Source organism: Paenibacillus sp. HJGM_3 (assembly GCF_045062745.1).
Taxonomy (GTDB): domain Bacteria; phylum Bacillota; class Bacilli; order Paenibacillales; family NBRC-103111; genus Paenibacillus_AA.
This window is the reverse complement of record NZ_JBJGED010000025.1, coordinates 1-57671: the sequence shown is the minus strand read 5'-3', so window position 1 is coordinate 57671 and position 57671 is coordinate 1. Positions and strand designations below refer to the sequence as shown.

51 protein-coding genes, 3 pseudogenes and 1 other annotated feature (1 of these 55 running past the window's edge) are annotated in these 57671 nt (G+C 58.7%); of the genes and pseudogenes, 37 read left to right on the top strand and 17 right to left on the bottom strand.

Features of this window, described 5'->3' with window-relative positions; translation table 11 throughout:
- Nucleotides 1-211, bottom strand: the 5' portion of a protein-coding gene (gene proS / locus ACI5FR_RS24385) for a proline--tRNA ligase (RefSeq protein ID WP_405459233.1). The gene continues 1064 nt to the left of window position 1, outside the view; the window shows 211 of its 1275 coding nt (coding positions 1-211); its start codon is at nt 209-211; its stop codon lies off the left edge, out of view.
- Nucleotides 212-643: 432 nt separating this feature from the next.
- Here proS and ACI5FR_RS24380 point away from each other — a divergent pair, with 432 nt between their 5' ends.
- The gene (locus tag ACI5FR_RS24380; RefSeq protein ID WP_405459232.1) at nt 644-1714 is read left to right on the top strand and encodes a C40 family peptidase; all 1071 of its coding nucleotides are present in this window, start codon (nt 644-646) and stop codon (nt 1712-1714) included.
- On the top strand, nt 1660-2817 hold the full coding sequence (locus ACI5FR_RS24375) for an LCP family protein (RefSeq protein WP_405459231.1): 1158 nt from the start codon (nt 1660-1662) through the stop codon (nt 2815-2817). The genes ACI5FR_RS24380 and ACI5FR_RS24375 overlap by 55 nt, the downstream gene beginning before the upstream one ends.
- Here ACI5FR_RS24375 and moaD read toward each other — a convergent pair.
- Nucleotides 2798-3523 carry a molybdopterin converting factor subunit 1 gene (gene moaD, locus ACI5FR_RS24370; protein ID WP_405459229.1) on the bottom strand — a complete coding sequence of 242 codons (726 nt, stop codon included), beginning with the start codon at nt 3521-3523 and terminating at the stop codon, nt 2798-2800. The two genes, ACI5FR_RS24375 and moaD, sit on opposite strands and share 20 nt — an antisense overlap.
- A gap of 197 nt (nt 3524-3720) precedes the next feature.
- Between moaD and ACI5FR_RS24365 the strand changes: the two genes are divergently transcribed.
- From ACI5FR_RS24365 to ACI5FR_RS24310, 12 genes are all read left to right on the top strand, one after another.
- Nucleotides 3721-5157: a bifunctional metallophosphatase/5'-nucleotidase gene (locus ACI5FR_RS24365; protein ID WP_405459227.1), complete on the top strand. Its 1437-nt coding sequence runs from the start codon at nt 3721-3723 to the stop codon at nt 5155-5157.
- Nucleotides 5158-5298: 141 nt separating this feature from the next.
- Nucleotides 5299-6108: an undecaprenyl-diphosphate phosphatase gene (locus ACI5FR_RS24360; RefSeq protein WP_405459225.1), complete on the top strand. Its 810-nt coding sequence runs from the start codon at nt 5299-5301 to the stop codon at nt 6106-6108.
- A 135-nt stretch (nt 6109-6243) separates the two neighbouring features.
- Nucleotides 6244-7335: an HD-GYP domain-containing protein gene (locus ACI5FR_RS24355; RefSeq protein WP_405459223.1), complete on the top strand. Its 1092-nt coding sequence runs from the start codon at nt 6244-6246 to the stop codon at nt 7333-7335.
- A gap of 79 nt (nt 7336-7414) precedes the next feature.
- Nucleotides 7415-8548, top strand: a complete 1134-nt coding sequence (gene yfkAB, locus ACI5FR_RS24350; protein ID WP_405459220.1) for a radical SAM/CxCxxxxC motif protein YfkAB — start codon at nt 7415-7417, stop codon at nt 8546-8548.
- Nucleotides 8549-8567: 19 nt separating this feature from the next.
- On the top strand, nt 8568-9917 hold the full coding sequence (locus ACI5FR_RS24345; RefSeq protein WP_405459219.1) for a hemolysin family protein: 1350 nt from the start codon (nt 8568-8570) through the stop codon (nt 9915-9917).
- Between the two features lie 38 nt (nt 9918-9955).
- Nucleotides 9956-10981, top strand: a complete 1026-nt coding sequence (gene ytvI, locus ACI5FR_RS24340) for a sporulation integral membrane protein YtvI (RefSeq protein WP_405459217.1) — start codon at nt 9956-9958, stop codon at nt 10979-10981.
- Nucleotides 10982-11531: 550 nt separating this feature from the next.
- Nucleotides 11532-11729 (top strand): hypothetical protein, encoded by a 198-nt coding sequence (locus tag ACI5FR_RS24335; protein WP_405459214.1) that lies wholly within the window; start codon nt 11532-11534, stop codon nt 11727-11729.
- A gap of 211 nt (nt 11730-11940) precedes the next feature.
- The gene (locus ACI5FR_RS24330) at nt 11941-12183 is read left to right on the top strand and encodes a spore coat associated protein CotJA (RefSeq protein WP_405459212.1); all 243 of its coding nucleotides are present in this window, start codon (nt 11941-11943) and stop codon (nt 12181-12183) included.
- 4 nt (nt 12184-12187) lie between these two features.
- Nucleotides 12188-12442: a spore coat protein CotJB gene (locus tag ACI5FR_RS24325; protein ID WP_405459337.1), complete on the top strand. Its 255-nt coding sequence runs from the start codon at nt 12188-12190 to the stop codon at nt 12440-12442.
- 24 nt (nt 12443-12466) lie between these two features.
- Nucleotides 12467-13036, top strand: coding sequence for a manganese catalase family protein (locus tag ACI5FR_RS24320; RefSeq protein WP_405459211.1), 570 nt, complete (start codon nt 12467-12469; stop codon nt 13034-13036).
- 165 nt (nt 13037-13201) lie between these two features.
- Nucleotides 13202-14008, top strand: coding sequence for an alpha/beta hydrolase (locus ACI5FR_RS24315; protein WP_405459209.1), 807 nt, complete (start codon nt 13202-13204; stop codon nt 14006-14008).
- Nucleotides 14009-14545: 537 nt separating this feature from the next.
- Complete coding sequence (locus ACI5FR_RS24310; protein WP_405459208.1) at nt 14546-16219, top strand: DUF4091 domain-containing protein; 1674 nt, start codon at nt 14546-14548, stop codon at nt 16217-16219.
- A gap of 138 nt (nt 16220-16357) precedes the next feature.
- On the opposite strand, the gene murQ is transcribed toward ACI5FR_RS24310, so the two are convergent.
- Nucleotides 16358-17278, bottom strand: a complete 921-nt coding sequence (gene murQ / locus ACI5FR_RS24305; RefSeq protein WP_405459335.1) for an N-acetylmuramic acid 6-phosphate etherase — start codon at nt 17276-17278, stop codon at nt 16358-16360.
- Between the two features lie 81 nt (nt 17279-17359).
- Nucleotides 17360-18259, bottom strand: a pseudogene (locus ACI5FR_RS24300) (BadF/BadG/BcrA/BcrD ATPase family protein); the annotation flags it as partial.
- 342 nt (nt 18260-18601) lie between these two features.
- On the opposite strand from ACI5FR_RS24300, the gene ACI5FR_RS24295 reads away from it, so the two are divergent.
- From ACI5FR_RS24295 to ACI5FR_RS24230, 14 genes are all read left to right on the top strand, one after another.
- A complete protein-coding gene (locus ACI5FR_RS24295; protein WP_405459207.1) occupies nt 18602-19978 on the top strand; it encodes an ABC transporter substrate-binding protein in 1377 nt (458 codons plus the stop codon).
- 437 nt (nt 19979-20415) lie between these two features.
- Nucleotides 20416-21333 (top strand): carbohydrate ABC transporter permease, encoded by a 918-nt coding sequence (locus ACI5FR_RS24290; protein ID WP_405459205.1) that lies wholly within the window; start codon nt 20416-20418, stop codon nt 21331-21333.
- Nucleotides 21334-21435: 102 nt separating this feature from the next.
- Complete coding sequence (locus tag ACI5FR_RS24285) at nt 21436-22179, top strand: carbohydrate ABC transporter permease (protein WP_405459333.1); 744 nt, start codon at nt 21436-21438, stop codon at nt 22177-22179.
- A gap of 262 nt (nt 22180-22441) precedes the next feature.
- The gene (locus ACI5FR_RS24280) at nt 22442-23548 is read left to right on the top strand and encodes an ABC transporter ATP-binding protein (protein ID WP_405459202.1); all 1107 of its coding nucleotides are present in this window, start codon (nt 22442-22444) and stop codon (nt 23546-23548) included.
- Between the two features lie 56 nt (nt 23549-23604).
- The gene (locus ACI5FR_RS24275; protein WP_405459201.1) at nt 23605-24339 is read left to right on the top strand and encodes a DUF2189 domain-containing protein; all 735 of its coding nucleotides are present in this window, start codon (nt 23605-23607) and stop codon (nt 24337-24339) included.
- A 149-nt stretch (nt 24340-24488) separates the two neighbouring features.
- Nucleotides 24489-25694, top strand: a complete 1206-nt coding sequence (locus tag ACI5FR_RS24270) for an exo-beta-N-acetylmuramidase NamZ family protein (RefSeq protein WP_405459198.1) — start codon at nt 24489-24491, stop codon at nt 25692-25694.
- A gap of 1 nt (nt 25695) precedes the next feature.
- Nucleotides 25696-27345: a beta-N-acetylhexosaminidase gene (nagZ, locus tag ACI5FR_RS24265; RefSeq protein WP_405459196.1), complete on the top strand. Its 1650-nt coding sequence runs from the start codon at nt 25696-25698 to the stop codon at nt 27343-27345.
- A gap of 1 nt (nt 27346) precedes the next feature.
- A complete protein-coding gene (locus ACI5FR_RS24260) occupies nt 27347-28537 on the top strand; it encodes an anhydro-N-acetylmuramic acid kinase (protein WP_405459194.1) in 1191 nt (396 codons plus the stop codon).
- Nucleotides 28538-28559: 22 nt separating this feature from the next.
- The gene (locus ACI5FR_RS24255) at nt 28560-29522 is read left to right on the top strand and encodes a GNAT family N-acetyltransferase (protein WP_405459192.1); all 963 of its coding nucleotides are present in this window, start codon (nt 28560-28562) and stop codon (nt 29520-29522) included.
- A gap of 30 nt (nt 29523-29552) precedes the next feature.
- The gene (locus ACI5FR_RS24250) at nt 29553-30266 is read left to right on the top strand and encodes a PIG-L deacetylase family protein (protein WP_405459189.1); all 714 of its coding nucleotides are present in this window, start codon (nt 29553-29555) and stop codon (nt 30264-30266) included.
- A 256-nt stretch (nt 30267-30522) separates the two neighbouring features.
- Nucleotides 30523-31293, top strand: coding sequence for an HAD-IIA family hydrolase (locus ACI5FR_RS24245; RefSeq protein WP_405459187.1), 771 nt, complete (start codon nt 30523-30525; stop codon nt 31291-31293).
- Nucleotides 31294-31339: 46 nt separating this feature from the next.
- Entirely contained in the window at nt 31340-31894 is a 555-nt protein-coding gene (locus ACI5FR_RS24240) for a glycerol-3-phosphate responsive antiterminator (protein ID WP_405459185.1), read from the top strand.
- A 154-nt stretch (nt 31895-32048) separates the two neighbouring features.
- Entirely contained in the window at nt 32049-33242 is a 1194-nt protein-coding gene (locus tag ACI5FR_RS24235; protein WP_405459184.1) for a GntR family transcriptional regulator, read from the top strand.
- A 478-nt stretch (nt 33243-33720) separates the two neighbouring features.
- The gene (locus ACI5FR_RS24230; RefSeq protein ID WP_405459181.1) at nt 33721-35064 is read left to right on the top strand and encodes an ABC transporter substrate-binding protein; all 1344 of its coding nucleotides are present in this window, start codon (nt 33721-33723) and stop codon (nt 35062-35064) included.
- Between the two features lie 78 nt (nt 35065-35142).
- Here ACI5FR_RS24230 and ACI5FR_RS24225 read toward each other — a convergent pair whose 3' ends face one another.
- The 4 genes and pseudogenes from ACI5FR_RS24225 to ACI5FR_RS24210 all read right to left on the bottom strand — a co-directional run.
- Nucleotides 35143-35310, bottom strand: coding sequence for a hypothetical protein (locus tag ACI5FR_RS24225; RefSeq protein ID WP_405459178.1), 168 nt, complete (start codon nt 35308-35310; stop codon nt 35143-35145).
- Nucleotides 35311-35436 (bottom strand): annotated as a pseudogene (locus ACI5FR_RS24220) (NUDIX hydrolase); the annotation flags it as partial.
- A gap of 247 nt (nt 35437-35683) precedes the next feature.
- Nucleotides 35684-36385 (bottom strand): class I SAM-dependent methyltransferase, encoded by a 702-nt coding sequence (locus ACI5FR_RS24215; protein ID WP_405459176.1) that lies wholly within the window; start codon nt 36383-36385, stop codon nt 35684-35686.
- 77 nt (nt 36386-36462) lie between these two features.
- Nucleotides 36463-36582, bottom strand: a pseudogene (locus tag ACI5FR_RS24210) (ChbG/HpnK family deacetylase); the annotation flags it as partial.
- A 219-nt stretch (nt 36583-36801) separates the two neighbouring features.
- Between ACI5FR_RS24210 and ACI5FR_RS24205 the strand changes: the two are divergent.
- Nucleotides 36802-38034, top strand: a complete 1233-nt coding sequence (locus ACI5FR_RS24205) for a Gfo/Idh/MocA family protein (RefSeq protein WP_405459174.1) — start codon at nt 36802-36804, stop codon at nt 38032-38034.
- A 24-nt stretch (nt 38035-38058) separates the two neighbouring features.
- Here ACI5FR_RS24205 and ACI5FR_RS24200 read toward each other — a convergent pair whose 3' ends face one another.
- Complete coding sequence (locus ACI5FR_RS24200) at nt 38059-38493, bottom strand: winged helix-turn-helix transcriptional regulator (protein WP_405459172.1); 435 nt, start codon at nt 38491-38493, stop codon at nt 38059-38061.
- Nucleotides 38494-38631: 138 nt separating this feature from the next.
- Here ACI5FR_RS24200 and ACI5FR_RS24195 point away from each other — a divergent pair, with 138 nt between their 5' ends.
- Nucleotides 38632-39885: an MFS transporter gene (locus ACI5FR_RS24195; protein ID WP_405459171.1), complete on the top strand. Its 1254-nt coding sequence runs from the start codon at nt 38632-38634 to the stop codon at nt 39883-39885.
- A 14-nt stretch (nt 39886-39899) separates the two neighbouring features.
- Nucleotides 39900-40742 carry an aldo/keto reductase gene (locus ACI5FR_RS24190; protein WP_405459169.1) on the top strand — a complete coding sequence of 281 codons (843 nt, stop codon included), beginning with the start codon at nt 39900-39902 and terminating at the stop codon, nt 40740-40742.
- A gap of 68 nt (nt 40743-40810) precedes the next feature.
- Here ACI5FR_RS24190 and ileS read toward each other — a convergent pair whose 3' ends face one another.
- Nucleotides 40811-43909, bottom strand: a complete 3099-nt coding sequence (gene ileS / locus ACI5FR_RS24185) for an isoleucine--tRNA ligase (protein ID WP_405459167.1) — start codon at nt 43907-43909, stop codon at nt 40811-40813.
- Nucleotides 43910-43961: 52 nt separating this feature from the next.
- Nucleotides 43962-44246 (bottom strand) — a binding site (T-box leader).
- A gap of 299 nt (nt 44247-44545) precedes the next feature.
- Between ileS and ACI5FR_RS24180 the strand changes: the two genes are divergently transcribed.
- Nucleotides 44546-46399, top strand: coding sequence for a hypothetical protein (locus tag ACI5FR_RS24180; RefSeq protein WP_405459164.1), 1854 nt, complete (start codon nt 44546-44548; stop codon nt 46397-46399).
- A gap of 54 nt (nt 46400-46453) precedes the next feature.
- The gene (locus ACI5FR_RS24175) at nt 46454-47212 is read left to right on the top strand and encodes a DUF975 family protein (protein ID WP_405459162.1); all 759 of its coding nucleotides are present in this window, start codon (nt 46454-46456) and stop codon (nt 47210-47212) included.
- Nucleotides 47213-47271: 59 nt separating this feature from the next.
- Here the strand turns inward: ACI5FR_RS24175 and ACI5FR_RS24170 are convergent, their stop codons facing one another.
- From ACI5FR_RS24170 to ACI5FR_RS24140, 7 genes are all read right to left on the bottom strand, one after another.
- Nucleotides 47272-47733, bottom strand: a complete 462-nt coding sequence (locus tag ACI5FR_RS24170) for an SRPBCC family protein (protein WP_405459160.1) — start codon at nt 47731-47733, stop codon at nt 47272-47274.
- A 62-nt stretch (nt 47734-47795) separates the two neighbouring features.
- Nucleotides 47796-49238, bottom strand: a complete 1443-nt coding sequence (locus tag ACI5FR_RS24165; RefSeq protein WP_405459158.1) for an amidase family protein — start codon at nt 49236-49238, stop codon at nt 47796-47798.
- Nucleotides 49239-49319: 81 nt separating this feature from the next.
- The gene (locus tag ACI5FR_RS24160) at nt 49320-49871 is read right to left on the bottom strand and encodes an MOSC domain-containing protein (protein WP_405459156.1); all 552 of its coding nucleotides are present in this window, start codon (nt 49869-49871) and stop codon (nt 49320-49322) included.
- A 26-nt stretch (nt 49872-49897) separates the two neighbouring features.
- Nucleotides 49898-50440 carry a hypothetical protein gene (locus ACI5FR_RS24155; protein ID WP_405459153.1) on the bottom strand — a complete coding sequence of 181 codons (543 nt, stop codon included), beginning with the start codon at nt 50438-50440 and terminating at the stop codon, nt 49898-49900.
- Between the two features lie 99 nt (nt 50441-50539).
- Entirely contained in the window at nt 50540-51712 is a 1173-nt protein-coding gene (gene nagA / locus ACI5FR_RS24150; protein WP_405459152.1) for an N-acetylglucosamine-6-phosphate deacetylase, read from the bottom strand.
- The gene (nagB, locus tag ACI5FR_RS24145; RefSeq protein WP_405459151.1) at nt 51709-52437 is read right to left on the bottom strand and encodes a glucosamine-6-phosphate deaminase; all 729 of its coding nucleotides are present in this window, start codon (nt 52435-52437) and stop codon (nt 51709-51711) included. Before nagB ends, nagA begins: the two co-directional genes overlap by 4 nt.
- Before the next feature lie 5 nt (nt 52438-52442).
- Nucleotides 52443-53300, bottom strand: coding sequence for a MurR/RpiR family transcriptional regulator (locus ACI5FR_RS24140; RefSeq protein ID WP_405459150.1), 858 nt, complete (start codon nt 53298-53300; stop codon nt 52443-52445).
- A gap of 262 nt (nt 53301-53562) precedes the next feature.
- On the opposite strand from ACI5FR_RS24140, the gene ACI5FR_RS24135 reads away from it, so the two are divergent.
- The 4 genes from ACI5FR_RS24135 to ACI5FR_RS24120 all read left to right on the top strand — a co-directional run.
- A complete protein-coding gene (locus ACI5FR_RS24135) occupies nt 53563-54231 on the top strand; it encodes an HAD family hydrolase (RefSeq protein WP_405459149.1) in 669 nt (222 codons plus the stop codon).
- Between the two features lie 4 nt (nt 54232-54235).
- Nucleotides 54236-54760 (top strand): ADP-heptose synthase, encoded by a 525-nt coding sequence (locus ACI5FR_RS24130; protein ID WP_405459147.1) that lies wholly within the window; start codon nt 54236-54238, stop codon nt 54758-54760.
- 934 nt (nt 54761-55694) lie between these two features.
- Complete coding sequence (locus ACI5FR_RS24125; protein WP_405459146.1) at nt 55695-56402, top strand: ABC transporter ATP-binding protein; 708 nt, start codon at nt 55695-55697, stop codon at nt 56400-56402.
- Nucleotides 56399-57671, top strand: a 1273-nt coding sequence (locus ACI5FR_RS24120; RefSeq protein ID WP_405459145.1) for an ABC transporter permease, incomplete at its 3' end; no start/stop codon positions are given. The genes ACI5FR_RS24125 and ACI5FR_RS24120, both read left to right, overlap by 4 nt.

The following is a 57671-nucleotide window of genomic DNA, read 5'->3' as shown; positions in this document are numbered from 1 at the left end:
TGAGCAGCTCCTGGGCGCCGATCCGATCGAGCTCCTCCCGAATGATCGTCTCCAGCTTGCGCAGCACACGCCGCCCCATCGGCAAGTACGTATAGACGCCTGCGGCGAGCTGGCGTATGAAGCCCGCGCGCAGCAGCAGGCGATGGCTGGCCGCTTCCGCCTCGGCCGGCACTTCCCGTTGGATCGGCATGAACCATGTTTTTTGTCTCATTTCAACAACCTCCTTTGTGTGGGAAAAACAAAAAGACGCAATCGTCAAGGGACGATTTGCGTCGTGGTACCACCCTAATTCAATCCCGCATCTCGACACTCCGGACACGGCGATTCTCTTTTCCGATAACGGGGAATTCCGGCTCAGCTTACGGGCTCGTGCTTGAAGTTCGGCTGAACGGCTCCAAGGCGGGATGCGCCCCGAATCGGCCGGAAAATCTCGCACCCATCGATTTTCTCTCTGTGGCGGCCGGTTCGGACATGTCCTTGGTAATCGCGGTTTGACTTAAATTGTTTTTTACTTTACATCGAATCGCTACCCCCAGTCAAGGTAAAAAAAGTGAGTGCACCCACCCGAATAATTCGTTTCCCGAAACCTCAACCTATGATCAGACATCATCCGTACACAGGGAAGGGTAGGAACAGTATGGGAATGAAGCACGCTCGGAAGCGCATAAGCCTTGTGCTGGCGGTATCGGTCGCGCTCGCGGCGACAACGGCCTGCGCCCAAATGAAGAAGCAGAACGAATCGAAGCTCGAGGCGAAGCAGGTCAAAAAAGGGCAGCTGCACATCTTGAAGGCGATCCCGCAAGGGGACGAGGCGCGGATCTCCATTGTGAAGCTGAACGACAAGAGCTATGTGGCGGCTCAGGCGGTCGCCGACATCTTGGAGTACCGGACGTTCTGGGACAACGATTCCTTGACGATGAAGCTCGGGGTCAACGATCCGGAGTTCGAGCTGAAGGCGGAGAAGAAAAAGGCGTTGAAGGAAGCGAGTCCCATTAATTTGTCCGCCCCTCCGATTTATGAGAAGGACGCGCTATACATCCCGGTTGAGGCGGTGGGAGAGCTGTTCGGCAACGATATGACTTACCGGTCGACCGATACGGAACTGACGGTCACGCCTACTGAGATGCGTGCGGACAAAAAAGAGATCTCGGCGCCGGCCGAAAAAGACAAGAAGGACGAACTGAGCTTCGAGGACGATCCGGCTTACAAGCCCGGCCAAGCTTCCGCCAAGCGGCAGCCGATCCAGCTTCACCATACCCGCGCCATCACGTCCGCTCAAGAGGAGGAAGCCGAGCCGGTTGCCCTGAACGTGGATGAGCTGGAGGCGCAGGCCCGGCGGTATATCGGCATTAACTACAAATTCGGCACCGGCGCGTTCGCGCAGTCCGGGACATTCGACTGCTCGTCCTTCACCCAGTATTTGTTCGACAAGCAAAAGATCGAGCTGCCCCGGTCGGCCCGAGCTCAATCTCGCTTAGGGGAGACCGTGGACCGCAAACTGCTTCGGCCGGGCGATTTGCTGTTCTTCTTCGTACCGGGCCGGTTTCGCTCCAACGGGGTAGTCAGTCACGTAGGGGTGTATGTAGGGGACGGAAAAATGATACATGCCGCTCCCGCGCCGGAGGAAGGCGTACAGGAGACGGAGATTAATCAGCCGTATTGGAAAAAAACGTTCATCCGAGCGGCCCGCATAACGGGGAGCGGTGCGCTCTGAAGGCGTTCGTACGGTTGTTCGGCTGGGCGATGCTGACGGTTCTCTTGCTGGGCATCGTCTACGCGATGCATCTGCTGAACCGGACGGATGAGTTCCTGACCAAGATCAGCCATCCCGCTGCGCCGAACGGACCGAAACCCTGGACCGCACTCGACCAAGACTGGGGGCTGGATGCCGTTCAGGACGAGGAGATGGACTTGTCGGTGCACCGGATGCTGGCCGCACGCGCCCGCGAACCTCTACGCCGTCCGGAAGGGTTGTCGTTCCTCCTGCTCGGCATCGACAATCGCCGGGAGACGCGCAGCATGAACTCCGACGTCATTATGGCGGTCGCGGTGAACCCGAACGGGAAGTCCGCCACCGTTGTTTCCTTGCCCCGCGATATGCAGTTGAAGCCGGCCGGCTTGCCCGAGCGCAAAGCGAATTTTTACTTCCCCTATTACTACAACCGGAATCAAGCGACCGCGTTCGCCGAGACCAAGGAGCTGTTCGCCGACTTCCTGGACGTCCCGCTCCGGTATGCGGCGGCGGTGCATTTCCGAGGCTTCGAGCAAATCGTGGACGAGCTGGGCGGCATCACCGTAGACGTCGATATGAATATGCGCTATGTGGACCGTTCCGACGGCACGAACATCAATCTGCGCAAAGGCGTGCAGGTGCTTCAAGGCAAGCAGGCGCTCGATTTCGTCCGTTACCGCAAGTCGAATCGCAACACGCAGGAATCGACCGATTATATGCGCAACAAGCGGCAGCAGCAAGTGCTGCAGCAGTTAATGGCGCGGCTGACGAGCTTTCGTGGAGCGATGCATCTCGGCGGGGTGCTGGACAAGGCCGGGAATCATATCAAGACCGACATTCCCGAGACGGAAATTCGAGGTGTGATGGAAGCGATGCTGAAGCTCGATCGGGAACAGATCAAGTTCATTGCCTTGCGTGGGGAATGGCGCAGTCCTTACATTCTCGTGAAGGACGAGGACCTGCAGCAGGCGAAGGCGGCACTGAGGGCGGAGCTGAGCGGAGCAACCGCCGCGCCGGCGGCACCGGCCTCTCCGCCGGCACCGGCTACATCGCCTGGAGCGGTGTCTACTGCCCCTCCTGCATAGGGTTCCAAGGGCCCAGCTGGTGGCCTTTCCATTCGGAGCCGTCTTCCCAAATTTCCTTCTTCCAGATCGGGACGATCATCTTCAGCCGCTCGATTGCGTACCGGCTCGCTTCGTAGCATTCCGCCCGGTGCGGGGCCGCTACCGCAATGACGACGCTGATCTCCCCGAGCGGCACCGCCCCGAGACGATGGGAGATCGCACAGACGGCGCCCGGCCACCGGGCGTCTATTTCTTGTCCGATCTGCTGCATCGTCTTGAGCGCCATGGGGGCGTAGGCTTCATACTCGAGCAGCACGGTGCGCTGGCCGTTCGTGTATTCGCGCGTAGTCCCTACGAAGGAGAGCACGGCCCCATAGCGCGGATCTTGGACGCGGCTCACTACCTCCTCCACCGACACCCGGTCGGTCGTAAGGGTATAGAGCCGGTCCGGGCGAACCGCCTCGTCCTCCGGCGCGGGCTGGCCGCCGGACACGGGCGGGATGAGCGCGACCTCGTCCGATTCGGCCAGTAGGGCGTCATCGGCCGCGTAGGTTTGATTGCAGGCGGCGAAGGAGCGCCGGATCAAGGAAGCCGCGCCGGGATGCAGGCGAGCCAGCTCTTCCTTGAGCGCTTGCACCGTAGGCGCCCCGCTGCCGAGCTCGACCGTCAGGCGGCTCGAGCCGATCGTTTCGGCCAGGCCGGCGAATACTAAGACCGTAATTTTCATCGCGGCATTCTCCTATGAACACGTGGTAACAACTTATTTTCCATCGTATCGGGAGCGGGTGGCATTGTCAATCGAGGCGCCCGCATACAATGGAGGATGATCCGGTTTCGGACGAGCGGCAGGATTTCGACCCCGGCGAGCCGAATCACCAAGTGGAAGGAAATGTGACAGGACTACGAGACGAGGGAGGAGTTCGGATGACTGCACACTGGCAGCCGCTTACAATCATACACACGAACGACCTTCACAGCCGGTTCGAGCAAATGCCGCGCATGGCTTCCGCGATTCGTCAGCTGAAGCAGCATCGGACTAAGGATGAAGTACTGACTTTGGATATAGGGGACCATATGGACCGGATGCGCGTCGAGACCGAAGGAAGCATGGGCGCGGCCAACGTGGCGGTGCTGAATGCGACCGGCTACGATGCCGTCGTGCTTGGGAACAACGAAGGCTTGACATTTCCGAAAGAGACGATCGAGCGGACGTACCGGGACCATGCGCGCTTCGCCATTCTCGGATCGAACTTGACGGAAGCGGAGACCGGCCGGCAGCCGGACTGGATGGTGCCTTCCGTCCTGATGCGCCGCGGGCAAATACAGGTTGGGCTGATTGGAGTTACCGCCTTCTATTCGGCTTTCTATACGCTTCTAGGTTGGACGGTGTTGGAGCCGATCGAGGCCGTGCGCCGGGAAGCGAGCCGTCTGCGCCGCGAGGGTGCCGACGTCGTGGTCGTGATGTCTCATCTCGGCTTGACGCAAGACCGGCTCATGGCGCATGGTGTGCCGGAGGTGGACATCATTCTGGGTGGACACACGCATCATCTGCTGGAAACGCCCGAGCGTATCGGGAACGTCTGGATTGCCGCGACGGGCAGCCATGGCAAGTACGTGGGCGAGCTGACGCTGCGCTATGATCTCGAGACACGCAAGCTGGAGCTTGAGCAAGGCCGTTGCCTGCCGGTGGACGAATATCCCGCCGATCCGGTTCTGGAGCGCTTGATCGAGCGCTACCGCGCGGCAGGGGAGCGAGAACTGCAGCGGCCGATCGCGAAGCTGGAGGAACCGCTTGCCTTGCATTGGTACGAGGAATCCGAGCTTGGCAACCTGCTTGCAGCAGGCATCCGACGCTGGACCGGAGGGGAGATCGGCCTTGTCAATGCAGGGCAGCTGCTGGCCGAGGTCCGCGAAGGGACCGTGACGGCGGGGCAGCTGCATCAGCTGTGCCCTTCCCCGATCAACCCGTGCGTGACGCTGCTAGCCGGCCGCCATCTGGTGCAAGCGCTGGAGGAATCGCTGCTGCCCGAATTTTATGAACGGCCGATCAAAGGATTCGGGTTCCGGGGTCAGGTGCTTGGCGTGTTATGCGTGGACGGGCTGGAAGTGCATTACGATCCGAGCGGGAAGGCGATGGGGAAAATCCGGTCCGTGCTCGTGAACGGTGCGCCGCTTATGCCGGAGAAGCGCTACCGGGTCGGGATGATCGACATGTTCACGTTCGGAAGCGGGTATACGTCCTTGGCCCAGGGAGAGGAAACCCGGTATTATTTGCCGGAGTTCCTCCGGGATCTGTTAGCCGATCAGCTCCAGCGGGCGGATCAGCTCTTGGCGTGCAGAACCATCCGATGGCAAGCCTGATCCGATATTAATTCTTTCTTAACAATCGGGCCGGCTATTGTTTGTTACCCGGACAAACGGTAGAATAATATCGTTGTGCCTGGAAGACTAGGCTTCATAGAATCAACTTCATTTTTTGGGTTAGCAGGGGAGGAACGCGTTTTGTTCGATTGGTGGATTGCGCTCATTATCGGAATTGTTGAGGGATTAACGGAATTTTTGCCGGTTTCTTCGACCGGTCATATGATTCTAGCCGGACATTTGCTAGGATTCGAGGGGGACAAGGCGGAATCGTTCGAGGTCGTCATCCAGCTCGGCGCCATCCTGGCGGTTGCCGTGATCTATTGGCGGAGAGTGCTTCGCCTGTTCGGATTCAAGGACGCCGCTTCTCGGGCGAAGCCGAAACGGATCAACCTGATTCACATCGCGATCTCGATCGTGCCGGCATTGGGACTCGCTTTCGTGCTCCGCGATCATATCAAGCTGCTGTTCTCGCCGGAGACGGTGGTCATCGGGCTCGTGCTGGGCGGGATCTTCATGATCATCGCCGAGAAGCAGCAGCCCAAGATTACGGCGACCGATATGGATGAGCTGACTTACAAGCAAGTGCTGTATATCGGACTCGCACAGATTTTGTCGCTATGGCCGGGCTTCTCGCGTTCGGGGTCCACGATCGCAGGCGGGATGCTTGCCGGGGCTAGCCGGGCGGCGGCGGCGGATTTCACCTTCCTGATCGCCATTCCCGTAATGTGCGCGGCTTCCGGGTACGAGCTGTTGAAGAACTACGATCAGTTTACATCGTCGGATATCGGCTTCTTCGCGATCGGCTTCATCGTCTCGTTCATCGTCGCGCTGTTGGCGGTCGTCACGTTCATCAAGCTGGTCGGGAAGCTCAAGCTTACGTATTTTGCGTATTACCGGTTCGTACTGGCTGCTATCGTGCTGCTGTATATGACTTTAGTCGGCTTTTAAGTGATCCTTTAGACTCAATTGTGCCAAAGGGTGTCGAAATGACGCCCTTTTTGTATTGCCAACAGGTGCGGCTTCGTATACATTATAGGCAAAAGCGGACAGCGGTCTGCCAAATACAGGAAATGTGGGGCATACATGAGGCTGATTCCAGTAGATCAATGTCAGCCCGGGATGAGGCTGGGCCGAAATCTCTATAACGACGAAGGGCTCGTGCTGCTGGCCGAACAGGCGGAGCTGACCGGGCCGATCATTCGGAAGCTGGAGCAGCACGGCATCGCCAGGCTGTATATCCGCGATGCCCGAACGGACGACATCACGCTCCCGGAGCTCATCACGGAGGAGACCCGGCAGAGGGCGCTCGCGGAGATTCGCACGCATTTCCGGCGGCTGATGCTGGAGACCGCTCCGCGGAGGGCGATCAACTCGCCGTTTATCGGCAAGGCGTTCAAGGACGTCGCGGCCCTCCTGCTCGAGGATTTGCGGCGTCACGATTCCGCGATGATCCTGCTCGCCGAGATGAGCCTCACCGACCAGAGCCTGTTCCAGCATTCGCTGAATGTAGGGCTCCATACGCTCCTGCTCGGCCTGGCCCAAGGCTATGACCAGGAAGAGCTGCTGACGATCGGACTCGGGGCGCTCCTGCACGACATCGGCAAGACGCAGCTCCCGCCGTCGCTGCTGTACAAGCCCGATCCGATCGCCGAGGAGGAGCGGCTCTTACGCAGTCATACGGATCTGGGGTTCCGCTTGCTCAAGGATGAGCCGAACATTCCGCTCCTCGCGGCCCATTGCGCCCTGCAGCATCACGAGCGGAGAGACGGGACCGGCTACCCGAGAGGCTTGCGCGGCGATGACATCCATGTGTATGCGGAATGGATCGGCATCGTCGACGCTTACGAAGCCATGACTTCCGTGACGGGCACGGGGACGCGGCCGCTTCTGCCGCATCAAGCGATCGAGCAGCTGTTCGTCGATTCCGGCTCCCTGTACGACGCGTCCAAGATCGAGCTGTTCCGCGACCGGATCGCGCTCTATCCGATCGGCTTGCAGGTGAAGCTGAGCTCGGGCGAAGCCGGAGTCGTCGTCGACCTGAACAGCCGCTCGTCGCTGCGTCCCGTCGTGCGCATCCTGTATGGCGCCGAGGGGGAAGAGCTGACTAGGCCCTATGAAATCGACCTGTCCAAGCGACTCAATCTAATGATTACCGCCGTCCATCCGTTTGATTGATGGGCGGTTTTTGTTTACAATGAAAGGATCAACGTGAGACGATCATGGTTAGAAATCTGGAATTTAGGTGAAATTGATCTTGAGTACATCCTATTCGAATATACATGGCCTCACCCCGCTGTCGCCGGAATACGATCCGTGGGACCCGATCCGCTCGATTCGCCGGTACGGCCGCCACGTCTTGACGAGCGTGGAGCTGACGATGACGAATTTGTGCAACATGCGGTGCGAGCATTGCGCCGTAGGCGATGCGCTGACGATGACGGAGGGGGCGCGGATCCCCCTGGCGGACATGCTCCGACGGCTCGACGAGGTCGAGCACCTCGAGACGATCAGCATCACCGGCGGAGAGCCGGCCTATCTGGAGAAGACGGTCAAGGAATATATCGTGCCGCTCCTGCAGTATGCGAGGTCGCGCGGGGTGCGCTCCCAGCTGAACTCCAACGCCACGCTGGACCTGTCCCGGTATGAGCTTATGGCGCCTTATTTGGACGTCCTGCATATTTCTTTCAATTACTTGAATGCGGAGGACTTCCATCGCGTAGGCTTTACCAATACGGCTCATCCGGTCGGCCGGGATACGGCGGCCAAGCTGTACGAGCGCATGGTGGAGAACACCGTCGCGCTCAGCCGGGGCGGGTTGTTCGTCAGTGCCGAGTCGATGATTAATTACCGCACTCACGAGGTGCTGCCGGAGATTCATCGGCTCATCGTGGAGATGGGCTGCGTCCGGCACGAGGTGCATCCGATGTACCCGAGCGCCTTCGCGTCGTCGCTGCCCGTGCTGTCGCTCGATCAGACCCGGGACGCGATCGACCGGCTGCTGGACGAGCGCGATCCGGACGTGTGGATGCTGTTCGGGACGCTGCCGTTTTTCGCTTGCGGCGACAGGGAGGCGGACAAGCGTTTGCTGCGCAAGCTGCATGCCGCGCCTAACGTCACGGTGCGCAACGACCCGGACGGCCGCAACCGGCTGAATGTGAACATGTTCACCGGGGACGTCTACGTGACCGACTTCTCCGATCTGTCCGCCCTGGGCAACGCGAAGAGCGAGCCGCTCGATCCGATCTTCGACCGGTGGCTGGAGCATCCGCTGAACCTGCAGGTGAACTGCCATTGTCCGACGGCCGCCTGCTGCGGACCGAATCTGCTTGTTGCCGACACGTACTATCGCGGGGTCGATTTCAAGGGGCGCCAATCGTTAGTAGGTTGAGCGCGGAAGGAGACACGCTATGGACACCCATCCGTTTCATTGGAATTTAATTTTTTGGAACATGCTGCTTGTGATCGTCTTGGTGCTGCTGAACGGTTTCTTCGTCGCCGCGGAATTCGCCCTCGTGAAGGTGCGGCAGACCCGGCTGACCCAGCTGGTCAATGAAGGCAACAAGCGAGCGCGGTATGCGCTTAAGGTATCGAAGAAGCTGGACGCCTATTTGTCGGCCACGCAGCTCGGGATTACCCTCGCCTCTCTCGGGCTCGGCTGGGTGGGGGAGGAAGCGGTGTCGAGCTTGATCGTCGAGCCGCTGCTCGGCCGATTCGGAGTGGCCGATCCGGTGCTCACGCATACGATTTCCTTCGCGGTGGCGTTCTCCGTCATTACGTTCCTGCATATCGTCCTGGGGGAGCTCGCCCCCAAGTCTCTCGCGATCCAACGCTCGGAGCCCGTATCTCTATGGCTGTCCGCTCCGCTTATGCTGTTCTATAAAATATTCCTGCCGGTCATCGCATTGCTGAACGGGACGGCGAACCGGCTGCTGCGGCTGATCGGCGTCGAGCCGGCAACCGAGCTCGAGGTGCATACGGAGGACGAGATCCGCATCCTGATGAATCAGAGCGCGAAGAGCGGCCATATCGACAAGGACGAGATGACGCTGTTCGACAACATCTTCGAGTTCTCCGAGCGGCTGGCTCGTGAAGTGATGCTGCCTAGGACCGACATGGACTGCCTGTTCGTGGACGATTCATGGGAAGACAATATGAAGCTGGTGATGGCGACGAAGCACACCCGCTATCCGGTCGCGGTGGAAGATAAGGATCGCATTATCGGGTTTGCCCACATCGCCGACCTGCTCACGTGCGAGCCGAACACGGAGCATAAGCTGGAATCGTACATTCGGCCGATCCTCACCGTGCCGGAATCGATGGAAGTGAACCAAGTGCTCCGCCTCATGCAGAAGCGTCAATCGCAGCTCGCGATCGTCGTGGACGAATACGGCGGCACCGCCGGCCTGCTCACAATCGATGACATTCTGGAGGAGATCGTAGGCGAGCTTCACGACGAGTTCGACGAGATGATCCGGCCGAGCGTCGAGGTGAAGGGGCATATTACGTCGGTCGAGGGCCGTATGCTGCTCGAGGAAGTGAGCGACATGCTGCACGTGACGCTGGAGGACGACGAGGTCGACTCGATCGGAGGCTGGCTGTTCAAGCAGCTGGAGGGAACGCCGGCCAAAGGCCGCAAGGTGTCGGTCGGCGGTTACACGTTCGAGGTGGCGGAGGTCGACCGGCTGCGGATCGTCCGCGTACATATTTATCGCAAAGAAGATCAGGCTGCACCCGAAGCGGCAGCTCCGAAATCCTAGGGAGAGGGGATGACTATTTGTCGGGGAAGACCATAATCATGCTTGCACTGGGGCTGGGAGCGTTGTACCTGCTGTTCACGGTCGGCTCCCCGTTCTTGCTCGCCATCGTGGCGGCGCTTTTCCTGGAGCCGCTCATCGTGCCGATGTCGAAGCTGTTCCACATCGGGCGTGTAACGGCATCGGCCATCGTGTGTACGTTGTTCACGCTGGTGCTGTTCGGCCTGGCCTACCTGCTGGGGGCGCAGATGGTCGAGCAGCTCGTCGACTTCTGGGAGCAGGCGCCGCGCTACTTCAGCGAAGCGAACCGCTACATTCAGGACGCCACGGAGCGAACCCAGCTGTTCTACAACTCGCTGCCGAGCGATTTTGCGGAACGGATCCAGACCGGGATCGAGTCCGGCGTCAAGGCGGCTACCGAGTCGCTCAACGGAATCATGCGTGGCATTTCCGGGTATTTTATCAATTTTGCCAAATTCATCCCGAACTTTTTCATTTTCTTCATCGTGTTCCTGGTCGCCCTGTACTTGTTCAGCTTCAGCCTGCCTCAGCTCAAAGCCGCCTTCCTGTCCATGTTCGAGGAGAAGTCCCAGAGCAAGGTGGACGAAGTGCTGCAGAGTCTGCGCAGCTCGGTGTTCGGCTTCCTGCGCGCCCAGATCATTCTAAGCGCGATGACGTACGTCATTGCCATGTCGGGGCTGCTCATCCTGAACGTCGATTATCCGCTCGCGATCTCCCTCTTGATCGTCGTGGTCGACATCCTGCCGATTCTGGGCGTCGGGTCGGCGCTCGTCCCCTGGGCGCTGTACAGTTTCATCGCGGGCGATACGTTCCTGGCGATCGGGCTCATCGTCCTGTTCGCAGTCATTACGGTGATCCGGCGCATCGTGGAGCCGAAGGTATTGGGCGATGCGGTCGGGATCAGCGCCTTGGCCGCGCTCATCAGCTTGTACGTCGGATTCAAGCTGTTCGGCGTCATGGGGTTGTTCCTTGGGCCGATCATCGTCATCATTTATCAGGCGATGCGCAAGGTCGGGCTCATGCAATTCAAGATCAAATTGGAATAGCGGCATACTTAGGAGGGAGCCTGGCCAAGCGGCCGGGCTCTTGTGTTTAACATACAAGCATGTGGTGGGCGGCGACTTCGGCCTGATGCCATCTAGTTGCTGCAAATCTTCGAATTCCGGTTAGGCGGATCGTATAATCTCGAGCTTAAGAAGCCCCATCGTGGATCGGAATGACGTGTTAGTTCGATTTTGCCAAAATAGAGTCGGTATTGAGAGAAGTCCATGCTATCCAGTTCGATTTTGCCAAACTAAATGGCGGTATTGCAGGGTCCGTGTTCTAAATGTGCACTCCAATTCGGCGAAATCGAACTAGAGCTCTTCCAAATGATGTCTAGCCTTCTGTAAGTTGATGAAATGAAACTAGAGCGCAGGTCGGAACCCTTGTGCCAGACCTCCTCACGCGTCAACGGAACGCCTCCGCCAAGCGAGTGAGCAGCTCCCGCGATTTTGTAAAAAAACCGCCCCCTGTTGTCCCGGATTCAGTCATATTTCTCTTTGAAAGCGCTATATTATAGTGAAAGGAAACAAAGTCCACAAAGGAGGTGATAGGATGAGCGAAGAGGAGGTCGTGCAAGCAGCAGCTGAGGAAGCTGCTGAAGAAGCAGAAGAGGCGACGGAGGCTGATGCCGAAGCTGCGGCTGAGGAAGAAGCTGTAGAAGCCGAGAAGGACGAGGAGGTTGCCGAGCCCGCTGTTGAAGACGAAGAAGCAGTCGCAGCGGCAACGGAGGAATCAACTGAAGAAGCATAATTCCAGTACAATCAGATTGGAATCTTATTATAGAAACAATACCCCCTTAGCCTAGCGAAGGGGGTTTACTGCGCTTGCCGGAGGTTTTTCCTTTTTTCGCGCCCCGTAAGTGACATATCCGCTCCTCGCGCCCTGTAAACTGATAAAGAGTGCCTGTAGGCAGGCGGCCGCCTCGTGCGCCGTCATCTTTTCTGAAAGGAGCCGAATCGTCATGCACCAAACCCGAGAGTGGTTCCCCTATGTCGGTCCCTTCGATCCCTGTCCCCCTATACGAGTAAAAACATTTAGCACCGGACCGCAGCTGTTCATACCTTTTCAACCGCCGAATTTGCCGCAATTTACTCGAGAGGAAGCGCTGAAGCTGGGCACGCTGTGGCCCGCGCTGTACAGCCCCTATACCCCGCAGAATAAAGCCGCCATGGGAAAGGAGACTGAGTCCATTGCACGAAAATGAACCGATGCTGGACGCCGCCTATTACGAGCTGCTGCACCGGCTGCAGGCGGCGGATTTCGTCTTGGTTGAGCTGACCCTGTACCTGGATACACACCCGGACGACAGGCAAGCGGTCGAGCAATTCAATCAATACGCCCAATACCGGGCGCAGCTGGCGGCGGAGTATGAGAGGACGTACGGGCCGCTCCTGCAGTTCGGCCATAGCTACAGTCGCTATCCCTGGGATTGGAAAAACTCGCCTTGGCCATGGCAAGTCTAATCGGAGCGGAAGGGAGGGAAGTCGATGTGGATTTATGAAAAAAAGCTGCAGTATCCCGTCAGGGTAAACAAATGCGATATTCGCATGGCCAAATTCCTGGCCGAGCAATACGGCGGTGCGGATGGCGAGCTGGCGGCGGCCCTGCGGTACTTGAATCAGCGGTATTCGATTCCCGACAAGGTGATCGCGATCTTGACGGATATCGGAACGGAGGAGTTCGCCCATCTCGAGATGATCGCAACGATGATCTACAAGCTTACGAAGGACGCAAGCGTCGAAGAGTTGAAGGCGGCCGGAATGGGCGACCATTATGCGTCGCATGACCGGGCGCTCTTCTACAATAATGCGAGCGGCGTGCCGTGGACCGCTGCGTACATCCAGGCGAAGGGCGACCCGATCGCCGATCTGTATGAGGACATCGCCGCCGAAGAGAAGGCGCGGGCGACGTACCAGTGGCTGATCGACATGACGGACGACGTCGATCTGCAGGATGGGCTGAAGTTCCTCCGCGAGCGGGAGATCGTGCACTCGCTCCGGTTCCGTGAAGCGGTGGAGATGCTGAAGGAGGACCGGGAGACGAAGAAGGTGTACTAGAAGTTTGTTGTGCTTGAGAAGAGCCTCCGTCTGCGCTAGGGATCTTGGCGTGGACGGAGGCTCTTTCTGTTGTGCTCTGAGGCTGCCAACACGCGGTTGCGACGGCAGGGCATTTGCGGTATCGTGAGAGAGGCATGGAACAATTTGGACGAAGGAAGGGCACTTATGAACATTCAAACCTTTTATTTGGACAACCCGATCGTCATGAAACGAGCCATTGATGTCTTCGAGCCGGAGGGGGATCCGCGGAAGACGGCGTTGTTCTACGTGCATGGGGGAGGCTGGCATTCGGGGGCCCGCGACCAGTTTCACTATCATCTGGAGCATTTCTCCAAGATGGGGTATTGGACGGCCAGCGCGGGGTACCGGTTAGTGCCGCATGTCCAATGGAGGGATCAGCTGCAGGATGTGATGGAAGGGTATGATTGCTTCCTCCGGCTGCTGGAGAAAAGGGTGGCGCGCATCGAGCGGATCGTCGTGCTGGGCAGCTCGGCGGGTGCGCATCTGGCGTCGCTGCTCGCGATGATGAGCCCGGAGCAACTGGGAGACCGCCTCGTCCGGTTGACCGGTGCTTGGAGGGCGCCCGACGCCGTCGTCTCCATTAACGGGCCGGGCTCGATGGAGCGCTGGCCGGACATGAACGAGACGATCCGCGACAGCATCGAGAAGCTGGTCGGCCGCCGCTATGACGATGAGACGGCTGCCGAGGAATTCGCCAGCACATCCCCGGACCTGTACGTACGGGATGGAGCGCCGGACTTCCTGTTCCAGATCGTGGAGCGGGAAAAGTACTTCCCGCACGAGCTTGTGTACCGGATGAGCGAGAAGATCGTTGCGCACGGCTCGAAGTCGCACGTGATCTTGTATGAGGGGGCCGAGCACGGTTTCTTCTACAGCTTGACGTCTCCCCTCCAACAGAAGGCGCTGGCGGATCTGGAGCGGTATTTACAGAGCGTGGACGCGGGGGAGTAAGGTGGAAATGTCGCGGGGAGCGTCTCAGCGGGGAATAAGCCGAAAAAATCGGCTTACAGCTCGCCAGGAGTGACCTAGCGAGGGAATAAGCCGAAAAATCGGCTTACAGCTCACCAGGAGTGCCCTAGTGACGGAATAAGCCTGAAAAATCGGCTTATGTAGCTAAGGGGTTAGCGGATCTCCAGAGTAGATAATCTACTTTGGAGTGGCACTCGGGAGGGTTGGCGGACCTGTAGAGTAGAAAATCTACTTTGGACCGGCACTCGGGAGGGTTCGCGGCCCTGTAGAGCAGATAATCTACTTTGGAGCGGCATCGGGAGGGTTGGCGGACCTGTAGAGTAGATGATCTACTTTGCACCAGCACTCGGCTAGCCGCCGTCTACTCCAATCCCCGGTCCCCACACCCTGCCGCGACAACAATTGTATGTTTGATTACGTTTTGTTTCGAATTTGTGTGGATCGGGTTGTTTGGTTGTGCTAAGATGAAGCTATCCAGCCATGATGGGCGATTCTGAATTCATGAGGAGGCTTCATTCCTTGTCTACGCTTACCCCTAACTTCGAAACCGTAACCCTCAGCTCGCTGTCCAAAGTATTCGCCGACGAAGAGCTGCGGGACAAGACGCTGCTGAAAGCGACGGCCCTCACGAACGAAACGTATTCGTTCCAGATCGCATACCGGTCCAATCAGCTGACCAAGCTCATCCGCACGCGCGTCGTCTCCGCGATCACCTCGCATGTGACGCTGCGGACCGTCGGGCTGGTCACGGCGGAGATGCCGATCTACGCCGACCACGACGAGCATCTGCTGCGCGACACGCCGGGCTTGTATCCGGATCCGCTGTATCCAGTCACCGAACTGGACGGCCTGACGGCCATTCCGGGCCAGTGGCGGTCGCTCTGGGTGACGGTGAAGCTGGACGGCAGCGTGAAACCCGGCAACTACCCGATCACGATCCAATTCACGACGAACGACGGCGCGCCGCTCGGCGAAGAGACGTTCAGCCTGCGTGTGATCGCCGCCGAATTGCCGGAGCAGCAGCTGATCCACACGGAATGGTTCCATTCCGACTGCCTCGCCACATACTATCAGGTCGACGTGTTCAGCGAACGCCATTGGGAGCTGCTGCGCTCGTTCATCGAGACCGCGGTCGCGCACGGCATCAACATGATCCTGACTCCGCTGTTCACCCCGCCGCTGGATACGCAAGTGGGGGGCGAGCGTCCGACCGTGCAGCTGATCGATGTCACGGTAGTCGGGACGGATCAATATACGTTCGGCTTCGAGCGGCTGAAGCGCTGGGTGGCGATGTGCAATGAGCTGGGAGTCAAATACTTCGAGTTCTCGCATCTGTTCACGCAGTGGGGTGCGAAGCATGCCCCGAAGATCGTGGCGCAAGTGGACGGCCGGGAAACGAAAATTTTCGGCTGGGAAACCGACGCGACCGGCTCGACGTACAAAACGTTCCTGGCGCAATTCCTGCCGCAGCTCGTCGCTTTCATCCGCGAGAACGGCTTGGAGGCGCGAAGCTACTTCCACGTGTCCGATGAGCCGTCGGAGCAGCACATCCCGACTTACGAGAGCGCGAGCAGCTGGCTGCGCCAGTTCCTGAGCGACTTCCCGATGATGGACGCTTTGTCGTCCTATGAATTCTACAAGCGGGATTTGGTCAAAAAGCCGATCCCGGCCAGCAATCATATCGAGCCGTTCCTGGAGAACGAGGTCCCGGACCTGTGGACGTACTATTGCTGCTCACAGTACAAGGACGTGGCGAACCGGTTCCTGTGCATGCCTTCCGCTCGCAACCGCATCCTCGGCGTGCAACTGTACAAATTCCGCATCGCAGGCTTCCTGCACTGGGGCTACAATTTCTACTACTCGCAATACTCGCGCTACCCGATCGATCCTTACCGGGTGACCGATGCCGGTCATGCGTTCCCGGCCGGCGACCCGTTCGTCGTCTACCCGGGACCGGAAGGCCCGATCGAGTCGCTGCGGCTCGAGGTGTTCTATGAAGCGCTGCAGGATCTCCGCGCCCTCCAGAAGCTCGAGAGCCTGGTGGGCCGCGAGCAGGTGATGGACCTGCTGGAGGCCGGCCTGGAGCAGCCGATCACGTTCGACGAGTATCCGCGCGAAGCCGGGTGGCTGCTCATGAAGCGCGAGGAAATCAATAAGCGGATCGAGCAAAGCGTAGCAGCCGCAACCGTTTAAGGTCACAAACTGTGCACCTTCAGCTTAGCGGCGGCAATTTTTGCCGCTATCCGCTCAGCCAACGATAAAAAGCCTTCCCGACTCTCCCGGACCAACAACAGGGGGGAGAAGGGAAGGCTTTTCTACTGCACATGAGGCTTACGCTTGTTTCGTCTTCGAGGCTTGCTGAACCGCGTCGCGGACGTAGCCGCCCGTCTGCGTCAGCAGCCGATCGGCCGTCGGCCGGTCGATGCCCGCGAGCAGCATGACGATGGCGGTCTTCACATGTCCGTCCGCCTGCTCGTACGCTTGCTCGATCGCGGCTTCGCTCGCGTCCGTCGCAAGCCCGATGATCCGCTTCGCGCGGTGCACGAGCTTGCCGTTCGACGGATTCAGGTCGACCATCAGGTTGTCGTACACCTTGCCCATCCGGATCATCGAAGCGGTCGTCAGCATGTTCAGGATGAGCTTCTGCGCGGTACCGGCCTTCATCCGGGTCGAACCGAGCACGACCTCGGGCCCGACGACGGCCTCGATCAGCAGGTGAGCGTGCTCGCCCATCGGGGTGCCGGTGTTGTTGCACACCCCGACGACCGATGCACCGAGCTCGCGGGCCCGTTTCATCGCGCCGAGGACGTAAGGCGTCCGCCCGCTGGCCGCGATGCCGACGACCGTGTCCTTCGGCCCGACACCCGCGAGGTCGATGTCGCCGGCCCCCGTCTCCGGGCTATCCTCGGCGCCTTCGACCGGATCCTTGATCGCGCGGTCGCCGCCGGCGATAATGCCCTGGACCATGGAAGGGTCGGTCCCGTACGTCGGCGGGCATTCGCTCGCGTCGAGGATGCCGAGCCGTCCGCTCGTGCCGGCTCCGATGTAGAGCAGCCGGCCGCCGCTTTGGAACGACTTCACGATAAGATCAACCGCTTTCCCGATGACCGGAGTCAAGGGACGAATCGTGTCCGCGATTTGACGGTCTTCTTCATTGATCAGGCGGACGATCTCCTCCGAGGACATGCGGTCGATGTTGCGCGTTCTAGGGTTGACTTGTTCAGTGGTCAGTTCATTCAGCAAATTGTTCATAGGGTAGTCAGACTCCTTTGAAGAGCGGGTTATTGTCGAATGTACGCCCGGCGATTCGATCCGGCGGAGCGCCAGCAGGGCGGCGCCGTAAGCCGGCGGATGCTGAGCGGCATGCAGCTTCAGTTCCGGATAAGAATCGGCAAGGGTCTTCTCGAACACTTGCCTATAGGTCGGGCTGTATTGGAAAATCGAGCCCGTAGTGACCAAGTCGCAGGCGGCGAACCAAGCGTCCTTGCCAATGACGGCCAGCGCGGCTGCCGCCATCTCTTGCGCCGCCTGGGTGATGATGCCGGTCGCCGGGAGGTCGCCGTCCTCGCAAGCGCGAATGCAGATCTCCGCGAACTTCGCGATCTCGCTCTTCGGCAGCGGTTCCCGATAGGCATAAGTGCGCAGGTCCATGAGAGTGCGGAGCCCGGCCAGCTCGAGGAGCGGCTCGGTCATCCGGGTAGGGTGGCCGATGCCGTCGTAGCTGCGGGTGACCGCTTTCAGCGTGCGCAAGCCGATATCGTACCCGCTGCCCTCGTCACCCAGGATATGCCCCCAGCCGCCTGCGCGATACGAGTGTCCGTCCGGAGTGAGGCCGAACACGATTGACCCGGTGCCGGCGATGGCGATGATGCCCTCCTCCCGCTCCAGTGTAGCCATCAAGGCGATCTGCGCGTCGTTCTGAAGCGTGCAGTCGAAGGAGAGCCCGTGCTCCTCGTGGTACCGTCGCAGATGCTCGAGTACGGCGTTCCGTTCCTCGGGAGTGTTGACCCCCGACAAGCCGAGGGCTGCGGTGCTCCATGCGCGGCCGTTGAGAGGTGGGGCGGTGCGCAAAGCGTCCAACAGGGCGCTCAAATTGCGCATCGCTCCGGCCAGCGTCACCGCGTTGGGATTCGTAGATTCGCCGGTTAAGCGAACCAGAACATGACGGTGCTCATCGATCGCAATCGCTTCCGTTTTCGTGCCGCCTCCGTCGATGCCTACAGCAACACGCATGTTCTTCACCTGCCTCTCCTAGTTGGGTGTTACGATTCAGGATGTTAAGGTTAGTTTACTACATACGAGTATACGGGAATCGAGAGGGCTTGTAAAATAAAATTTAGCGAGAACAAATAAATGTTGAAATATTATTTCGTGCGCAGTATAATAACAGATGTGAAAGCGGTCCCACTACTTTTTCCATTTTACAAACCGGGGATGGCTTTATCGGGTCAGGAGGCAAGGGTGCAAACCGCATGATCGCAGTAGTATTTCCAATGTTGCGAATAACTTGCCGGTTTTCCAAGCAAACTGAACTCATATGCTTGACACCATTCAACTCAAGGGGGAATTAGAAGGATGAAGATGAACAAATGGCTCGCCCTGTTCATGGTCCTCGTGCTCGTGGCGGTCACCGCTGCGTGCGGCAAGAAAGAAGAAACGCCACAAGCCGGCGGCGACACGACGAAGGTCGACACGACGCCCGATACGGTGAAAGTATGGACTTACCCGGTTCATGGTACTTATGAGAATGACATGAAAGATTTGGTTGCTGATTTCAACAAGCAATACCCGCATATCAAAGTGGAATATGAAGTGATGTCTTGGGCGGAAGGCCCTAAGAAATTCGACGTTGCGCTGAACGCGGGCGACCCGCCCGATCTGTACTTCGGCGCATTGAACGGTTCGTACGTCAGCACGGGCTTGGTTCTGCCGCTGGACTCCTATATGACTCCTCAAATCAAAGAAGACTTCCTGCCGGGCACATTGGAAACGATGCAAATGAACGGCAAGCAATACGGGATTCCGATCTACCAATCGCTGTGGGGCTGGGGCGGCAACAAGCGCATCCTGACCGAAGCGGGCGTGGACTACAAGAAGATTCAAGAAAAAGGCTGGACTTGGACCGAGTTCCTGGACATCGCCAAGAAGCTGACTAAGAAGCTGCCTAACGGTACGCAGCAATACGCGATTACGACGGACAACTCGACGGACTTCATCGACATGCTGTCCAAAGCAAACGGTCTCGTAGACGCAGTAGACGAGAAAGGCAACTTCATCTGGAACGACAACAAGATGCTCGACACGCTGAAGTTCATCGATACGCTGCGCAAAGAAGGCTACATGCCGAAGGAAGTCGGGGCTCTGACTCCGGCCAAGCGGACCGATATGTTCTATGCCGGTCAATCGGCGATTATCAGTAAAGCGATCCCTTACTACGACATCATGATCGCTAACCGCAACAAAGACATCGATGCAGGCAAGGTGCAAGGCGAGAAGATCGAGTACATCCAATTGCCGGTTCCTCACGGCGACGGGATCTCCGGTTACGGCAAAACTGCAGGCGGCGGCGAAGGCTACATCATGTTCCGTCAGAAAAACGATAAAGGCGCTCAACACGCTAAAAACGCCTTCCTCGTTATGGAAGCTCTGACAGGTGCCAAAGCCGGTAACTCCGCGAACGAGCTCGCGCTTCCGTTCGTACGCAAATCGCAAGCCAAAGCATTCGAAGGCAAGAGCCTGGCTAAGCCGGAAAACGTAGTAGCCGCAACGAATATGCGCAACAACGCTTCCGTAAACGTATCGCTTACGATCGACGCCGACAAAGCGGCTAAACTGAAGCAATACCGCGAGCAAGTGCTGAAGCCGACGTTCCAAGCGTTGCTGGCCGGAGAGAAAACACCGGAAGCCGCAGCGGACGATCTGAAGTCCAAAGGCACGCAAATGCTCAAGTAATTCCCTAAACGTGAAGTTAAGCTCTGAAGGTTATTCCTATCCCTTGGGAAGAGGAATTGATCTGGGGCTTAACGAACTAATAGTTAAGTAATCCGGAGAGTGCCCAGTATGAAGAGCATATTGGGCCTCTTTCTTAAGAGTAAAGAAAGTATAATTTCCGACTCGGAAATTGAACTTTCTGCTCGCAAGAAAAGCTTCCTCTAAAGAAGGATTCGACGACATCTCCGAGAAGGCTCCATCAGGAGCTTTTCTTACTGAGAGTTCAAATTTTGTTTTATCTCGATTGCTGATTCGTTTACGGACTGAACGGTGCCGTCCCTTCCGAGGGCGGCCTCCCGTTTGGTTGTAAGATCTCCGGGGTCCCGCCCGACATGGAGTGTACCCTTCGGAGCCCTGCGTAACGTAGCGGGGTTATTGCGAGAATGGAGGAACCTTTGGTGGATAACACTCTAGCTAAGACCAAACCGGCCGCTTCTTCCTTTACCCGCTTTTGGAAGGATTATGGATGGGCCTACTTGTTTATTTTGATTCCGTTGCTCTTGTTCGTCGTCTTTACGCTTTACCCGGTCATTTCGGCTTTTATTATGAGCTTTCAGCGGTATAACGTGTTGAAATCGAAATGGATCGGTCTGGACAACTATTCCTACATGCTGCAGGATTCGGTGTTCTGGAAATCCATTAAAAATACAGTGCTCTTCACGATCGGAACCGTTCCGGTCAACATCATCATTACGTTCGTGCTGGCGTTCTTTATTTTCCAAATGAAAAACAGCTTCCAAACGTTCTTCAAGGCAGCCTTGTACTTGCCGGCGGTTGCGTCCGGCGTGACGATCTCGGTCGTCTGGCTGGCTATCTTCGACCCGACACCGGCGGGCTTGCTCAACAAAGTGCTCGGATTCTTCGGGGTCGAGCCTTCCGTTTGGTTGGGCCAATCGAGTACCGCGCTGTTCTCCCTGATGCTGATGAGCTACTTGGGCGCGCACGGCGCCGGGATTATTTTATACTTAGCCGCTATGGGCGGCATCCCCAAGTCACTGTACGAAGCGGCGGACATCGATCACGCGAGCGGATGGGCCAAGTTCAGCAAAATTACGTGGCCGCTGCTCAAGCCGACGACCCTGTATTTGACCGTGACCGGGGTAATCACTTCGTTCCAAGTGTTCATCAGTGTGTACTTGATGACGCAAGGGGGTCCGAACTTCGCGACGACGACGATCGCTTACTTGATCTATCAGACGGCGTTCCAGTTCTCGGACTTCGGACTCGCCTCGGCGCAATCGTTCGTGCTCGCGGCTATGATCATCGTCGTCTCGGTCATTCAGTTCAAGTTCTTCTCGTCGGACATCGAATACTAGGGGGTGCGCACGTTGCAATCGAAATCCAAAACGGTTCTTATCACTATCTCTGCGGCGGTGCTGCTCCTGTGGGTCGTCATCTCGATCGTTCCGCTGTACTGGATGATTATCGGCTCGTTCCAGGATTCCAAGGCGTCCGCCTCGTTCCAGCCCCAGTGGTGGCCGACCGTCTGGTCGCTCGCTCCGTATGAGCGGTTCTTCGGCAAGACGATGGCCGTTCGCTGGCTGTTCAACTCGCTGTTCGTCTCGTCCGTGCTGACGGTGACGAACGTCTTCTTCGCTTCGCTCGCCGGCTATGCGTTCGCCAAGCTGAGGTTCCCGGGACGGACGACGATCTTCTGGATTTTGCTCAGTACTATGATGATTCCCGCTCAGGTCACGCTCATTCCGCTGTACGTCCTGATGATCAATGTGTTTGACTTGGGCAATACGTATACCGCCATTATTTTGCCGGGCATCGCGAGTGTCGGGAACATTTTCTTGATGAAGCAGTATATGTCCTCGCTGCCGACGTCGCTCATTCATGCGGCCCGGATCGATGCTTGCAGCGAGTTCGGGATTTTCTGGAAAATCATTATGCCTTTGGCCAAGCCCGGTCTCGCCGTACTCGCGATCTTCACGTTCGTGGCGAACTGGAACGAGTTCTTCTGGCCGCTCCTCGTGACGAGCAGTAACAGCATGCGGACGATCCAGGTCGGTCTCGCGAGCTTCCGGTTCGCGGAGGCGACGGACTTCGGGGCCATCATGGCCGGGGCTACGATCGGTGCTTTGCCTATGTTCATATTGTTCTTCTCGCTGCAGAAGTACTTCCTTCAGGGGATTACGGTTGGTGCTGTTAAGGGGTAATTTAAGGTCATAAGCAGGCTGCGGTTAGAGGAAGGGGTTCCGACCTCTGTTGAAATCACGTTGCGGGATTGTATTTTTTAGATGGAGCAACGTGATTTCAAAGGAGGACGCGTTCGCTTCTCCACTCCCTTCCTCTAACCTTCGCCCTAACCCTTTAAAAAAACAAAACCCTTGAGAGCAGGCAACAACCGAAATCCCGGAGGGAAGTCCTCCCGCAGCGAGCGGGGGGGTTGTTATAAAAGGAAAGAGGAGGGTCCCATAAGTGGCTAGAGTCGAGTTTAAGAACGTTGTCAAAGAGTACGTGGATCCAAAACGAGGGAAGTTCACGGCGGTCACCGGCTCCGACTTCGTTATCAACGATAAAGAATTCGTCGTCTTCGTCGGCCCGTCCGGCTGCGGCAAATCGACGTCGCTCCGCATGATGGCCGGCCTCGAGCGCCAAACGAGCGGCGACATCATCATCGGCGACCGCGTCGTCAACGACATGCATCCGAAGGATCGCGACATCGCGATGGTGTTCCAGGACTATGCCCTGTATCCGCATATGACGATCAAGGAGAATTTGTCGTTCGGGCTCAAAAATCTGAAGCGGCCGAAAGCCGAGATCGAGAGCAAGGTCAAGGACGCCGCGGCGATCCTGGGTCTCGAAGAGATGATGGACCGCAAGCCAAGCGAGCTGTCCGGCGGTCAGCGCCAGCGCGTGGCCGTAGGCCGGGCCATCGTGCGCGACCCGAAGGTGTTCCTGTTCGACGAGCCGCTGTCCAACCTGGACGCGAAGCTGCGTGTGCAGCTGCGCGTCGAGCTGGCGGAGCTGCACAAGCGGCTGGGCGCCACGATCGTCTATGTGACGCATGACCAGGTGGAAGCGATGACGCTCGGCGAACGGATCGTCGTGATGAACAAGGGCGCGATTCAACAGATCGCCTCGCCGACGGAACTGTACAACAAGCCGAACAACATGTTCGTCGCGGGCTTCATCGGCTCGCCGGCCATGAACTTCATCGACACCCGCATCGAAGGAGGCAAGGCCGTCATCGAGGGCGCGTCCTTCGCGCTCACCGACGCCATGGCGGCGGCATTGAAGAACTACGAAGGCAAGGAAGTCGTCATGGGCATCCGGCCGGAGCACATTTATGGCGATGATTTCGCCCCTAATGTGTCGAAGGACCATACGCTGCAAGCGCAAATCCAAGTTATCGAGAACTTGGGCGCGGAGAATCTGCTGTACTTCCGGATCGGCAGCCGGATGATCACCGCACGCGTCAATCCGGAGACGGAAGCGCGGGTCGGCCAGATGAAAACGTTCGTCGTCGACCGCAGCAAGCTCACTTTCTTCGATCCTAAGACTGAAGTTCGCATTCCGTATTAAGTCGGTACGGGAGAGCGGCGCAGGACGGAGCAGCCATTACCCAAGGGGGAGTCGAGATGAAAAAGCTAAGTCAAATCGTAGCGCAATCCGGGGTGCAGGTGTACCGGGAAATCGTACCGGTGGCGTTGTTCAGCATCGTGACGTCGCTTGTGCTGCTGCCCTTCGTCTTCTTCCTGCCCATAGCGGTAGCGGTGGTATGCGCCGTTCTGTTCTATGTCCCGCTCCTCACCGGCGTGTTGTATGCTTCGCACAGAATGCTGAAGGGCGAGAAGGCGAAGCTCAGCGCCATGTGGAAGGGTGCAGTTAAGTTCTACGGCGCCTCGGTCGTGTTCGGCGCGATGCTTGCCGTTTTCGTGCTTATCCTGATCGCTTCCTGGTGGTATTACGGCGGGAAGAGCGGCGCCGGAGCGTATGCGCTCGCCGTCTTCCAGACTTATTTTATCGCGATGGTGCTCGTCTCGCAGGTGTACACGCTGCCGCTCGTCGTCCAGGAGGGGATGGGCGTGTTCGCCGCGATCGGGCGGAGCTTTAAGCTGTTCATCGCGAATCCGATGTATACGATCGGGGCGTTCATTCAGATCGTCTGCCTGACGGTGGTGCTCGGCATCACGATCGTAGGGTTCGCGGGCTTGTATGTAGGTATGATCGGAATTTACCTGAATATGCTGACGGCGAATTTGATTCGGGATCATGATGCGGACCGCGGCTCAGGCGATACCCGGACGGAGGAACGGACGAACGGTCTCGCGGCAGACCGCGGCTCGGACCCGACGCTGGCCGCTTGGCGCTGACCGGAGGCATGTTTCGGCGGCAACTACGGATAACGGTTTTTCAAGCGCATCTAACAGGCTTCGGGAGGACGGCCGTCCCTTGGAGCCCGGACCATCGCTCCGAAACGCCGTTATTTTTTTTCACACTTAAGTCGAGGAGGAATCAGGAGATGACCAAGGGGAAACAGGGGCAAGTCCGGTCCGGGGCGGACCAGCTGCCGGAATGGGCAGCGAGTCATTTGAATGGGAAACGTATTGGTCTGCTGACGAATCCGACGGGGATCAATCGCGAGTTCGTGTCGACGATCGACGTATGCGCGAGCATCCCTTCGGTTACGCTGGCGGCGCTGTATGCGTGCGAGCACGGCATCCGCGGGGAGCGTCAGGCGGGGGTGCTGTTCGAGGACGAGACCGATCCGCGGCTCGGCATTCCGGTCATTAGCTTGTACGGCAAAATTAAGAAACCGACGCCCGAGATGTTGGAGCCGGTCGATGTGGTGCTGTTCGACATCCAAGACCTGGGCGTTCGCTTTTATACTTATATGACCACTATGCTCTACATGATGGAAGCGTGCGCGGCGGCGGGCAAACCGTTCGTCGTGCTCGATCGGCCGAATCCTCTGGGCGGGGAAGTGGTGGAAGGTGGTCTGCTCGTAGCGGGCTTCGAGTCCATGGTGGGGAGCTGGACCGTTCCGTTCCGTACCGGGCTCACGATCGGGGAATTCGCGAGATATGTGAACGACCGGCAGGAACGCCGCTGCGACCTGCACGTCGTACCGCTGTCCGGATGGAGCCGCGACATGGAATATCCGGATACCGGATTGCCTTGGCTCATGCCGTCGCCGAATATGCCGACGATGGATACGGTGCGCGTCTATTCGGGCAATTGTTTGTTCGAGGGCACGAATTTGTCCGAGGGCCGGGGCACGACGAAGCCGTTCGAACAAATTGGCGCACCTTGGATCGACGGGGACGAGCTGAGCCGGGAAGTGAACGCGCTCGGGTTGCCGGGCGTGCACTTCCATCCCGTGACGTTCACGCCGATGTTCTCCAAGCATCAAGGCGCGCTGTGCAACGGGGTGCATACGTTCGTCACCGATCCTGAAGCCTACAAACCGCTGGAGAGCGCGCTGCACCTCCTGCATACGGTGATCCGTATGTATGGAGACAAGTTCGAGTGGATTCCTCCGTTCAAGGAGGGGCGCAAAAACTTCATCGACTACCTGACCGGCAGCGACAGAGTGCGGACTACACTCCACGAGGAAGCCGGTCTGAGGCAGCTCGTGCACGATTGGGCCGCCGAAGCGGAAGCCTGGAAACAGGAGCGCGCCCCGTATTTGCTATATCCCATGACTGGAAGCGAGGCAAGCCGGTAATATGGAACAGATAGATTTGACGAACTGGACGCTGCGGCAGAAGATCGGCCAGCTGCTGCAATGCGGCTTCGACGGCTATATGCCGAATGAAGACATCTTGCGGCTTATCCGCGAGCATGCGATCGGCGGCGTCATCCTGTTCGCGCGCAATGTGCGTGACAACGAGCAGGTCGCACGGATGAACGCGCAGCTCCAGCAGGCCGCCCAGGACGCGGGCACGGAGCCTCTCTGGATCTCGATCGACCAGGAGGGCGGCATGGTGGCGCGGCTGACCGAAGGCGTGGCGCTTATGCCGGGCAATATGGCGATCTCCGCCGGCGGAACGGCCGAGGCCGCATATCAGGCCGCGAACATCACCGGTCAGGAGCTGCGGGCGCTCTGTATCAACTTGAACTTCGCGCCCGATCTCGACGTGAACATCAACCCGAACAACCCGGTCATCGGCGTGCGCTCCTACGGCGAATCGCCGGAGCGGGTCGCCGAGTTCGGTGCGCAGGCGATTCGCGGGCTGCAGGACGCGGACGTCGTGGCGGCGGCCAAGCATTTTCCCGGCCACGGCGATACGGACGTCGATTCGCATCTCGACTTGCCGACGATTCATCACGACCGGGAGCGGATCGATCGGGTCGAGCTTGTGCCGTTCCGGCGGGCGATCGAAGCGGGCGTCGACTCGATTATGTCGTCGCACATTTATTTCCCGGCGTTCGAGCCTGACCGGCTGCCGGCCACACTGTCCCGCCGCGTCCTGACCGGACTGCTGCGCGAGGAGCTCGGTTACGACGGCGTCATCATGACCGACTGTATGGAGATGAACGCCATTGCCGTCCATTACGGCACGGTGCAGGCAGCGGTCATGGCGATCGAAGCCGGCGCCGACATGGTGCTCCTGAGCCACCGCCACGACCTGCAGTACGCCGTCATCGAGGCGGTGGCGGAGGCCGTCGCGAGCGGCCGCCTCACCGAGGCGCGGCTCGACGCGTCCGTGCGCCGGCTGCTCGCGCTGAAGCGCCGGCGCGGCGTGACGGCCGAGGCCGTGGCTGCGCAAGCGGCGGCGCCGACAGCCGGCGACGCGTTCGCCCGCGTCGGCGGCCGCGAGCACGCCGAGGCGGCGCGCGCGCTGAGCGAGGCGAGCGTCACGCGCGTGCGCGCCGAGGGCGGCGTGCTGCCGCTCGCGGCCGACCGGCCGACCCTCGCGCTCGGCGTGACGCCGGCGGCGGTGTCGCAGGTCGATGAGGCGTACGCCGCGCCGACGACGCTGGGCCGCGCGCTGCGGGCGCAAGGCGCCGCCGCCGTCGAAGAGCGCGTCGTGCCGCTGGCCGAGCTCGCGGCGCAGGTGGACGCGCTCGTCGAGCTCGCCCGCGGCTACGAGCAGATCGTCGTCGGCACGTACAACGCCGCGTTCCACCCCACGCAGGGCGAGCTCGTGAACCGGCTGCTCGCCCTGGGCAAGAAACCGGTCGTCGTGGCGCTGCGCAACCCGTACGACCTGCTGCAGGTGCCGGACGTACCGGCCTATATCGCCGTGTACGAATCGCGGCCGCTAGCGTTGCAGTCGGCGGCGAAGCATTTGCTCGGGCGCATTCCGGCCCGGGGCAAGCTGCCGGTCTCGATCGGCGATCTATATCCGGCAGGCTGGGGAGGCGAAGCTTAACATGCTAGGGAACATTCTGAACAAACCGAGCCGGCTCATCGTCGGCTTGATGTCCGGCACCTCGCTCGACGGCGTCGACGCGGCGATCGTCCGCATCGAAGGCAGCGGCCTCGACTCCAAGGTCGAGCTGGTGCATTTCACCTCGACCCCGTACGACAATGAACTGCGGGAGAAAATCAAAGACCTGTGCAGCATCGAACGGTCCGACGTCGCGCAGGTGTGCGGCATGAACTTCCGCATGGCACATGTGCTTGCCGACTCGGTGCGGCAGGCTGTGGCGGATGCGGGTCTCACGATGGACGACATCGATCTCGTCAGTTCCCATGGCCAGACGATCTGGCACATTCCGGAGGACGATCCGGCCGATCCGACGCTCGTCCGTTCGACGCTGCAGATCGGCGACCTCTCGGTGATCGCCAAGTCGACCGGCAAGCCGGTCGTCGGCGACTTCCGCACGGCCGATATGGCCGTGGGTGGACAGGGCGCGCCGCTCGTGCCGTACGGCGACTTCATCCTGTTCCGCGACGCCGCCAAGGGGCGGATCGCCCAGAACATCGGCGGCATCGGCAACTGCGCCGCGATCCCGGCCGACGGCCGGCCGGAGCAGGTCGTCGCCTTCGATACCGGGCCGGGTAACATGTTGATCGACCAGGCCGTCTACACGCTGTCCGGCGGGGCGCACAGCTATGACGCCGGCGGGGAATGGGCGGCCCGGGGCCGGGCCGACACCGGCTTCGTCGAACAGATGATGAGCCATCCGTACTTCGCGCGCAAGCCGGCGAAGTCGACCGGCCGGGAGCTGTTCGGCAAAGCGTATGCGCTCGACTGGATCGGGCGCATGCAGGCCAAGGGCTTGAGCGACGCGGACATCGTCGCGACGTTCACCGCCTTCACCGCGTACTCGATCTACCAGAGCTACCGCGACTTCGTGCTGCCGCATATGGCGATCGAGGAAGTGTACGTCTCCGGCGGCGGCGCGCACAACAAGACGCTGCTCCGGATGATCGCCGAGCGGCTGCCCGGGCAGCGCATCCTGACCTCCGATGAGCTCGGCATCTCTGGAGATGCGAAGGAAGCCGTCGCGTTCGCTATTTTCGCCAACAATCTCATTCACGGCATTCCGAACAACCTGCCCTCCGCGACGGGGGCGGATCGCCCGACGGTGATGGGGAAGCTCGCTTTCCCTTACTAAAATCGAGGAGTTGAACCGCTATATGCTTACTTACCGCTCGTATGAACCGGGGGATGAGCGTGAGCTCGTCACCCTCTGGAACCGCTGCTTGACGAAGGACCCGGTTACGCCGACCCGTTTCCGCAACCTCGTGCTGCTGGACGCGAATTTCGATCCGCAGGGCTTGCGGGTGGCTAGCGACGAGACCGGACGCGTCATTGGCTGCGTATACGCCGTGCGCCGGCTGCTGCCCATGCACGGGACGGAGCTTGAGCCGGACAACGGCTGGATCCCGTTCTTCTTCGTCGCGCCGGAGCATCGCCGCCAAGGCGTCGCGTCGCGCTTGATGAGCGAGGCCGTCGCGTTCCTGCGCGAGCAGGGGCGGAAGAACATTTTCTTCGCCTCCTACGCGCCGAATTACATCGTGCCGGGCATCGACGAGAAAAATTACCAAGCTGGGTACGCATTCCTGCAAAGCCAAGGCTTCGCCCGGCTCTATTCGCCGATCGCTATGGATTACTCACTTGTCGATCATGACACGCCGGTGGACGTCGAGCAGCTGAAGCAGCAGCGCCTGGACGAGGGCTACTCCTTCGACACCGCGAAGGACGGCGACCTGTATGAGGTCATCCAATTCGCTACGAACGTGTTCAACCCCGACTGGGGCCGCGCGATCCGCGAGGGCGTCCTGCAAGGGCTGCCGCTGTCGAGTATCCTGATCGCCCGCGACGAGCAGGGCAAGCTCGTCGGCTTCTGCCTGCACGGCGGCTACGAGGGCGTGAAGGAACGGTTCGGGCCGTTCGGCGTCGATCCGTCGCAGCAGGGCAAAGGCCTCGGCAAAATTCTGTTGTACGACTGCCTCGCCCTAATGCGTGCCCAGGGGCTGCACGGAGCCTGGTTCCTGTGGACCGGCGAGACGACACCTGCAGGCTATCTCTACAAGCGAGCGGGCTTCTCCATCACCCGCAGCTTCCACGTCATGAAACTGAGCCAGCCGTCCAACTAACGGCGGATGAAGAAGGAGTGAACCTACATCATGAGCACAGAGCAAAAGAAATCACACATTTTGGCTATCGGCGCCCATGCCGGGGATATGGAGCTGTGCGCCGGCGCTACGCTGGCTAAGTACGTCCAGGAAGGGCATAAGGTCACCTTGCTGCACTTGACGCCGGGCGAGAAGGGGCATCAAAAGCTGACCCCGGCCGAGTATGCGAAGCAGAAGATCGAGGAAGCGCACAAGTTCGCCGACATCATCGGGGCGGACGTCCGGTTCTTCAACTACAAGGACGCCGAGCTGCCGCTGAACGACGAGATCAAGTATCAGGTGGCCGACGTCATCCGCGAGGTGAAGCCGGACATCCTGATCACGCACTGGAAGAACAGCATGCATATGGACCATTCCCGCACGCACTATATCGTGCAGGACGCGCAATTCTACGCGGCTCTGAAGAACATCGAGCGCGAGCTGCCGAACCATTTCGCCCGGAAAATGTACTACACCGACAACTGGGAGGACGCCGACGACTTCGAGCCGCAAGTGTTCATCGACATCCCGGAGGACGCGTACGAGACGTGGCTGAAGGCGCTCAGCCAATACGCTTTCGCCCGCGGCGAGACCGGCTGGCCGTACATCGAATATTACAGCGCGCTTAAGATCGTACGCGGGGCTCCCGTGCATATGAAACGCGCCGAAGCGTTCGGCGTGCCGCGCGGTGCGCTGAACAAGCGGCTGCAAATGTTCGACGTGTAATCTGATTGCTCCGATTGACAATCGGATTCACCATGCCCTATAATTCGATACAACAACAAATGCGGTAAAAGGTTTGAGTCCACAGAGTAACCCTTATCCGTAAACCGATTTTCGCTTCCAGGCGGGGATTTGTTTACACGCGGATAAGGGTTTTTGTTTTATCACTTTATTTAATTTCGGGGTCCCCGCAAAGTAGTAGGAATAAGCTCCGAAGGCACACGTCACTTTGTGGGGTATGGGAAATGGGAGGCTGACGATGAAAGGTTATATTTTCGACTTGGATGGAACGGTGTATTTGGGCGATAAAGCCATCGAAGGGGCGGCGGAGGCGATCCGTCGGCTCCGGGAGCGGGGGGACAAGGTGGTGTTCCTGTCGAACAAACCGATCGCCACTAGAAGCTCCTATGTGGAGAAATTGACGCGCATGGGCATTCCGGCTTCCCTCGACGAAGTGCTGAACTCCTCCTTGATCGTGGCGCGGTACTTGCAAACGTGTCTTCGACCGGGACAACAGGTGTATGTCGTTGGGGAAGAGCCGATCCGCGAAGAGCTTCGGCAACATGGGATCGACATAACGGAGGACGGGAACGAGGCGGCTTACGTGGTGCTCTCCTGGGACAGGCGGTTCAATTACGACACGCTTAATGTCGTGTACCAGGCGATTTTGCGCGGAGCGGTCGTCATTGCTTCGAATCCGGATTCCACCTGTCCTCTCGAGGACGGCACGCTGCCGGACACCGGGACGTTCATCGCCGCGCTGGAAGCGGCCACGGGCAAGCCTATCGATCTGATCGTAGGGAAACCGTCGCCGATCGCGGCGGAGGCGGCCGTGCAGCAGATCGGGCTGGCTCCCGAGCACTGCTACATGATCGGAGACCGGCTCGAGACGGACATCAAGATGGGGAACGAGGCGGGGATGCACTCCGTGCTCGTGCTGACCGGCATCAGCACCCGGGAGATGGCGCTGGCGGACGTGAACCGCCCGGAATACATATTGCCGAGCATCAAGGAAGTTGCCGATCTCTGAATCCGGTTGTGATATAATGAGGCCATTAGCCGACAGGGGGGATCGCATGTATCCGATCGTCGATTTGATCGAGCATCAGACCATAGCCGCCGTACAGAACGAGGAGGATCTGGCCCGGGCGTTAGGCAGCGCCGTGAACGTCGTCTTCCTGATCACCGGCTCCATCTTCAACATCAAGGAGTTGGTAGACCAGGTCAAGGCGGCCGGCAAGCATGTCTTTATCCATATGGAATTTATCGAAGGGATCGCCGCGGATCGGAGCGGGGTCGCCTATCTCGCCCAGCATGTCCGGCCGACCGGCATCATCTCCACGAAGAGCAACCTGATCCGGGTGGCGAAGGACCATCGGCTGATGGCGATTCAGCGGATATTCCTCATCGACCGGAGCGCGGTCACGCGTGGGATGAAGGCGGTGGAACAGAGCATGCCGGACGCGATTGAGGTGATGCCGGGGATTATGCCCCGCATCATTCGCGAGCTGACGAATATGACCCCGCTCCCGATTATTGCGGGCGGGCTGGTCGGGAATCAAGAGGAGATCGATGAAGTGCTGAGGGCCGGAGCATTAGCGGTGTCTGCCGGCACCTCGGCTTTGTGGTAGTTCGCGGCGCGGAATCGAAGGGTCAGGCTTAAAAATGGAATGACAGCATCGGATAAAATGGCTGGAGCCGGCGGCTTCGGCCTTTTTCGTTGACCATAATGACATAAATGATATAATAGCAATATACCTAATGGTCAGCTCGGGAGGAATCCAATTGAGGGTACCGCTATATTCCCAAATTCAGCATTATATTAAAGAGAAGATCATCCTCAATCAATTGAAGGAGCACGATAAAATCCCTTCGGAACGTGAATTGATGGAGCAGTTTCAGGTAAGCCGCATCACGGTGGCCAACGCTCTTGCCATTCTGGCGAAGGAAGGCTGGCTCTACCGCAAACCCGGTCGCGGCAGCTTCGTGAACGAAGGCGTTCACGAGCTTGTCCGAAGCGAAACGGGCAACATGCAGGCGGAGATGACGGAGCCGGGTACGTTTCAAGCGGCCGGACGAACGCTAAGGGCCGAAGCGCAGCAAACGCCTAGACGGCGGATGATCGGACTCGTATTGCCCTCCATGAACGATTTTTTCGCCATTCGCCTGAATCGGGGCATATGCCGGGTATTGAATAACAGCGATTATTATGTGTTGATCGCGCTCACGCACAACTCCAAGGAGAAGGAAGAGGAGGCGATCCGGGAGCTGATCGCGATGGGGGCGGCCGGGCTGCTCATTTTCCCGATCGACGCCGAAACCTACAACGACGAAATATTGGCGTTAAAGGTGCGCAACTATCCGTTCATTCTGATCGATCGGAACTTGCCCGGAGTTGAAACGCATTTTGTCCGGTCGGACAGTCCGGCCGGGGCGAAGCTTGCGGTTTCCCATCTATGGGAGCTGGGACACCGGGAAATCGCCATCTGCACCGACTCGCCCCTGTCCACCATTACGGTGGAGGAGCGGATCTCAGGCTACATGGAGGCGCTCAAAGAACGGGGAGCGATGATCAACCCGGCGCATATTCTGAGCGATTTACAAATCGACTCCAAGCGCACGGATGAAAGCAATCCGCTATACCGCTATATGCGAAGCGGGCTGGTTACCTCCTACATCACGCTGAACGCGAGGCTCGGGGTTAAGCTATACAGGCTGGCAAAGCAAATCGGCTTGCGCGTTCCGGAAGACGTTTCGATCGTGACCTTTGACGATCCTTCCTCAGGATATGACGATTTCGAAATCTTCACGCACATCGCCCAGTCGGAGGAGGAGATGGGAATGAGAGCGGCCGAAATTCTGCTTGAGCTGCTGAAGCCTGCCTTGCCCATACTGCCAAAGGATTACAGGAAAGTGACGCTCCGGCCGAATTTGGTCGTCCGCGAGACGACGGGCCCGGTGCGGCAGCCGGTTCGATAACGAGCGCAGATCCGAATGCCAGACCGCTGTCCGACCCTTGGATATCGGTTTGGCTTTTTTTGCATCTTATTTTCCATCATGATCGACAATAATCGATTAAATATGCCATAAATGATATATTGACTAAATGACATATAAAATATATTATTATTCTATCTGAACATCCCCCTGCGTTTAACTGATGCCTTTTTCGTATAAGGGAAGTCCAACTAACACTTGTATCTTCTCGGTGCCATCCAGACGCTTTCCCCCTATTAACCAAGCGGTTTTGAGAAACCATTTCACCAACTCGGTACGCCTTCTGTCCATTTACAGTTCCAACGGTAGCATATCCTTATAGCCCTTACGCCATTTCAACTTGAAAGGTTGGTTTTCACTACATACGGGAGGAGAGGCCTATCGCCTTAACTCGTGCAATGCCTTGTACACATACCTTGAGTTGGCTTTTAGCCCATTTTATTGAAAGGTGGTACAGAAGTTGAAAAAAGCAAACAAATTTTCCGGATTGATCCTGGCCTCCGCGCTGGTTGCATCCATCTTCACCGGCTGCGCGAAAAATGAAAGCGCCACCACTTCGTCCCCGACTCCGGCTCCGACGAGCGGAACAGCGACGGTCACGGCCACTCCCGCCCCCGACAAATACACCGGCGGCCCCGTAGAGCTGCTCGTTCAGGACCGGAACACCGGTCTCACGGAGGAGGAGTTCGACGAATACTTCGCCAAGCCGGTGAAGGCGAAATATCCGGACATCACCTTGAAGCTGACCAAAGAAACGAATCTCGACAAGCTGCTTGCCGGAGGCACCCCTCCCGATCTGGTGGCGGTGAGCAACGCGAGACTTAGAGAATATATGGACGTCGATTACCCTGAGGAGCTGGACCCGACGATCAAGAAGTATAACATCGACCTCAACGCGATCGAGCCGAGCATCGTCGAAGTGCTGAAAGGGATCGGCAAAGGAAAAATATACGGCCTGCCGTTCGGCATGAACTACGGGGCGATGATCTACAACAAGGATCTTTTCGACAAGTTCAACGTGCCTTATCCGAAGGATGTCATAACGTGGGATGAATATCTCGATATCTCCAAGCGGCTGACCCGCCAGGATGGCGGAACGCAGTACATCGGCGGTTCGCCCAACAGCGTCAAAACACTGCTCAAGCAATTCGGCGCCCCGATCGCCGATCCGAAGGACGAGAAAATCGTGTTGTCGACGGATAAACATAAGGATGCGTATTCCCTGCTGCAAAAGTTTTACGACATTCCGGGATTTATTCAGGGCAACAATATTAACCCCACTGCCATCTACGAAGGAAAAACCGCCATGCAGGTCAACTGGGTTGCTGGAATTGCCATCGACACAACCAAGAACAAGCCGGCGTTCAATTGGGATATCGCCGCATTCCCGGTCGTCAAGGAACGTCCGACGATCGGCGCGCCTGTCGACTTCCATATGCTCGCGGTCAACAAGGCGGGCAAAAATAAGGAAGCCGCTTACCGGGTGTTGATGACCATGCTGGATCCGAAGTTCCAGGAGGAGCTGACGAAGAACGGCCGTATCACGCCGCTCAAGGATCCGAAGATCAAAGAAATGTTCGCACAAAAATCCAAAGCGTTCGAAGGCAAAAACCTGAAGGGCGTCTTCAAGGTCGCACCTGCAATTCTGCCCGACTATTCTCAGTGGGAAGGCATTGCCGGCACCTATATCGACAATGTAGCCAAAGAAATGGGCTTGAACAAGAAGGACATGAATACGGCCAGTCGGGAACAGGAAGAGGCGGGCAATAAAGCCGTGAACGACGCGAAAGCGGCCAAGAAGTAGCGACTTCAGAAAAGAGAAGCAACCTGAGACCTGGGGCCCAGATCCGATGCGCTGTCGAATCTTGGTCCCCGCTCATCATTAGACACCGTTGCCGGCGTCCTCCTTCAGCGCCCCGACCAACACACCCGCTCTCCGCACGACGGCGATTCGCTCGGGACGGCCTTCGATTTTGGCGATCATCTCGAGGGCGGTCTGGAAGTTCATGATGACATAACCGGTCGTCTCTGACTCGAAAGGCCGCTCCACGAACCGCTTGACCTTCGTCAAGTAGTAGAGGCGGTACGCGTTGAACTGCGGCCATTGCCAGCAGGCGAACAGGATCCGCTCCTCGGCGAGCTCGATCCCGGCTTCTTCGTAAGCCTCTCGCTCCAGCGCTTCCTGAATCGATTCGCCCGGCTCCAGCCGACCGCCGATCGTCGAGCACCTGCTCCTCTTTGTCCCACACCATCATCATCGTGCCATTGTCCAGAACCGGAATGCAATGCACGCCGTTAATCGCGCGATCCGTGGGAATCTCCGTTATAAAGGTTAACATGGCTCACCTCGGGAGGGACGTGAACGTCCAGAACTCGCGCTCCGGCTTCATCCATTTGGTCCCTTATGGAATTCTCGCTCTCCCTCAATTACGGGCTACAATCATGAAACGTTTCGAGTTCGTCTGAATCCCGCGGTCAGTCCGGTTTTGCTCGATGAACGCATGCAGCCGGTCGAAATCCTCTTCACACTCCCCGAAGCCCGGCACGATCGGCGTATGCTTCAGCAGAAAAACGAGGTCCTCGTAGGTGGCAAAGACGGCGAGCATGGCCGCGTAACGGTCCCGTAAGCTCCCGGGTTCCGTATCTGCACCTTGTCCTCGACCCAGAGCTTGCTTCAGATTCCGCTTGTCGTCCTCCGCGACTTGCTGGGTGAGAAACACACCGTCCTGGGCTAGCACTCTGTGGACCTCTCGGGCATCAAATGGAGATTGGCGGCATGACACTACCTGAAAGAAGGAGGCGGGAAAATCCAGCCGCTCGGCATCCATCCTGCAAAAACGTACATGCGGATGTCCGTCGCGCTGCAAGTTGGCTTGAGCGGTACGGATCATACCCGCCGACTGATCGATTCCGACGATCAGATGAACCGCATCCGCGATCGTAAGCAAACGTTCCCCGCCGCCGGTCCCGATGTCCAGCAGGAGATCCGTCGGCTTGCACTCGCGCCTCGCTTCCTCGTAGAACTCCCATAGCTCCCCTTCGGAAGTGACCGACAGCCGGCTGAAATCCCATCCGTTCGATTCCCCGACTTGATCGTAAAAGCTTTTGAGCATATGACTATCCATCTCGTGAATGCCTCCTCGGTTGTTCGGTACCGGCAATTGTTGCTCGACTTACACTTCGGCCCAGTCGAGGGAACCATCAACGAGGCGGAAGTGATCGCACCCTGCTCGAACAAGATCAGGATCGCTTCGTTGTTCGCCGACGACAACCCCAAGTCGTCCGCGTTGATGATCAGTCGGCGCCCATCGTCATGGAACATGGAGCAGCCTCCCCTCTTTGTTTACTCTCAAGGCATGAATTCGATCCAGGTCTGAGGAAATCCTTCCGTCAAGCTGATCTGAATTCCTAATGAAGGTTTGTTTTTTGAACATTGATTGACCGAATGATTTCGTATATGATTGAATGTGTGCGAAAGCTATCATCATTAGGCCTTATGGGCCACTGAATCATTCACTCAGGGGCGAAAGGACGGATTACAATGGGAGAGCAGCAAAAGACTGTGAAACTGGGTGTTATCGGATTGGGCGGACGCGGCAGAGGTCTGCTCGGGCTGTTGCTGGATATGGAGGATGTGGAAATTGTCGCGGTTAGCGATGCGTTCGAAGAGCGGCTGGAGCTGGGCTTAAGCCTAGTACAGGAACGTGGACGCACAGCAGCCGGATATGCGAATTATCACGAGCTGCTCGCCCGTCCCGACATCCAGGGGGTCGTTATCGCCACGACTTGGGTGACGCATACGGAAATCGCGATCGCCGCGATGCGGGCCGGCAAATACGCGGGCATCGAAGTGGGCGGAGCCGCCTCGCTGGAAGAATGCTGGGAGCTCGTACGGACGTCGGAGCAGACCGGTAAGCCGTGTATGCTGCTCGAGAACTGCTGCTACGGCCGCGACGAGCTGGCGGTCATGAATATAGTGAAGAAGGGGCTGCTGGGCGAGATCGTCCATGCCCAATGCGGCTATGAGCACGATCTGCGCCAGGAAGTGGCGATGGGCGATGTGAATAAGCACAATCGCTTCCTCAACTACCTGAACCGCAACGGCGAGGTGTACCCGATTCACGGGCTCGGACCGGTGTCGAAGACGCTCCGGATCAACCGCGGCAACCGTCTCGTCACCTTGACCTCCATGTCGTCGAAGGCGCGCGGCATCAAGCATTGGGCGACCGAGAGGTTCGGCGAGAACGATCCGAAGGCCAAACTAGATTGGGCTCAAGGCGATATCGTAACTACTATGATCAAGTGCGCCGGCGGCGAGACGATCTCGATCATCCATGACACGACGCTGCCTCGTCCATATTCCAGAGCGGGCCGCGTACAAGGGACGAAGGGCCTGTGGATGGAAGACAACAATTCGATCCATATCGAGGGGCGCAGTCCGGAGCACCAGTGGGAGTCGTTCGACGCCTATCGGGAGCAGTACGACCACCCGATCTGGAAAAATTACAAAGCGAGCGAAAACGACGGCCACGGCGGCATCGACTATCTAGTGCTTCGCGCGTTCGCGGAGAGCGCCATGAACGGAACGCAAACCCCGATCGACGTATACGACACGGCGGTCTGGATGGCGATCACGGTGCTGTCGGAAGAATCCGTCGCGCTCGGCAGCATGCCGGTCGCGATTCCGGACTTCACGAAGGGCAAATGGATCAGCCGGGAGCCGGCGCCGGTGAGCCGCTACGCGCTCGATGAGATTCGCGAAGAGCTGTTCTAGTATAAGAAAGGAGCTTTCCTCCCGTCATCTTCCTGACAGGACGGAAAGCTCCTTTTGGCTTTCTTCGGACTCGGCATCGTCGAGATTATTCAGAATATTGTCCTCCAGCACAGCCGCTTTGCTCCCGTATTCCCGGATAATGTGCCTTTCCCCCCAGGCGCACAAGGAGTCCAAGATGCTTTTGAGGCTCCAACCGTACTCGCTGAGCTCATACTCCACTTTGGGCGGCACCTGATTGTAAACTTTCCGAAGCACAATCCCATCCTCTTCTAATTCCCTCAGCTGCTGCGTCAGCATTTTTTGCGTAATGCCTGGCATAAGCCGCTTCAAATCGCTCGTTCTTTTCTTTCCGTGCGTCAGATGGCATAAAATGACGCATTTCCACTTCCCGCCGATCACTTCCAGCGTCGCTTCTACCGAGATATTGTATTTTTTCTTCGTTAAGGTTTCATTCGCCATAGCCGTCACTCCTTTCCCCGCACAATAGGAACTTTTCAGTACCTATATTACAAAATTGTGCGTACTGGTCAAATCCAGCCTTAAACATCATAATAGCATCTACCGGCCGGAACTGACAAATATGTAGGAGTGAGAGCTATGCACATAAGCAAGCTGGACCATAGAAAGAGCATGCTGGCGCTGCTCGCGTTAGCCGTCAGCGCCTTCGCCATCGGGACGACTGAGTTCATCAGCGTAGGGCTGCTGCCGCTGATCGCTGAGGACTTTCATATATCGGTAACAACGTCCGGATTAACCGTTACGTTGTACGCGCTAGGCGTCACATTCGGGGCTCCGATCCTTACTTCGCTGACCTCCCAGGTTTCACGCAAAACATTGCTGCTGTGGATCATGGTGGTCTTCATTGCGGGCAATACGCTCGCAGCGGCGGCGAACGGGATCGCCCTTCTGCTGGCCGCACGCGTCATCTCCGCACTTGCACACGGCGTATTCATGTCGATCGGATCTACGATCGCCGCCGATCTCGTACCGGAGCATCGCCGCTCGAGCGCCATCTCGATCATGTTCTCCGGACTGACCGTCGCTACGGTAACCGGGGTTCCGCTAGGCACGTATATCGGGCAACAATTGGGGTGGCGGGCCGCTTTTATCGCCATCGTCGTCACCGGCATAGTCGCCTTCGCGGCCAACTTGACGCTGGTCACCTCGAGCTTGCGCCAAGGGACGAAAACCCGGCTTGCAGATCAAGTGAAGCTCGTGACAAACGGCCGATTGCTGCTCGCGTTTGCGATTACGGCCTTAGGTTATGGGGGGACATTTGTGGTCTTTACTTATTTATCCCCGTTGCTGCACGAAATAACCGGATTTCACGAAGAAACGGTTGCGGTTCTTCTGCTGCTGTACGGAATTGCCATTGCGATCGGCAATGTCGTTGGAGGCAAGGCAGCGGGCCGGAAGCCTGTAACGGCTTTGTTCTATATGTTTTCGATTCAAGCCGTCGTACTGCTCGTACTGATGGTTACCGTGCCCTTCAAGGTCGCCGGGTTGATAACGGTCTTTTTTATGGGCTTGTTCGCCTTCATGAACGTACCTGGGCTGCAAACTTACGTCGTGATTCTGGCGGAGCGTCTCGCCCCACAGGCGAAGGATGTCGCATCGGCAGTCAACATCGCCGCCTTCAATGCCGGCATTGCGATCGGCGCCTACCTCGGCGGGATCGTGACGGACTTGATGGGGCTCATTCACACGACGTGGATCGGAGCCTTGATGGTGGCCGGTGCCGTGCTGCTGACCGCTTGGGCGCGGGCGTTGGAGCACAAGGATACCGTCCATTCTCGGATCGAATCCAACCGTTTAGAAATGAGCACGACCAAGTGCATGACCCAAAATTGAGAGGAGTCTTAAGAATGATACAATCTTTACAAGATACGATAACGTTGCATAATGGCGTGAACATGCCCGGTCTCGGACTCGGAGTATTCCAAGTGGAAGAGGGGACAGTGCTGATCCAAGCGGTCAAATCGGCCATCGCCCACGGATATCGCAGCATCGATACGGCGGCGATCTACGGGAATGAACGAAGTGTCGGCCAAGGCATCCGCGAAGCGATGCTCGACAACGGGATAACGAGAGATAAGCTGTTCATCACTTCGAAGGTATGGAACGCCGATCTGGGCTACGACTCTACGCTTGCCGCTTACGAAGCCAGCTTGGACCGATTGGGGCTGGAGTACCTCGATTTGTATCTGATCCATTGGCCTGTGATAGGGAAATACAAAGCTGCCTGGAGCGCGCTGGAGAAGCTATACCGGGAAGGACGGGTCAAAGCGATCGGGGTGAGCAATTTCCAAATCCATCATTTGGAGGACTTAATGAGCGAGGCTCAAATCAAGCCGATGGTGAACCAAGTGGAATTCCATCCTCGCTTGACGCAGAAGGAGCTGCTCCGCTACACGCAAGCGCAGGGGATTCAGCTTGAAGCTTGGTCGCCGCTCATGCAGGGACAGCTGCTGAACGATCCCTTGCTCCTGGAGATGGCCGCGCGATATGGAAAGTCCGTGGCGCAAATCATTCTCCGCTGGGATCTCCAGCACGGAGTCGTCACAATCCCGAAGTCGATTCAAGCGAGCCGGATTGCCGAAAATGCCGCCTTGTTCGATTTTGAGCTGAGCCCGGAAGACATGGGACGGATCGACGCATTGAATCAAAATTTGCGCGTCGGTCCCGATCCGGATCACTTTGATTTCTAATGGCAAACGGGGCAGCCCCTCGGGTCCTATGCGGACCTATGGGACTGCCCCGTTTGTCTGTCACTCGCTTATTCGATATGCAGCCCGACCGTCTTCTGGTCTACAGCCGCATACTCCATTCCTTCCACACGTCCGAAGATCATCTCTTGCAGCAGCACGCTATCTCGCAGCACGCGATCGAACCGTTCCACGGCCGCTCGCAGCTCATCGTCGGCGTCGAGCGTCAGGCGCACGCGCTTCTCGATCGGCAGATCGAGCTTCTTGCGCGTATCCTGCACGACGCGGATCAGCTCCCGCACGAGTCCTTCCTGGGCGAGCTCCGGCGTAATGTCGGTGTTGATCGCCACCGTCATCCCGTAGCCGGTCGCCGAGGCGAAGCCGGCCTTCGACCGCTTCTCGACGAGCAGCTCCTCGAGCGGCAGCCGCAGAGAGCTTCCGCCCTCGCCGGCACCAGGGAGCTCTGCATAGCCTTGGCGCATGACGTGCATCGCTTGCTCCGCGCTCAGCTGCTGCAGTCCGCTTTGGATCGCGCCAACTTGCTTGCCGTACTTCTTCCCGCCGAGCTTCAAGTTCAGCTTGAACGAATATTCGACCAGCTCCGCGTCATCGGTGACGAGGCGAATAAGCTTCACGTTGATCTCGTCTTGGATGATCGCGGCGTAGTGGGGCAGCTCGAGCGGCCGGTCCGAGGCGATCATCAGCTCGGAGAGCGGCTGCCGCGTCTTGATGCCGGTTTCGTTCCGCACGTTGCGGGCGAGCTCGACGATACGGAGCACCGTCTCCATCTCGGCTTCGAGCGCCCGGTCGATCCGGGATTCATCCGCTTCCGGATAGCGGTCCAGGTGCACGCTATTGTACTCGCCGCCTAGGTTCCGATAGACGTCCTCCGCGATGAAGGGAGTGAACGGCGCGACAACGCGGCTCAGGGTAAGCATTACCTCGCGCAGTGTCTGGTAGGCCGCCACCTTGCTCTCCGTCATGCCGCTCTCCCAGAACCGGTCGCGCGAACGCCGCACGTACCAGTTGCTTAGCTCCTCGACGAATGACTCAATGCGCCGGGCCGGATTCAGGAAGTCGTTAACCGCAAGCCCCTTGTTCACTTCCTCGATCATGCTGTTCAGCCGCGACAGGATCCAGCGGTCGAGCCGGTTCGTCTTCGGCAGAGCCGCGTGATCTTCCTGCTTGTAGCCGTCGATCGAGGCATACAGGGCATAGAACGCATGCGTGTTGTGGATCGTATCTATGAGCTTGGACTTCGCCTCGGCTACGATCTGCTTGGAGAACCGCTTGCTGTTCCACGGCGCGCTGTCAGTGAGCAGCGCCCAGCGGAACGCGTCCGTGCCGTACTCGCGGATGATGTCCCACGGATCGATGACGTTGCCTTTGCTCTTCGACATCTTCTGCCCGTTTTCGTCGAGGACGTGGCCGGTGGCCATGACCGACTTGTACGGCGCTTGGCCGTTGTACAAAGTCGAGACAGCCAGCAGACTGAAGAACCAGCCCCGCGTCTGATCGATGCCCTCTACGATCATATCGGCGGGGTACTGCTCCCGGAACAGCGCCTCGTTCTCGAACGGGTGGTGATATTGGGCGAACGGCATCGAGCCGCTGTCGAACCAGACGTCGATTACCTCCGGCGTCCGGGTCATCACGCCCTCGCAGTGCGGGCACCGGAGCTGAACGTCGTCGATGTAAGGCTTGTGCAGCTCCAAGTCCTCGCCGATGTCGCGGGTCGCTCTTGCCTGCAAGTCCTTGTAGCTGGCCGGTGCATACTGCGCGTCGCAGCTGTCGCATACCCAGACGTTCAGCGGAGTGCCCCAGTACCGGTTCCGGCTGATGTTCCAGTCGATGAGCTCCTCCAGGAATTTGCCGAACCGCCCTTCGCGCAGGTGGCCGGGGTACCAGTCGATCGTATTGTTGTTCGCGATCAGCTGATCCTTTACCGCGGTCGTCTCTATGAACCAGCTCTCCGTGGCGTAGTAGAGCAAAGGCGACTTGCACCGCCAGCAAAACGGATAGCTGTGCTCGTACCGCTCTTTGTCGTACAGCCGCTTCTTCTCGGCCAGCAGCTTCACGATGTCCACGTCGCAATCCTTCACGAAGCGGCCGGCCAGATCGGTGACCGCGTCGATGTAGCGGCCGGAGCTGTCGACGACCTGCAGCATGCTCACGCCGTTCTGGCGGGCGACCTTGTAGTCGTCTTCGCCGTGCGCCGGAGCGATGTGGACGATGCCGGTGCCGCTCGTATCGCTGACGAAGTCGCCGGCGATGACGAAGTGGCCCCGCTCGACCGGCACGTAGCGGAACGGAGGCTCATAGGTCTGGCCGACCAGATCGGCGCCCGTAAGCGTCGAGACGATCTCGTAGTCGCCCTTGTCCTTCATAACCGACTCGACGAGGTTGGAGGCGACGATGTAGATCTGGCCGTTCTGTCTGACCCGCGCGTACTCGAGCTCGGGATGGACGGCCAGCGCCACGTTGGCGGGCAGCGTCCATGGCGTGGTCGTCCAGGCGAGGATGGCGTCGCCGTTCGCCAGCGGGAACGAAGCTGTGGCGCTCAAGTCCTTCACATCCTCGTACCCTTGCGCCACCTCGTGCGAGCTGAGCGTCGTCTGGCAGCACGGGCAGTACGGGCTGACCCGGTGGCCGCGGTAGAGCAGTCCTTTGCGATGAATCGTCGCCAGGATGTGCCAGACGCTCTCGATGTACTCGTTCGTGAGCGTAATGTACGGGTTATCCAGGTCGGTCCAATAACCAATCGCCTCGGTCAGCTCCCGCCACTGCTTCTCGTACTCGAATACGCTCTCCTTGCATTTGCGCACGAACTTCTCGACGCCGTACTTCTCGATGTCGCCCTTGCCGGAGATGCCGAGCTGCTTCTCGACGCCGAGCTCCACAGGGAGTCCGTGCGTATCCCAGCCCGCTTTGCGGATCACCTTGTAGCCCGCCATCGTCTTGTAGCGGCCGATGAAATCTTTGATGACCCGCCCGAGGGCGTGCCCGATATGCGGGACCCCGTTCGCGGTCGGCGGCCCTTCGTAGAAGACGAAGGCCGGGCTGCCTTCCCGCTGCCGGATCGATTCCCGGAACGTGTCGTTCCGGCTCCACTGGTCGAGCACGCGGAGCTCCCGCGCTCTCGCTTTTTCTTTGACATCCACTTTTTCCATCCTCATGCCCCTCCTTATAGACAACAAAATAGACAACAAAAAAACCCGCCCCTTCAGGGACGAGTCGTCGCTCGCGTTACCACCCTAATTCTGCAGCCGCCTGCCGGATTCAATCATCAGGACAAGGGTGCAGCACTCGATCTGCGTACTAACATACGCGTTCCTTGTAACGGCGGAATCCCGGCTAAGCTTACTGGTAGGCATGGAAATCTGCCTGTCGGTTCGGCTTCGCTTCTCGGAGATGATGTTCGGCTGCGCTCTGGACACCGGCTTGCACCAGGCACCGGCTCTCTGGGGAACAGGGGAGCAGCGTACTCGTTCTCTTCATTGAATTTAAAAGTGTTATACCACGTCCGGCCTGGCTATGTCAAGCTCCGGGCTTGTCCGCATCCGGACAGAAAGAGACCCACAGCAACGGGCTGCGGGTCTTAAGGTTTATATTTTAAAAAGGGGGTCATCTATAGAATATCCGAAGTTCATTAAGGGAGTATGAAAATAACATTACAATTGTGTTACAAAATTACGATTTCATTTTTTACGTTGTTTGCTCGATTTCTTCAATAAGGGTTGAAACCAAAATCGTTCCTTCGCGTCTAAGTAGGTAATGAATGCCAGATATGGAGGATGAGGCTCGGGATGAGAAATGGACGCATAGCCGTTAAGACGGTACTGGGATGGATGCTAAGCGGGCTGCTGATCCTGATATCCGCCTGCGAAGACGCGAACCCCGCTCGGTCCGCAGGTATTAGCCCCTCGCCTCCTGCCGCGATGACGCCCGCCCCTACGCTTGCCGCTTCACCCACCCTGGCGGCCACCGCTACCCCGACTACCGCACCGCCATCGTTTAGAGAGAAATTGGGCAGCTTGTTCGTCGGCGAACAAGAGGAAGGCTCGGGCATGCAAGTGACTTCCTGGAGAGGGAGCACATACCCCCAAGCCCCGAGCAAGATCGTGCACCACCTGGAGGAAGCGGTAGTCGTGCTCGAATTCGCCAACGCTACCGAGCAAGAGATCCGGACGCTGCAGGACCAAATCACGGTTGGCGGTGGGAAGGCGGTCTGGAACCGGGATGATAAAAATCCGAACTTTTACCGCTTGAGGCGCAAGCAGGCGGAAGGGGGATCATTCGAGCTGCGCATGGGGGAGCTGCCGCCGCTCACGATCAGCCGGATGAAGGCTCTCACCTACAAGCCCATCGGCGCTTCCGGGCAAGACAACGCGGATATACTGCTGGTGAACGCCCGCGAATACGGGACTCGCGTGATGGTGCCGATGGAGGAGCAGGCTGTGACCCTCGAGTTCTCGGAGCCGATGAAGCCGGTGCTTCCTACCGCCTCGGAAGGAGCGAGCTCCCCCTTGCGCGCGGAATGGATTACCGACACCCGGCTTCGGATTGAGTTGAACGAGACCGGGTACTCGGTCGATCATGGGGCGAAGGAGCTGCTCGTTCGCACCGATCAGCTGCAGGGGGTGAGCGGCAATACCCTTAAGTGGGGCTCGCTGCACATACTCCGCGCGCCTGCCATGTCCTGGCGGGATGGCAGAACAGGGGCTGACGTCACCCAGGGACCGAGGGATCGGTACTACGAGCAGCTGGCTTTCGCGCCGGACCGCAGCCGGTATGTCGGTATCGTCAGCCTCGGCGGCTCGATGGGGGACGGGGACGGCTGGAGCTATGCGTTCGTGCTGGAGCGGAACGGACAGCCTCCGGTTGTGCTGGAGGACGTGTTCTACTCTACGATCGAACCTCGCGATGCGCCGATCCGCTGGATCGATTCGAAGACTCTTCTGTACGCCTCCTACTACGGAGTGTATACGTACGATACGCAGACGATGACCCGACAACTGATCGTCACGGCGGACCCGGAGGAGCGGGAGAACATCAATTTCGCCGAATGGGACGCGGTTCGGAACCGGCTGTACGTGCTTGCGTTCGAAGACCGCAACGAGTCGGATATGACGAAGGCGATTACGTTCGTGGACGGAACGATTAGCGAAGTCCGGCGGAATTTCGCCGAGACGGTTCTGGTAGGCAAATACTCGCTGTTGGATTTGACGGTGACCCCGACGGCGCAAGGCGTGTACTGGACACGAACCGAGAATGGGGTGCCGTTAACGGATTATGTGGGGAACGACGGGAAGACGGTCTCGGCTCCGGGGGTCGTTCGACTGGCCACTTCGACGGGGGTCTACCTGCAGCGTTTCAGAGCGGATCCTGTTGATCCGGCGGAGCGCCTGTCCATCGTTCAACCGGACGGCTGGGCGTACTGGGAGCCGGGGACACAAGAGAAGCGTCTCGCGGACTTTCGGGGCGAGGGAATCGTATACGCGTGGGGCGAGGAGCTAGTCAGCCGAATCGACGACCGGTATTATCGGTACGATCCGGTTCTCGGCTCTTGGGTGCAGTGGCAAGCCCCGGCAGGCGGCGGGCCGAACGCGGAGCCGGTTAGGGGACCGGAAGGGCTGTACCGGATTCGGACTAACCTTTGAGGCCGCGTCATATACTGAAGCGATTCTTTTTGGATAAGGGGAGTGAAGTGAGTCATGTGGACGCGTTATGAACTGAAGGAGCGAGCCAAGGCAGTCTTGCGTACTTCATACTGGAAGGCGTTTTTGGTCAGCTTGCTGCTCGCCGTCATTACCGGGGGATTGCCCAGCTGTTCCTACCGGTATAGTGGGGGCGGGGGAGGCGGAGGCCATGTGGCAGGCGTTTCGGGTGAAATGGGGATAGGAGACGCAGCCTGGGCCGCTATCATCGTTATTGCGATCATTATTATTGTCATCGCCGTCCTAGTCGGTCTTGCCTTACGGATCTTCTTGATCTCTCCTCTGGAAGTGGGGGTCCGCAAATATTTCATCCAGTCCGCCCAGCAGGAAGTGAACTTGAACCATCTCGGCTTTTCCTTCGCCCGCGGGCGGTATGGGGAGGTCGTGAAGGGGATGCTGTGGATGATGTTCCTGAATATCCTCTGGTTCTTGCTCCTGATCATACCGGGTATCGTCAAAAGCTACAGCTACAGCCTGGTGCCCTACCTCCTCGCGGATAACCCGGGGATCGGGATGAAACGGGCGGTGAGCTTGAGCGATCGGATGACGCGCGGCCACAAATGGCGAATGTTTGTGCTCGATCTGTCCTTTATCGGGTGGTTTCTTCTCGGGACGATCGCGCTGTTCGTCGGGACATTGTTCGTGCTCCCTTACTACAACGCGACCAAGGCGGAGCTGTACTTGGTGCTTCGCGACGAAGCGCTGAAGGAGGGCTTCAGCAGCCGGATGGAGCTGAATTTGCCGGTGCTGGAGTAAGCGGGTGGTAAAAAAGCGGCAGTCGACCCTTAAGGTTAAGGTTCGACTGCCGTTGTCTGTCATCGTGCCACGTTAGCGTCAGGCGCCTTGTCCGCTATGAGATTCAAGACGACGCCGTGCTCGAGCAGCGCCTTCAGCCCGCAGAGCACCATCGTGAAGCCGCCCATGGAATCGATCGCTTGGCGGACGATCGCATCCCCGTCTCCCTCGAACCCGGAGTTGGTAATCGTAACCATCGTGCCCTCGGCGCGCGGCGTGAAGATCCACTCGGCCGGACTGCCGCCGAAATCGATGAGAATGCGCCGGTTGGCCTCTACCTCCAGCACCTTAATATCGTCGGCCACTCCGTACATCTCCCATTCCCACTTGACGGTTTTGCCCGCTTCCAGTTTTCCGCTGCTCTTGGTGAACCAGAACTTCGTCGTAACTGCCGGGTCGATAAACGCCTCGAACACTTCCTCTACCGGTCTTCGGATCAGCATTTCCGCTTTGGCGACAGGTGCTTCACTAAGGGTTGTCATTAGATTAGGCTCCTTTTCGTGGAATAGCAATGAGACTAGCTTCATTGTAGCAAAAGAGCCGTCTACCCTTCCAGCTTCGGCCGAATCCGCCCGCCTGCAGTCTGCTCGAACGCGTACGCGAGACGCAGCAGCTGCGGCTCGGTGTAGGCGAGGCCGGTGAAGGCGACGCCGAACGGCATGCCGTCCTCCCGGCAGCCGGCCGGCACGATGACCGACGGATAGCCCGACACCGCGGCCGAGTCGGTCACGCCGGGGCAGAACAGGGCGTCGAGCCGGTGCTCGCGGAACAGCCGGTCCAGCCCCTCCTCCCGGGAGACACGGAGATCGCGCAGCCGGTCCTGGATGTAGCGCGCTTCCGTTAAGGTGCCCGAAGTCTCGTATTCCGCCTTGAGCAGCAGTGTCTGTCCGTACTTAAGCGCAGCTCCCAAATGGCGATGGTTGAACTCGATCACGTCCCGCAGCGTTTTCACCGGGGCGTGCGGGCCGAGCGACGCCAAGTAGCGGTTCAGCGCCGACTTGAATTCGTACAGCAGGACGCTCGAGTTCCCCCCGACATGCGGGAGGTCGGTCCCTTCCACGAGCGTCGCTCCTGCTGCCCGGATCCGATCGAGCGCCGCCTCGATCAGCCCTTTCTCCTCCTCGGAGAAGTCGTCGAGGTAGCCGCGGTTCACCCCGATCCGGGCGCCCCGGAGGCCGTCCGCGTCGAGCGCGGCCAAGTAGTCGAGCCCGCTCCGGTTCGGCGCGGCGAGCGTGGAAGCGTCCGCCGGATCCGGTGCGGCCGCCAGCACGCCAAGCAGGATGGCGGCGTCCTCGACAGTGCGGGCGAGCGGCCCCGCCGTGTCCTGGCTGTACGTGATCGGGATGAGGCCCGAACGGCTAATAAGGCCGAGCGTCGGCTTGATCCCGACGAGGCTGTTGCGGCACGCCGGATTCAGGATCGAGCCCGACGTCTCGGTGCCGACGGCGACGGCGCATAGGTTGGCCGCGACCGCCACCGCGGAGCCGGAGCTCGAGCCCCCGGCGGGGAAGCGGCCTGGGCCGTACGGGTTCAGCACCTGCCCGCCTCGGGAGCTGTAGCCGTTCGGCATCCCGCGGGTCATGAAGTTGGCCCACTCGGTCATGTTCGCCTTGCCGAGGATGACGGCCCCGGCTTCCCTAAGCCGCGTGACGAGGAAAGCGTCGCTAGGGGCGAATGAATCCGCCAGCGCCAGAGAACCTGCGCTTGTATGCATGTTGTCGTATGTATTGATGTTATCCTTCAGCAGCACCGGTACGCCGTGAAGCCATCCCCGGCTGCGTCCGGCCGCGCGCTCCTGGTCGCAGCGCTCGGCGAGGAACAGTGCGTCCGGATTCAGCTCCAGCACCGCGTTCAACCCCGGACCGGACCGGTCGAATCGGGCGATCCGGTCCATATATTGCAGTGTTAAGGAACGGGACGTGGCCGCGCCTGACTCGAACGCGGCCTGAATGTCCCGAATGGTAAGCTCTTCTATGTTATCACTCATGCGCATCTCTCCCTTTGTTTTGGGATTCTGCTCCAGTGTAGCAAAGCACGGAGAGCCCGGGAAGGGAAAGGATCGTTATAACTACACGCGCTCGAGCTTGCGGTGCGGCTCCGGCGGCAGCTCCGCGCGGATCGGGTCGCCGGGACGGACGTCGCCGCCCTCGAGCACGACGGCCATGATGCCCGCCTTGCGGATGAGCTCGCCCTGAGCATCGCGGTCCAGCACCGCCGCCTGCAGGCCGGGCTGGAACTTGTCGATCTGGGCGCACGGATTGCGCAGCCCGGTCACCTCGATGACGGCGGTGTCGCCGATGTTCAGCTTCGTTCCGGTCGGCAGCCCAAGCAGGTCGAGGCCGCGCGTCGTAATATTCTCGCCGAGCTGACCGGCCTCGACCTGGAAGCCCTTGGCGCCCAGCTCTTCATGCAGCTCGGCGTGCATGAGATGCACTTGGCGCAAGTTCGGCTGGGTCGGGTCCTGGGCGACCCGGGACCGGTGCTGCACCGTTATCCCGGCGTGCGCATCGCCTTCGACCCCGAAGCCGGCCAGGAGCCGGATGCCGCTCCGGTTCTGCTTGCTGAACGTATGTTCCCCATTCCGGCTTACCGCCGTGACAACCCCTTGGATTCGTTCCATTCCGCCCTCTCCTCGTATAGCAGACATTATAGAAAATCCATGCGGTGCTCGAATTTCAACAGCTGGGGATGCGCTTGAAAGGACGCATCGGCCCGAATGAGCAGCCTCAGCTTGCGGATCCACGGCTCGAAGCTGCTGTACGTGGCGAACTTATTCGCCATCGTCCCAGTCAAGCCGAGGAAATGCGGCCCCTTGTACTTCTCGGTCAAGAAGTCCAGGGCGGTGTCCATCGGCGTATACTTTTTGCGCTTCCGCTCCCATTCGTCGATCTCGACGGGAACTTCGCCCGCTCCGGCGATCTCCTCGCGCAGCTCCTCCAGCCGCTGGAGCCGGACATGATACGGCTCGGCGGGGCCGGCCGACTTGCTCGCCATGCGTCTGAGCGTCTCTTCATGCAGGGGATACAGCACTACCCGCGCGATATCGTGCTCTTCCGCCCAGCGTGTCCAGGTCAGCAGCGTTTCCGCGGAGAACAATGCGTCGAACGCGTCGTAGAGGATGAGTGTCCCGCGTATCGTTTCCGGTTCCGGTTCATAGCCATAAGGGACATGGGTTACCGTTCGAGCCATTTAGCCGCCTCCTTAGCAGTTCCATCTGTGTTTAGTTTAAACCAATCTTATGCAAAATAATAGAAAAAGGCCGGCCCAACAGGCCAACCTTCGAATGGTTTAGTTCGCGAATACCTCTACCGGATTGCCCTTCGCCCAAACGCGCTCGAGCTTCAACCCGGAGGAGACGAGCAGGACGTCCGCCTGCTTCCCGACGGCCAAACTGCCGGTCTGCTCGAAGAGGCCGAGCTGGCGCGCAGGGTTGCCGCTCGCCATGACGCTCGCTTCCGGCACGGTGAGGCCGACCTTCTCGACGACGAAGCGCAACGCCTCGATCATCGTCAGCGTGCTGCCGGCCAGGCTGTTGCCTTCGGCGAGCGTCGCGACGCCCGCCTTCACGTTGACGGCCAGGCCGCCGAGATCGTACAGGCCGTCGCCCAAGCCGGCCGCGGCCATCGCGTCGGTGATGAGCAGCAGGTTATGGTCGTTCTTCACCAGCGTGACGAGCCGGATCGCGGCCGGGTGCACGTGATGGCCGTCGGCGATCACTTCCGCGTGGATGCGCGGATCGGTGAGCACCGCCCCGACCGTACCCGGGTTGCGGTGGTGGAGCGGCGTCATCGCGTTGTACGTATGCACCGCCTGGCTCAGGCCGCGCTCGATGGCTGCCTCGATCTGATCGTAGGTGGCGTCCGTATGTCCGGCCGCGGCGACAATGCCGCTCACGCTGAGCCATTCGATCAGATCAAGCGCGCCCTCGATCTCGGGCGCTAATGTAACTTGACGAATAAGTCCCGGATATTGTTTGGTCCATTCGACGAGCCATTCCTTTTGCGGCGGAAGCATGTAGGCCGGGTTTTGCGCGCCTTTCCATTTCGGATTGACGAACGGGCCCTCCAGATGCACGCCGACCACTTGCGCGCCCGGCATCGGCTGCTGCCGGTACGCATGCACGCTCGCCAGCACACGCGAGATGTCCTCGCGGGAAGCCGTCACGGTCGTCGCCACGATGGAGGTCGTTCCGTTGCCGCCGTGGAAGCGGGTAATCTTGTCCAGCGATTCGGCCGAGGCGTCCATGAAGTCGCCGCCGTAACCGCCGTGTACGTGTACATCGACGAAGCCGGGCAATACCCAACCGCCGGCCGCGTCAATCGTCTCCCCTTCGAATGGGGCGGCACTGTTCGAAGCCGGTTCAATTGAGACGATGCGCCCTTCGGTGAATGTTATCGTTCCGCCGGCGAGGACGCCTTCTTCCGTTACAATCGCAGCGTTGATCAGTCTAGTCGGTTTCATTCGAACAACCTCCCGGATTCGGAATCTAGCAGGACTACGACATGAGGGTGCGTTTGCAGCAAGGACGCCGGGCATTCGGTCGTAATCGGTCCGGTGAGCGCCCGGTGTACGATTTCCGCTTTATCCGCGCCGCGGACGACGAGCAGAATCATTTTCGCCTTCAGAATCGTCCCTACGCCCATCGTGAGCGCATGGGTCGGCACTTCGTCGATCGAGTTGAAGAAGCGGGCATTGGCGTTGCGCGTCTCTTCCTTCAGCTTGACGATGTGCGTCCCGCTCATGAGCGCATGATCGGGCTCGTTGAAGCCGATATGGCCGTTATGGCCGAGGCCCAGCAGCTGCAGGTCGATCTGCTTCGCGTCGTCCAGCAGCGTGTTGTACCGGATACACTCCTGCTCCAGATCGGGGGCATTGCCGTCCGGAATATGGATTCTCGCCGGGTTGACGTCGACATGGGCGAACAGATGGTGCTGCATGTAGGCGTGGTAGCTCTCCGGATGATCGACCGGCAGGCCGACATACTCGTCCAGGTTGAACGTCGTCACCGACTTGAAGCTGACCATGCCTTGGCGGAACGTATCGACGAGCTCCTCGTACAGCCCGACCGGCGTGCCGCCCGTAGCGAGGCCGAGCACGGCCCGGGGATTCGTCTGCACGAGTCCGGCGATGATCCCGGCTCCGGCTTCGTTCAATTTTGCTTGCGACTCGAATTTTAAAATATTCATCTTGCTTATCGGCCTCTTTCTTTGCGGTATTTGCGCACCATCTGGTACGATTGCTCCAGCTTCGGGACGTATTCGTCGAACGATTCGCTGACGAGCCCCATGAACACAATATCGATGACGTGCAGTTGAGCCATGCGGGAAGCCATATCGCCCCGGCGCATCCCTTCCTCGAGCGAGGAGATGAAGAGCGGAATGTCGGCGAGACCAGCCAGCGTGCTTGGCCCGTATTTGGACAGCGAGATCGTCAGAGCTCCGCTCTCCTTGGCGCAGCGCAGGGCGTCGATCGTCTCCGGCGTCTCGCCGGAATACGAAATCGCGAAGGCGACGTCGCCTTCCGTCAGATTCGAGGCGGACGTCACCTGCATATGCGGGTCGGAGAACGTGCGGGCCGGCTTGCCGATCCGGATCAGCTTCTGGTAAAAGTCTTCCGCCACAATCCCCGAGGTCGCCACGCCGTAGATGTCGATCTGTCCGGCGTTCCTAAGCGCGTCCAGCGCCCGCTGCAGCTGCTTCAGATCGAGCATGCGGGATGTGTCCGAGATGGACCGGACGTGGTTCGCCTCCATGGCGGCCACGATGCTCTCGAGCGTATTGCCCGCTACGATGTCCTGGTACGAGTCCGCCGCCGGCTGCTGCGCCAGCTCGGTGGCGAGCTGCATCTTGAGGCCGGTGAAGCCGCCAGGGTGGAACGCCTTGCAGAAGCGGGAGATCGTCGCCGTGCTCGCGCCCGCGTGCTCCGCCAGCTCCGTAATGCCCATCCGGACGACCTGCTGCGGATGCTCGGCGATGAAGGCGGCGAGTCCCTGTTCCTTCGGATTCAGGCCGTCCCGATTCGCCTCGATCGCACGAAGGATATCGGACATTCGCCAGCTCTCCTTCCTGTCATTCTGAAAATAATTTTACTCATATTCTTATATTACACGAAAATGATTTACATAGCTATATCGATTTCGCAGAATGTGCGCACGAACACTTCTTCTATATAGGCCTTTGTCGGATTCTTTTGCAGGGTTGCCTCAAACGGCCGATTTTAACCTACGCTGCCGCATTGACTTCCATCGCGATTCATGGTTGTATTAAACTTGGTCTACATAATGCGACTTTGCAGAAATGGAGTGAACATAGATGAAGAAACGAACTTGCCCCGAAGCGATGCTCTTCGATCTGGACGGCACGCTGTTCCAGACCGAGACTTTGCTGCTGCCGGCCTACGAAGCGGCGTTCGCTGAGATGCGCCGCGAAGGCAGCTACTCGGGGGACACCCCGCCGGCGGAACGGATTCTGAGCAGTCTCGGCATGCTGCTCGAGCACATCTGGGAGCGGGTGCTGCCGGACGCGCCGCACGATGTTCGCCGACGGGCCGACGAACTGCTGCTGAAGCATCAGACCGAGATGCTGCAGCAAGGGATCGGCACGTTGTATCCGGGCGTCGAGGAGACGTTGACCGCCTTGCGGGAGCGGGGGGTCAAGCTGTTCGTGGCGAGCAACGGGCTGGAGGTTTATGTGCGCGAGGTCGTGGCAAGGCTGGGCGTCGGCCATCTGTTCACCGACCTGTACAGCGCGGGTGAGTACAACACCCGGTCCAAGGTCGATCTCGTGCGGTTGCTCTTGGACAAGCACGGGATCTCGACCGCCTGGATGGTCGGCGATCGGTCCTCGGACGTGGAAGCGGGCGTGCACAACGGATTGCCGGTCGTCGGGTGCAAGTATGCGGAATTCGGCAAGCCGGGGGAGCTGGAAGGAGCGGCCATGATTATTACGTCCTTCCCTCAATTGCTGGAATGGGTGGAGTAGGGCGATGAAACGAAGATTCGTAATCGAAGCCGTCATGTTGGCCAGCTACGGGGAGCTGATGCAGCCGAGCGTCCCTGTGGAGTATGTAATTCCATATTCGACGATCATGGAGCTGTATGAGATGCGCGACAGCGCGGAGCCGGTCATGGTCCAGCCTGAGGATGATGCCCATGTGAGGGGCAAGATTCAAGAGCTGATCGCGTTCTTCGAGACGCCATTCAATAAAATCAAGCTGGAGCGCGCCTTGCTCGCGCCCTGGCGGATGAGCCCGAGTCTGCTCGTGAACGACAGCGTCCAAATCGCGGTGATGTATGCGGTGGACAGCGCGCAGTACGGAGAGCTGTTCGATCCGATCGAGACGGAGATCATCATGACGTCGATCCGCGAGAAGGTGCCGGTGCTGACCGATCAGATCGAGTTTATGGACAAAATCATCAACTCCGACATTCCGGTGCAGGTGTTCGACGTGGACGATTTCGAATTCGCGCTCGATCTGGACCTGTCGATGGAGGATTGGGGCAAGCTGTGATCGCATTGGTACAAACAACCTGAGTTCGGGGGAATCGCCGGGCTCGGGTTGTTTTGTTGTGGGGGAGTATCGGGAGGGTGGGGACTAGTAAAGTAGATTATGAGACAGTCGATTTATTATGTATGGCTCATCGAACCGATTACAAACGAGCTCTAGTTTGAATTCACCATTTTACATAAGGCTAGATATCATTTGCAGGAGCTCTAGTTCGATTTCGCCGAATTGGAGCGCACAATTAGAACACGGACCCTGGAATACCGCCTTTTAGGTAGGCAAAATCGAACTGTATCGCGTCGACTTCCCTCAATACCGACTCCAATTGGGCAAAATCGAACTACACGTCATACCGGATCCACGATAAGGCGCTTAAGCTCGAAATCATACAATCCAAGGAGCGGCACTTGGGAGGGTCGGCGGACCTGTAGAGTAGATTTTTTACTTTGGAGGGGCTCTTGGGAGGGATTGCGGACCTGTAGAGTAGATTTTTTACTTTGGAGGGGCACTTGGGAGGGTCGGCGGCACTGTAGAATAGATAACCTACTTTGGGCGGAGTACTCGCAGGGTTTTCAGTCCACCTCACGTCTATGTGAGGAAAGAGGGCAGGCAGAGGGAGTGGAGAAGCGCAGCGTGCGCCTTTGAAATTTTGTGCTACCCTTAGCCAATTCCGATCAAAAGCACATGATTTCAACAGCGGTCGGAACCCCTCTGCCTGCCCTCCTCACGAGCCTATTGAACGTTACCGCCAAGGATCTCTGAAGTTACATCATTTTTGTCCCGCGTTCCCCAAGCTCCCCTTAACAGAACCTTAAGATGTTGTTAAGAGTTTATTTCACCTTCCTTAAGATTCGAACGGTATAGTCATAGGAGTCGCACGAGAGAGAAAGAAAGCCGAATGGCCTCGTGCTTCATCCAATCATCGTTCCTGGAGGGCTTTATGATCACCGTATCGGATCTAAATCATGAATTTCGCATAGGCAAGAAAGGCAAGGAGCGGGTCGTCCCCGTGCTGCAGCACATCAACCTGCAGGTTGAGCAGGGCGAGATCGTCACCGTCGTCGGACGAAGCGGCTCCGGCAAATCCACGTTGCTGAACCTGATAAGCGGGTACATCCGGCCGACCGCCGGACAGATCATCGTGAACGGCTGCAACGTAACGAGGCTGACAGAAGGGGAGTGGGCGAACTTCCGGCTCGAGCATTTCGGGTTCATCTTCCAGAGCTTCCAGCTCATCCCGAGCATGACCGCCGCCGAGAACGTGGAGCTGCCGCTCGTGTTGAAGGGGCTGGACGAGAAGGAGCGCAAGCGCCGCACACTCGAGATTCTGCATCGCGTCGGGCTGGAGGAATTCGGCGGCCACTATCCGGGGGAGCTGTCCGGCGGCCAGCAGCAGCGCGTCAGCATCGCCCGGGCGCTCATCGTGAACCCGCCGATCATTCTGGCGGACGAGCCTACCGGCAGCCTCGACAGCGAGAACGAGCAGTCGCTCCTCGGCTTCATTCGGCAGTTGAACCGGGAGTCGGGCATCACATTCCTCATCATTACCCATGACGACCAAGTGGCCTCGATCGGGCACCGGACCGTATCGCTGCAGGATGGCCGGATCGTCGAATCGCTCGGCGCCGGCAAGGAGGTGCTCCAATGAAGCTCAAGGATCGATTCCGGTTCGTCCGGCAAAACATGAAGAAAAACCGTTCCCGCGTCTTTATGACCGTCCTCGCCACCGCCATGGGCTGCTCGTTCTTGATCGTGCTCGCCTCCGTCGGGTTCGGCCTTCAGAAGAGCGTCGTACAGGAGATTACGGAAGGCCGCCTCATGACGGACATTAACGTGTACGGGAAGAAGGACGAGAAGAATAACTACAGCCCGCTGACCGTAGCCGACATCGACGCGCTGGAGAAGCTGCCGAACGTGAAGAGCGTCACCCGCCGGCAATTCCTGCAGCAATCGCCGATCTACAAATTGGGCGAACGGAGCGGACCCGGCCAGACGCTCGTGGCGCATATGCCTTCCGAGATCAAGGCCGGGTTCGAGCTGTCCGCGGGACGCATGCCTCAAGCGGACAACGAAGTGATCGTCGGCTATAATTTCGCCGAGTTTCTTCGCCTGCCCGGCGAGCAGCCGGCCGACTCCGGCGAGGATGCTGCTCCGAAGCCGACCGAGCCTCCGGTCACGGTGCTTAACAAGACGATTGAGATGGAGATCAAGCAATTCGTCGGCAAGACGGAGCAGAAGAAGACGATTCCAGTCACCGTTGTCGGGGTTTCCAAGGCGCTGACCCGGGAGTGGATGAAGGACGGGAACGTTTACATTTCCGAAGGACTGCTGAAGCAGATCGAAGCGTTCACAGGGACGCCGCGCGGAATGATCCAGCCGCAGACGGAGAACGGCGATGGCGCTGGCAGGCCGAATAAACCGGCCGATACTTACGATGACGTACATGTATACGCCAATGACGTAGAGGACGTGAAAGCGATCGTGAAGCAGATGACCGACGGCAACTATACCTCGCATTCCATCGTGAATGAGCTGGAGCAAGTGAATGTGATGTTCACGATCATGAAAATCGGCCTGCTGCTCGTCGGCACGATCGCGGTGCTGATCGCTTCGATCGGCATCTACAATACGATGACGATGGCCGTCACCGAGAGGGCCCAGGACATCGGTATCATGAAGGCGATCGGGGCCCATCCGTCCACCATCAAGAGTGTCTTTCTCATCGAGAGCGGGTATATCGGGATTCTGGGCGCGATCATAGGCACCGCGGTGTCCTACGTCATCAGCTTCGCGGTGAACTTGTCCTTGCCGGCCGTCATCTCCGGCTTCCTGGGCGAGACGCCGCCGGAAGGGCTCATCTTCAGCGACATCCCGCTGCTCTTGACCTTGATCTGCGTCGGCATCAGCCTGCTCGTCG

Bases quoted from the DNA above. Each gene is read 5' to 3' on its own strand.
- ACI5FR_RS24380 (WP_405459232.1), top strand. From the start codon at position 644: ATGAAGCACGCTCGGAAGCGCATAAGCCTTGTGCTGGCGGTATCGGTC.
- moaD (WP_405459229.1), bottom strand. From the start codon at position 3,523: ATGAAAATTACGGTCTTAGTATTCGCCGGCCTGGCCGAAACGATCGGC.
- ACI5FR_RS24365 (WP_405459227.1), top strand. From the start codon at position 3,721: ATGACTGCACACTGGCAGCCGCTTACAATCATACACACGAACGACCTT.
- ACI5FR_RS24355 (WP_405459223.1), top strand. From the start codon at position 6,244: ATGAGGCTGATTCCAGTAGATCAATGTCAGCCCGGGATGAGGCTGGGC.
- ACI5FR_RS24345 (WP_405459219.1), top strand. From the start codon at position 8,568: ATGGACACCCATCCGTTTCATTGGAATTTAATTTTTTGGAACATGCTG.
- ytvI (WP_405459217.1), top strand. From the start codon at position 9,956: ATGCTTGCACTGGGGCTGGGAGCGTTGTACCTGCTGTTCACGGTCGGC.
- ACI5FR_RS24335 (WP_405459214.1), top strand. From the start codon at position 11,532: ATGAGCGAAGAGGAGGTCGTGCAAGCAGCAGCTGAGGAAGCTGCTGAA.
- ACI5FR_RS24330 (WP_405459212.1), top strand. From the start codon at position 11,941: ATGCACCAAACCCGAGAGTGGTTCCCCTATGTCGGTCCCTTCGATCCC.
- ACI5FR_RS24325 (WP_405459337.1), top strand. From the start codon at position 12,188: ATGCTGGACGCCGCCTATTACGAGCTGCTGCACCGGCTGCAGGCGGCG.
- ACI5FR_RS24320 (WP_405459211.1), top strand. From the start codon at position 12,467: ATGTGGATTTATGAAAAAAAGCTGCAGTATCCCGTCAGGGTAAACAAA.
- ACI5FR_RS24315 (WP_405459209.1), top strand. From the start codon at position 13,202: ATGAACATTCAAACCTTTTATTTGGACAACCCGATCGTCATGAAACGA.
- murQ (WP_405459335.1), bottom strand. From the start codon at position 17,278: ATGAACAATTTGCTGAATGAACTGACCACTGAACAAGTCAACCCTAGA.
- ACI5FR_RS24295 (WP_405459207.1), top strand. From the start codon at position 18,602: ATGAAGATGAACAAATGGCTCGCCCTGTTCATGGTCCTCGTGCTCGTG.
- ACI5FR_RS24285 (WP_405459333.1), top strand. From the start codon at position 21,436: ATGATTATCGGCTCGTTCCAGGATTCCAAGGCGTCCGCCTCGTTCCAG.
- ACI5FR_RS24275 (WP_405459201.1), top strand. From the start codon at position 23,605: ATGAAAAAGCTAAGTCAAATCGTAGCGCAATCCGGGGTGCAGGTGTAC.
- ACI5FR_RS24270 (WP_405459198.1), top strand. From the start codon at position 24,489: ATGACCAAGGGGAAACAGGGGCAAGTCCGGTCCGGGGCGGACCAGCTG.
- nagZ (WP_405459196.1), top strand. From the start codon at position 25,696: ATGGAACAGATAGATTTGACGAACTGGACGCTGCGGCAGAAGATCGGC.
- ACI5FR_RS24260 (WP_405459194.1), top strand. From the start codon at position 27,347: ATGCTAGGGAACATTCTGAACAAACCGAGCCGGCTCATCGTCGGCTTG.
- ACI5FR_RS24255 (WP_405459192.1), top strand. From the start codon at position 28,560: ATGCTTACTTACCGCTCGTATGAACCGGGGGATGAGCGTGAGCTCGTC.
- ACI5FR_RS24250 (WP_405459189.1), top strand. From the start codon at position 29,553: ATGAGCACAGAGCAAAAGAAATCACACATTTTGGCTATCGGCGCCCAT.
- ACI5FR_RS24245 (WP_405459187.1), top strand. From the start codon at position 30,523: ATGAAAGGTTATATTTTCGACTTGGATGGAACGGTGTATTTGGGCGAT.
- ACI5FR_RS24240 (WP_405459185.1), top strand. From the start codon at position 31,340: ATGTATCCGATCGTCGATTTGATCGAGCATCAGACCATAGCCGCCGTA.
- ACI5FR_RS24215 (WP_405459176.1), bottom strand. From the start codon at position 36,385: ATGGATAGTCATATGCTCAAAAGCTTTTACGATCAAGTCGGGGAATCG.
- ACI5FR_RS24205 (WP_405459174.1), top strand. From the start codon at position 36,802: ATGGGAGAGCAGCAAAAGACTGTGAAACTGGGTGTTATCGGATTGGGC.
- ACI5FR_RS24200 (WP_405459172.1), bottom strand. From the start codon at position 38,493: ATGGCGAATGAAACCTTAACGAAGAAAAAATACAATATCTCGGTAGAA.
- ACI5FR_RS24195 (WP_405459171.1), top strand. From the start codon at position 38,632: ATGCACATAAGCAAGCTGGACCATAGAAAGAGCATGCTGGCGCTGCTC.
- ACI5FR_RS24190 (WP_405459169.1), top strand. From the start codon at position 39,900: ATGATACAATCTTTACAAGATACGATAACGTTGCATAATGGCGTGAAC.
- ileS (WP_405459167.1), bottom strand. From the start codon at position 43,909: ATGGAAAAAGTGGATGTCAAAGAAAAAGCGAGAGCGCGGGAGCTCCGC.
- ACI5FR_RS24180 (WP_405459164.1), top strand. From the start codon at position 44,546: ATGAGAAATGGACGCATAGCCGTTAAGACGGTACTGGGATGGATGCTA.
- ACI5FR_RS24175 (WP_405459162.1), top strand. From the start codon at position 46,454: ATGTGGACGCGTTATGAACTGAAGGAGCGAGCCAAGGCAGTCTTGCGT.
- ACI5FR_RS24170 (WP_405459160.1), bottom strand. From the start codon at position 47,733: ATGACAACCCTTAGTGAAGCACCTGTCGCCAAAGCGGAAATGCTGATC.
- ACI5FR_RS24165 (WP_405459158.1), bottom strand. From the start codon at position 49,238: ATGAGTGATAACATAGAAGAGCTTACCATTCGGGACATTCAGGCCGCG.
- ACI5FR_RS24160 (WP_405459156.1), bottom strand. From the start codon at position 49,871: ATGGAACGAATCCAAGGGGTTGTCACGGCGGTAAGCCGGAATGGGGAA.
- ACI5FR_RS24155 (WP_405459153.1), bottom strand. From the start codon at position 50,440: ATGGCTCGAACGGTAACCCATGTCCCTTATGGCTATGAACCGGAACCG.
- nagA (WP_405459152.1), bottom strand. From the start codon at position 51,712: ATGAAACCGACTAGACTGATCAACGCTGCGATTGTAACGGAAGAAGGC.
- nagB (WP_405459151.1), bottom strand. From the start codon at position 52,437: ATGAATATTTTAAAATTCGAGTCGCAAGCAAAATTGAACGAAGCCGGA.
- ACI5FR_RS24140 (WP_405459150.1), bottom strand. From the start codon at position 53,300: ATGTCCGATATCCTTCGTGCGATCGAGGCGAATCGGGACGGCCTGAAT.
- ACI5FR_RS24135 (WP_405459149.1), top strand. From the start codon at position 53,563: ATGAAGAAACGAACTTGCCCCGAAGCGATGCTCTTCGATCTGGACGGC.
- ACI5FR_RS24130 (WP_405459147.1), top strand. From the start codon at position 54,236: ATGAAACGAAGATTCGTAATCGAAGCCGTCATGTTGGCCAGCTACGGG.
- ACI5FR_RS24125 (WP_405459146.1), top strand. From the start codon at position 55,695: ATGATCACCGTATCGGATCTAAATCATGAATTTCGCATAGGCAAGAAA.